Here is a 56402-nt window from a genome sequence, read left to right on the forward strand (position 1 = left end):
ATGGCCGGCAGGGGTGAATTTCTCCACCCGTTGCTCGCCGGAGCTGGAGACAATGGTCAGCTCGCTTGGATTGAACAGTGGCGCGTTGCAGCGCAGCATGCCCTTGGTGCCGCATACGGTGGCCGTTTGCGGGGTTGCCGCGGTCAACGACGTCATGGCCTGGACTTGCGCTCCGGAGGAATAGGACAGCGTCAGTGCAGTGTCGGAATCCACTCCGCCATCCACGAGCTGAGCCGTGGCCGTGATCGACTGCGGGCGCCCGAGGCTGATCAGCGCCCAGGTCAGCGGATACACCCCAACGTCCATCAGGGCGCCTCCCCCGTCGTCGCGTCTCCACAAACGGGACTTCGGATGATACGGCGCTGGAAATCCAAGGTCTGCCTGCAGCCACCGGATCTCGCCGAGTTCACCGGATGCGATGATTTCCGCCGCCCGTTGCACACTGGGAAGGAATCGAGTCCACACGGCTTCCATCAGGAACAGGCTTTTCTCCCGGGCCAAGCTGACCAGATCTTCAGCTTCACGCGCATTGATGGTCAACGGTTTCTCGCACAACACGTGCTTCCCGGCATCGAGTGCCGCCTTCGCCACCGGGTAATGGCTCGTGTGCGGTGTTGCCACGTAAACCACCTCTACCGCGGGATCGCGGAGCAGGCGCTGATAACCCGGGATCCCGCCGTCGTCACCGTAAGCGCTCCGGAAGCCATGCTCCAAGGCAAACGCCTCCGCATTTTCCTGGGTCCGGGAACTGACGGACTGCAGAAGGGCGTCGGGCAGGAGAGCAAGGTCGCTGATGACTGTGGCGGCGATCCGTCCGGTGGAAATGACTCCCCACCGGACGGGCCTGCCGGATACAGGCACCGGATCCGGATTCAGGGAATCGAGCAGCGGTGTCCTGACGAGTAGCGGTTCAGTTGCCGGTATCAATGCGGGCACTGACCTTCCTGTAGTTCTGGCCGATGGACGCCCTGAAATCGGGCTCAGGCGTGGCATCCACGGCCACGGGCCAGTCCGGGCGGTGTCCTGCGAGTGCCCATGCCGCCTGCACCGCTGCGCCTCGGGCCACGTATTCACCGGGGCTCGGAACCACCACGGGCAGGTCGAATACCTGGGCCGCGATCCGTTGGACAGCAGGGTTCTGTACGGCACCGCCAATCAGGAGCAATCGCTCCGCACGGACGCCCTGGTCACGCAGCGCATCCAGGCCTCCGGCGAGGCCGCAGAGCATGCCTTCGATGGCCGCCCGGGCGATATTCGGCCGGGTCGTGGAGGCAATGCTGAGGCCGTGGAAACTGGCCTTCGCATGAGGCAGGTTGGGTGTCCGTTCCCCCTCGAAATATGGCACCAGCACCACACCTCCCGCACCAGGTTCGGCCTCGAGGGCTAGCCGGGAAAGCCCGTCGAAGTCGACGTCGAGCACTGCGGCAACGGAGCTGAGCACACGGGCGGCGTTCAGCGTCACGGCGATCGGCAGGTACTCCCCGCTCGCGTCCGCGAAGCCCGCCACGGTCCCGCTCGCATCATGTCCTGGCGAGGAGTCGACGGCGAACACGGTGCCGCTGGTGCCTACGGACACCACGACGTCGCCGGGTTTGGTTCCGAGCCCCAGCGCGGCGGCGGCGTTGTCCCCCGCCCCGACACCGAGCAGGATCGCGTCACCAACAGCCTCACTTGCGCGGGGGCCGCCGAAACACTCCGGATGCACGTGGCCTGCGGTTTCGCCGGGGCCCAGCACGCGGGGAAGAACGACGACGCCGGGCGCCGCCGTCGCTGACCCGGCCGAGGCTTCCCGGGCGTCTTGGCCGAACGCCAGTTTGAACAGGTCCAGATCGTAGCGTCCGGTCAGCGGGCTCCAGTAGCCGGTGCCGCTGGCATCCGAACGGTCAGTTGTCAGCTCGTCCAGGTCCGGCCCCAGCGGACTGGAGCCGGCCGGACCGTAACCGCGAAGACGCCACGTGAGCCAGTCGTGGGGGAGCGCGACGGCGGCCACCCTTGCCATGTTTTCGGGTTCGTAGTCCCTGATCCAGCGGATCTTCGTGATCGTGAACGAAGCCACTGGCACCAGCCCGGTCCGCCGGGCGAAGTCCTCGGCCCCTACTTCTGCGGTGAGGTCTTCCGCGGCTCCGGCCGAGCGCGTGTCGTTCCACAGCAGAGCCGGCCGCACGACGTTGCCGTCACTGTCCAGCAGGACCATGCCGTGCTGCTGGCCCGCTACGGACAGCGCGCTGACGCCGGCGAGGCCGCCGGCGTCGTCGAACGCTTCGGACAGAGCCCGCCACCACTCGTCCGGATGGACTTCCGTTCCGTCCGGGTGGCTCGCCCGGCCTTCGCGGACGAGAGCTCCGCTTTCAGCGTCCAGGACCACCACTTTGCAGCTTTGAGTGGAGGAATCTACCCCGGCAACAAGGTTCAAGGAAGCAGCGGCCACGGGATCAGCGCGCTCCGAGGAGGTGCTCGATGAAGAGCTGCTGGAGCTTCACGAATCCGAAGCCCTTGCCGCCGAAGTAGGCATCGGCGTCGAAGTCCTCGTAGGCGGACTTGTCGGCACGCAACTGCTCGTAGCCTTCGCCCGGGTTCAGGGTGGGTTCGTTGATTTCCGCCACGCGGGACGCCTGCAGGGCTTCCTGGACTTCGGGGTCGGCCCGGAATGCCTTGGCTCGTTCCTTGAGCAGCAAGTAGGTCTGCATGTTCGCGGCTGCGGAGTCCCACACGCCGTCGATGTCCTCGGTGCGGCTGGGCTTGTAGTCGAAGTGGCGCGGGCCGTCGTAGGCCGGTCCGCCGTCGGGACCGCCGTTTTCGAGCAGGTCCACCAAGGAGAAGGCGTTCTGCAGGTCGCCGTGGCCGAATACCAGGTCCTGGTCGAACTTGATGCTGCGCTGGCCGTTGAGGTCGATGTGGAAGAGCTTGCCCTGATACAGGGCCTGGGCGATGCCGTGGGTGAAGTTCAGTCCGGCCATCTGCTCGTGGCCTGTTTCGGGGTTGATTCCCACGAGCTCCGGGCGCTCAAGCGTTTCGATGAAGGCCAGGGCGTGGCCCAGGGTGGGCAGCAGGATGTCGCCGCGGGGTTCGTTCGGCTTCGGTTCGATGGCGAAGCGGATGTTGTAGCCCTTGTCCGTGACGTAGTCGCCCAGCAGGTTCACGGCTTCGCGGTAGCGTTCCAGCGCGCCGCGGATGTCCTTGGCGGCGTCGTATTCGCTGCCTTCACGGCCGCCCCACATGACGAAGGTTTCGGCGCCGAGTTCAGCGGCGAGATCGATGTTGTCCAGCACCTTGCGCAGGGCGAAGCGGCGGACGCCGCGATCGTTGCTCGTGAAACCGCCGTCCTTGAAGACGGGGTGGCTGAACAGGTTGGTGGTGACCATGGGAACGATCATCCCCGTGGCCTTGAGGGCCCCTTGCAGACGATCGATTTCACGCTGGCGGTCAGCGGCTGAGCAACCGAAGGGGAACAGGTCGTTGTCGTGGAAAGTGATGCCATAGGCGCCCAGATCGCTGAGCCGGTTGATGGCTTCCACGGTGTCCAGCGGCGGGCGGGTGGCCGAACCGAACTGGTCCTGTGCCTCCCATCCCACGGTCCAAAGGCCGAACGAAAACTTGTCTTCACGGGTGGGCTGAATCGTCATTGAGTGCTCCGGGTGGGTTTGGCGGATTTGTTTCGCTATCAAACATATTACGAATCTCTGTGATGTCAACCACGTGGGAACATCGAGATTCTTTATCCACTCAACGAAAGGTTCGCAACAGATCTAGCGATGGAACCCTCCAGCGGTTATGTTGTTGTGAACATCAAATAAGGCCGCAAGGCTCCCAAACGAAGGATTCAACCGTGACTGATCAGCTGGTGGCGGAACGCAACTGGGCAGGAAACTACAGCTACCAGGCACCGCAGCTCGCCCATCCCGCCAGCGTGGACGAGCTCCAAGGGCTCGTGGCAGGCGCCTCGAAGATCCGCGCGCTCGGGTCCCGCCATTCCTTCAACTCCATCGCGGACACGGCCGGCACACTCGTGGTGCTGGACCGCCTGGATCCGGGGATCAGCGTGGATGCGGCGAGCATGACCGTCACAGTGAGCGGTGGCACGCGTTACGGGACGCTCGCGGCGGAGCTCCAGCGCCAGGGCTTCGCCCTCCACAACCTCGCATCGCTCCCCCACATTTCGGTGGCAGGAGCTGTCGCCACCGCCACGCACGGCTCCGGGGACGCCAACGGCAACCTGGCCACCGCCGTCGCGGGCCTTGAATTGGTCACTGCGGACGGCAGTATTCTCAGCGCGCGCCGGGGCGACCCCGGCTTTGACGGAATGGTGGTGGGACTCGGCGCACTCGGCATCGTCACCAAACTGACCCTGGACATCCAGCCAAGCTTCGACGTCGCCCAGAGCGTCTTCGAAAAGCTTAACTGGGATCTCGTCCTGGAGAACTTCGACCGGATGACCTCCTCTGCGTATAGCGTCAGCCTCTTCACCGACTGGAGCGGAGAGACCGTGGGCCAGGCGTGGCTCAAGAGGCGCAGCGGCGATCCCGCGCCGGGAACGCCGGAATTCTTCGGCGGCACCCCGGCGACGGAAGCCCTGCACCCCCTTCCCGGGGTGTCAGGGAGTAACTGCACGCAACAGCTCGGCATTGCCGGGCCGTGGTCGGACCGACTGGCCCATTTCAGGATGGAATTCACTCCTAGCCAGGGCGACGAGCTGCAGAGCGAGTACCTAATCCCCCGTGAACACGCCGTGGACGCCCTCCGCACCATGCGCAGGCTCTCCGACGTCGTGACTCCGCTGTTGCTGATTGGCGAAATCCGCACGGTGGCTGCCGACCAGCTCTGGCTGAGTGCCAACTACGGCCGTGACGGCATCGGCTTGCACTTCACTTGGCGCCAGGACCAGCCGGCGGTCGAAGCCATCCTGCCGCTGCTTGAGGCGGAACTGGCTCCGTTCGCGGCGAGGCCGCACTGGGGCAAGCTGTTCGGCGCCGGTGCTGCCGCCGTCGCGCCCTTGTACCCGCGCTTCGGCGACTTCATCGCCTTGGCCGAGCGCCTGGATCCTTCCGGAAAGTTCCGCAACGACTTCCTGGACCGCACGGTGTTTGGGAGCTGATATTGTCGCGATGATGCCCTCCGCCACCCCGAATCCCCTCACCGTCAGCGAGCCCGATCCGTCGCGGCGGAACAACCTGGCGCTGCTGACCTCCCTTGTCCATCACAACGGTGGTCTCAGCCGCGCCCAGCTGACCAAGCGGACTGGCCTGAACCGGTCCACGGTAGGGACGCTGATAGGGCAACTCGTGAACTTGGACGTGGTCTACGAGACGGCGCCTTCAGGTGAAGCCCAGGTGGGCAGGCCCAGCCCGATCGTCCGTCCGCGCCCCTCCATCGCCGCCCTTGCGGTCAATCCCGAGATCGATGCCGTCACCATCGGCCTTGTCGGCCTTGGTGGAAAGGTCCAGAAGAAGATCCGTTTCGACACGGAGCGGATACCGACGGCCAAAGAGGCCGTGAACATCGCGGCCGCAGTGATCGCCGGAATGCGGTCCGAGCTGGACACTTCCTACCGGGTCATGGGCGTGGGCATCGCAGTGCCCGGGCTCGTCAACCGCGACGACGGCGTAGTCCGGCACGCCCCGCATCTGGGCTGGCGCGATGAACCAGTCGCCCGAATGCTCGGCGAGGCCACCGGCTACCCCTGCCACGCGGCCAACGACGCATCACTGGGCGCCGAAGGCGAGCTCCTGTTCGGCGCCGGCGCGGGACAGAAGAACCTGGTGTACCTCAACGGTGGAGCCAGCGGCATCGGCGGCGGGATCATCGCTGACGGGGAATTGCTTCGCGGAACATCCGGCTATGCCGGGGAACTTGGACACACGTTTGTCCGCTCGTCCGGCAAATCTTGCCACTGCGGGGCGACGGGCTGCCTTGAAACCGAAGTCTCCCAGTCACAGCTTTTCGAACTCGCCGGGCTGGGTGGCGGCGACGCGGGCCAACTCGAGCAAGCGCTGCGGGCGAACAACAGCGAAGCAGTGGGCGCCGAAGTGGCGCGCCAGCTCGAGTATCTTGGCATCGCGTTGCGCAATGCCGTGAACACTTTCAACCCGGAGGCGATCGTCCTGGACGGCTTCCTCGGCGTCTTGCACGCCCTGTCTCCCGGGACACTGGACAGCCTGCTCCGGTCCCAGGCGATGGCCGGACCGGCAGGACAGGTAAAGATCTACCGGGCCGCCCTCGGCTCGGATCTCATGATGATCGGAGCCGCTGAACTGGCCTTCACGCAGTTCCTCGCGGACCCCGCCGGCGCTTTCCCTATCCCTACTCTTAGTCAGGCCGACCATGCTGAATCAGGCGCCCTCGCTCAATCAGGAACCCTCCCTTAGCCGGGAACCGCGCCACCGTGCACCATCGCCCATGGGCGAACACTTCGAACTCACGGCCAGCATCGGCGGCCGCCACCAGCGCGTTGTGCTGACGGAAGTCGCCGCGAGCTTGCGGGAGCTCGAGGTCGACGGCGTCGCCCTCATCCAGGATTACCCTGCCGACGCCCAACCGCCGTGGTGCGCGGGCTGGGTCCTGGTCCCGTGGCCGAACCGGGTGGCCGGAGGCACGTGGCGCTACGACGGCGTCGCCCAGCAACTGGACATCACCGAACCGGCCAACGGCAATGCCTTGCACGGATTGCTGACCCGCACTCCCTACGGGGTGAGTGCCCACACCGCTGACAGCATCACGCTCGACGCCGGCGTCCCGCCACAGCCGGGATACCCCTTCGAGCTGTCGACGTCGGTTCGCTATCAGCTCGTGGAGGACGGGCTTCTTGTCACCCACCGCCTGGAAAATACCGGACCCCGGTCCGCGCCCATCGCCCTCGGTGCGCATCCCTTCCTCAAACTGGGCAGCGTGCCGACCGAAGAACTCACGCTCTACATCAACGCCGGTACCCACATCGAAGTGGACGAACGCCTGATTCCGACTGGAATCACCACGGACGTCGAGGGAACAGGGAACGATTTCCGCACCGGCCAACTGGTGGGCGCTGTTGACCTCGACGACGCTTGGGGCGATGTCCGGCGCGAGGACGACGGAAGCTCGCTGCACTACCTGGAGGCCCCCGATGGCAGCCAAGTGCAGCTGTTCATGGACGCCTCCTTCGGCTATGTCCAAGCCTTCACCACCAAGGAGTTCGCCGGCGCAGGCGGCATGGTGACCGCCGTCGCGATTGAACCGATGACGGCGCCTGCCAATGCCTTCAACAGCGGCGAAGGCCTGCGCTGGCTGGAACCCGGCGATGTATGGGCAGCCAGCTGGGGCATCCGCTACCTGACGACGCGCAAATAGCCATCCGACACCCGGAATGCCTGACGATACCCGAATACCCGGAGCGCCCGGCATTCAGGGTGTCGTCAGGCCTTCATTCAGATTCGACTCATCCGATTTCCGATACTGCTGGGCTGCCCTTGTCCGTGTGCTCCTGAGCATATCGAGGACCAGCTTCTCCCCTCTTGAGGCGTTTCCGCAGCACCAACGCCCACCAGATCACCGCGACTGCCACGAAACCGGCGAAAACGTAGGCATTGCCGGCGAACGCGGGAAGGAAGATGAGTGCGACTTCCACCAGCAGGAAGACGATGAGGCTGACGATCAGAAGGGGTACCCTTGCCCGGCCGAGATCGAAGGTGCCTGGTTCGGCAACCGGGATCCGGCCGCGAGCTGCAGCATTGAGAAGACCGATGGTTTGCAGCACGTAGGTGGTAAAGAACGCCAAGGTTGCGATGCCAAGGAAGTAGTTGAACGCCTGCTGACTGATCAAAGCTGACAGCAAAAGGAGCACGGACACGACACCGAGCGAGATAACCGCCGTCGAGGGCGTCTTTCGCTTTGGCGAGACGTGTCGAAGAGCGTGTGAGAACGGCATCATGTTGTCACGGGACAGTGAGTACAGCAGTCGGGTTCCCACGAGCACGTTCGACAGCAGGCAGACGAGGATGTTCGTCAGGGCAATGGCAACCACAATGCGGGCGAATACTGGCCCGAGCTGCTGGGAGATGATCTCTTCGATCGGAGCGGGGGAATCCGCCAGCGTGGCAGGGTTCTTGATCGCGAGCACGTACACGAGGTACATGAAGAACTCAATTACGCATGACACCGTGAAGGAATAGAACATTGTGCGCGGAATTACTCGTCGCGCACCCTTGGTCTCTTCAGCAACGTCGGCTACTGCTTCAACGCCAACCAAGCCAAAGAACGGACCGAGCGATGCGGACAGCCACGCGACGATGTACGGCGTCGACTCGTCGGGGCTGCGCCCCACGAAGAGTGATGAGATCGGTTGTGCGTTGTCGGGCACCACCATGATCAATATGGCGATGATCAGTGTGACGCCCACCGTCACGATGAGTTCCAGTCCGACGCCAATGTTGTTGATAAGGGTTGCTAGACGAACGCGATAGGCATTGATGAGGACGCACACCAAGACGACGCCGACGGCGATGAAGATCTGCTCGGGTTGGGTCAGCTGCCAGTCGAACACGCTCCCGAAATACCCGGCAAAAATGTACCCGAGGCTGGTCATCCCGCTGATCCAGCCAATGAGGGCGCTGACTCCGGTAAACCAGCCGAAGGTTGAGCCGTTCAGGCGGCTCGTCCACTGATAGGCGTAGCCGGCGAGCGGAATCTTCGCGGCCACGTCCGCAGCGATCAACGTCCAGAGCAGGAAGACCGGGATGGCTAGGAAAAGGGTCCAGATGAACGGTGACCCGGCATTGAGGTACCCAGCGGAAAACCCAGTGAAAACCGCCGTGGTGGCGCTGATGGTTGAGAAGCCGATGGCGAACGAGGCGACCCGGCCGACAGAACGGTCAAGCTTTTGTTTGTAGCCGAACTCCTCAAGGCGCGCGTCTTCGTCCTCGCCAACAACGCGCGGCGGTGGCGCAAGTGATGGATCCCTCTTTGTTTCCGATTCGGCCATGGTGTTTCTCCTCGCTTCATTTCTTGGGTCCGGAAGCCCGGTATTGCATTCAGTGAACCCAGGAGGGACGGCCGTGCGGAAGGTGAATGTTTCTATCTAGTGATAGGCGGGGCTGATCAGTCAGGCAGACTTTTGGAGGGAAGCTCGGCTGAGCATGTGCCGCACTAACGGGCGCATGGACGTTGAAAGACGCTCCGGGCGCCAGGCGACCGCAGTAAGGCTGGCTGGTCTGTCAATGATCGGCACGAAGTGAATACCCGGCCGGTCGTACAAGCGAACCATCGAGGACGTCGTGAAACTCAGTCCGACTCCGCGGGCCACCATCGTCGCTTCCGCTTCATATGTTGCCGCCTCGGCCGCAACAATTGGGGGCTTGCCTTGCCGCGCGTCCGCAGCGAGCCAGTAGTCACGCCAGCCCCCAGCAGATTGTGGTGCAACGATGATCGGTTCATCCAGGAGCTCTTCGATGCGGAGCTCGGACCTGTCCGCCAGACGGTGAGAGCGCGGAAGGCACGCGACCCACGATTCTTCGGCGACGACCGCCATCTCGAGGCCTGGCACGTCGACCGGGGGTCGCAGTAGTGCGATGTCCGTGGCTCCGGACGCGAGCCCGGCGCTTGGATCGGAGAAGTCGTACTCGACAGTTTCGATAGTGATGTCCGGGAACGCCCGATCTGCCCCGTCGAGGAGCTGGAACAGTAGATCTGCGCCGGTGCCGATCAGATAGCCGATACGAACATGCCCGTGATCCACGAGCTTCGCAATGGCCTCGCGCGCCAAGTCAACTTCTGCCAGGGCCTTCCGGACATAAGGCAACCACTCCCGCCCGACCGTCGTGAGGGCAACCGAACGAGTATCACGATCAAACAGGCGATCACCGATGATCCGCTCGAGCTGCTGAATTGCCCCGGACAGGGCCGGCTGCGTGATGAACAGTTTCTCGGCGGCACGCCGGTAGTTCAGCGCAGTGCCCAGAACCTCGAAATACCGCAGCAACCGCAAGCTCACGTCAGGTAAGGACCGCATATAGCCAACTCCATTGATAAGCAGTGGTTATCTCCTCATTGTAACTTCAACCTTCCGCTCGCTGGAACGCGGCGACAGACTGAATCACGACTCTTCCAGATGCGTGAAAGTAGGAAACCCCAATGGCCAGTCAGAGCCGATCGATCACCCTAGAAACTCCCGCACGGCAGGAGTTCTTCGATGTGACATCCCAGCTAGAGGACTTTGTTCGGGACAGTGGGGTGTCCGATGGGATCGCGGTCGCTTACTCACCCCACACGAGTTGCTGCATCTTACTACAAGAGGAATCCGAAGACACCACGTACTACGGTACCCAGCTGCTCCTCCAGGACACTCTGAACGTGTTCGCCAAGATCGCCCCGCCGACCCGGCATGAGGGGCAGTACCTCCACCCAGGTCCGATCCACATCCGCAACGCGGGCGAGCTGCGCAACGAACTGCCGGAGTGGGGGCTCAACACCGACGGGCACATCATCTCCTCAATCCTCGGCCGTTCCGAGGTCATCCCGGTCGTCGAGGGAGCGCTTATGCTCGGACAGTTTGGGCGCGTGTACTTCGGGGACCTCGACTCGGTTCGGGCACGCACCCGTACCGTGTACTTCCAGATTCTGGGAAACTGACGGTGCTTGTCTATGCAGTAGACGTCGGCACCACCAATGTGAAGGTAGTGCTCTACGACGAGCAGCTGCGCCGGCTTTCGATCGCTTCAGCGGCAGCCGTCTACGCTCACGAGGGTAATCGCGTCGAGTTCGATCCCAAACAGCTGTTCGACACCGTGCTCGATCTGATCGGCCAGTGTGCGGCGAACTGCGATTATGTCGCCCGACACGAGGCCGTCATTGCCATCACCGGACAAGCGGAGTCGCTTGTGCTTAACGATCGACGGGGCAAGCCGGTGCGTCCGGGCATGTCCTGGCTTGACGATCGTGCCACGGCCGAAGCAGCCGAACTCGCCGAACAGTTCGGTATTGATCACGCGTTCGCAGCCACCGGCCAACCCTACCCATCCGCGACCTGGCCGGCGGCAAAGCTGCGCTGGCTAGGGCGACATGAACCGGGGACGCTTGTCTCTGCTCGATCAGTGCTCATGATCAAGGATGATCTGATCAGGCGTTTCACCGGGACCGCCGTCGGAGAGTTAACCACTCGTGGATTCACCTACTTCTGGGACGTGCCGAACGGGGCGTACTGGAACGAGATGCTTGATTTCTGCTCCGTTTCGGGCGGCGCGCTCCCGGAGGTGGTGGCTGCCGGGACAGATGTGGGCCAGGTTTCCGAGGACGTCGCGGCCCGGCTACCGGGAGCGAGCGGGTACCGGGTCAACGCTGGGGCGCTCGATCACTTCTGTGCCATGGTGGGCACGGATTCCTATGCCGACGGGATCGTCAGCGAGTCCGCGGGGACAGTCCTTTCCCTCTCCATGCTGGACCACAAGTGGACGTTCGACCCTCGCCGGAGAGTTTCGTTCCACTCGGGCCTCCGCCCTGGTGACACGGTCTTATTCAACGGCGTCGACGGCGGCGGCGCAGCCTTGGAATGGTTCCGACGCCAAGGCCTTGCCGGCATGTCCTACGACGAACTCGAGCAGCGACTCAGGTCCCGGGAATACCGCGAACCGCCGATCTTCCTGCCCTATCTCACAGGTGTCAATCCACCCGATTACTTCCCGGACGCCAAGGGCGCGTTCCTGAATCTCGATCTCGGCCATGACCAGATCGACATGGCCTTCGCCGTGGAGGAAGGAATCGCGCACCTGCTCCGGCGGAACGTCGAGTACCTTTCGCCTGAACCTGCCCACGAGATCGTCTCGACAGGCGGCGGCGCCGCTTCCGCGTTCTGGAGTCAGCTCAAGGCAGACGTCTGCGGAGTGAACGTGCTCGTCCCGGACGAACACGAGGCAACGTGCCGCGGCGCGGCAGTGTTGGCCCTGGTCGCGGAAGGAAAACTCGACCGGCTCGAGGACGCGAACCAACTGCACGCTCCGGCCGCGGTCAGGTACCACCATTCGCGAACGGAACAACGGGAGGCGCGCTACAGGCTCTTCGAAGACAGTCTCCGCCGCCTCTACCGAAGCTGATGGCAGCACTCACGATGAAACACAGGACACCCGATGAAAACGGAGGACACACGATGATGTTGTGCTGTTCGTCCCCCATGGTGCCGGGGACAACACTGACCGAGAAAGCTGAGCTGCTCAAGCAGTGGGGTTACGAGGGCATGGCTGTCTATCAGCCGTTCGAGACCTGGGATGACAAAACGCGACGCGAGCTGGCGTCGCTTCACGCCCGCACCGGGGTTCGGCCGGTCGAATTCGTCCTGACGGACGATGTCTACGGCAACGCCATGTCCCCCGATGCGGCGCTCAGGGAACAGTGCCGGGCAATGTACCGGGAAGCCGCGACCGTCTGCGCCGAGATCGGGGCTGTCACCGAGATCGAATTCGAATATGGACCGCAGGACCCATTGCCGCTCTTCGAACCTTTCCAGCAGCTGAACACCCGGCAGCACGAAGAGTTCCTTGATTTCTACCGCGAAATGCTGGACATCGTGGCTGAATCGGAGGCGCATGTCCTGCTTGAGCCGATCAACCGGTATGAGAGCCGATACCTGAACCGGGTGTCGGACAACATCAAGATCATCGATGACCTAGGGCACCCAAACGCCGGTCTGCTGCCTGACCTGTTTCACATGTCGATCGAGGAAGCCGATCCGGCCCAGTCGCTTCGTGACGCCGGGGACAGGATCGTCCATGTGCATCTCGGGGACAGCAATCGTCTGCTGCCGGGCCACGGCCACCTCAACTGGCTAGAGATATTCGCGGCGCTACGCGACGTGGGCTATGACGGATACCTCAACCTCGAATGCTCCATTGAGGGTGACGCATCTAAAACACTGCCTTCGACCGCAAGGTACCTCCGGAAACTTGTCGACGAGTGAAAGAACTCACCGCTCCGTTCTTCGAGATCGGGCCAAAGAACTTCCTCCGCCGCGCCGAGCTGGAGGCGTTGGCACACGCCGCTGGGCGCGCGGGCAGCGAGTTCGACGTCGCAGTGGTACTTACAGTGCCGGTCGCGATGGTCGCCCCGATCGCCGTTCTTCGCACCGGCGTCCTGGTCTTCGCCCAAGGCATGGACGCTGATTTGCCGGGCGATTCCGTAGGACGTGTGACTGCCGAGGCGCTCGTCGATGCGGGCGCGGCCGGGGTAATGCTCAACCACGACAGCAACCCGCTCGACAACAACAGCTTGGCCCTCACAGTTCGTAGGGCCAAGTCCGTTGAACTACAGACGATCGTGTGCGCAGGAACAGAAACTGACGCCACCCGGTACACCGCCTTGGGGCCAACCGCGGTCCTCTTCGAGCCACCGGAGCTCATCGGAACCAGCGCAGACTCCGTGCGGGCGTGGATTCCTGGAGCCACTGCAGCCATGCGGGAAGTACACCCAGGTGTGCTCGCGATGCATGCGGGCGGGGTGGCTTCGCCTTCGATTGCACGCGCCATCATGGCCGCCGGAGCAGACGGAACAGGCTCGACCAGCGGCGTCCTTACTGCGGACGACCCCTTAGCCGCCGCAAGGTTGTTCATCGCCGCCGCCCGCGCCGGGTGGGACCACGCCAGAACCGGCGCCGCGGCGCCCGCCAACCACTAACACCTCAATAAGGAGAAACACAATGAACACCAACCTCAACGGCAAGACCGCTGTCATAACCGGAGGAGCACGCGGCATCGGCCTGGCGGTCGCTCGGTCGCTCGCAGCGGAAGGCGCCAACATTGCCCTGCTCGACCTGCTGGACAATGTTGAAGAAACCGCCCAAGAGATCGCGGATAAGTACCATGTACAAACTTTCGGCCAGCAACTTGACGTCACCGACCAGGACGCAACGGCCGCTGCCTTCGACGCCGTCAGTGAGCGACTTGGCGTCCCGCGAGTACTCCTGACCGCCGCGGGAATCGAGATCAATTGCGATTCCGTGGACGTTTCTGCCCGGGAATGGCGCAAGGTCATCGACGTGAATTTGACCGGGACATTCTTCGCAGCCCAGTCATTCGGTCGCGGATTGCTCTCGGCCGGCCTGCCCGGAAGCGCCATACTTATCTCGTCAATGTCCGGCTCTATCGTGAACGTGCCTCAATGGGCGGCTTCATACAACGCGTCAAAGGCAGCGGTCGCTCACCTGGGTAAATCTTTGGCTGTCGAGTGGGCGGCGGCAGGCGTCCGTGTCAACTCCATTGCCCCGGGCTACGTTCTCACTGATCTGACTCGGCAGATCATCGATCGCGAACCGGCCCTCGAAGCCGACTGGATCTCCCGTATTCCTCAGGGCCGCATGGCCACACCCGAGGACCTTACCGGGCTCGTGAGCTTCCTTGCTTCGGACGCTTCCAGCTACCTGACTGGCCAGGAGATCATCATCGATGGCGGATACACCGCGATCTAGGCATAGTGCCCGCACCCGTAGCAAACGGGGCTGATGGGGCCGGAACCCCGCAAACATGGGGTTCCGGCGCCTCGGCCTTCCGCGAATCCCTACCTCCCCGTCGGCCATCCCGTGTACGACTCCGCCAAGTACGCCCGGGCATGCCGGGAGGAGACCACGGAGTGGAGCTCCCCGAGCTGGCGGGCCCGGCTGAAATCGTCCGAACCGGGGACGGTGTGCAGCATGGACGTCATCCAGTAGGAGAAGTGCTGGGCCTTCCAGACGCGTTCCAGGGCGCGGTCGCTGTAGGACTCGAGCAGGGAATCGGAACCGTTCGAATAGAAGGATTCAAGTCCTTCGAAGAGCACCTTGACATCATGGAGGGCCAGATTGAGGCCCTTGGCACCGGTCGGCGGGACGGTGTGGGCGGCATCCCCGGCAAGGAACAAGTTCCCGTAGCGCATCGGCGTGTGGACGAAGCTGCGGAACGGCAGGACCATCTTCTCGAGGACCGGCCCCTCCTTGAGCTCAAAGCCGTTTCCGTTGACGCGATTGCGGAATTCGGACCAGATGCGCTCGTCGTCCCAGTCGGCCACGTTTTCCTTGGGGTCGCACTGGAAGTACATGCGCTGCACATTCTCCGTGCGTTGGCTGATCAGGGCGAAGCCGTTCCCGGAATTGGCGTAGATCAGTTCATCCGAGCTCCGCGGAGCCTGGGCGAGGATGCCGAACCAGGCGAAGGGGTATTCGTGGAAGTACCACTTGCGGTTGGCCTCGGGGATCTGGAAGCGGCAGTGGCTGCGGGAACCGTCGGCGCCCACCAGGAAGTCCGCCTGGATCTCGAATTCCTGGCCCGCAGCATCGGTGAACCAGACTTTCGGCTTGCCTTCGAGGTCGTGGATGGTGGTGTCCGTGACGCTGTACCGGACGTCGCCGCCGTCGTCCTTGCGCCGTGCGGCGAGGTCGAGGAAGACGTCCGTCTGCGGGTAGAGCCACACTGATTCCCCCACTAGCTCTTTGAAGTCGATCCGATGGCTTTCGCCGTTGAAGCGCAGTTCGATCCCGTCATGCCGGTCGCCGTCACGCAGCACGCGGTCCGAAACGCCGCTTTCCACGAGCAAGTTCACGGAGCCGTGTTCCAGGATGCCCGCACGGACAGTTTCGGCGATCTGCTGATGGCTGCGGACTTCGACGACGGTGGATTCGATCCCCGACTCCGCCAGCAGGTGGGAAAGCATGAGGCCGGCCGGGCCGGCGCCCATGATGGCCACTTGGGTGGTGATGGTCTTACGTGCCATGGTCTGCCTCGCTTCATTGCGGAACCGCGCCTGAGCGGCTGCGGAGGTTCTGCTGACCAGTGTGGCCGCCACCGCGTGATCGGCGTTAGATGAATTCCGTTCAACGGAAATTCTTACGCGTTTCGCTGCTCCCCGAGCTGGCGAGCGATTCCGCGGGCCGCCGTCTGCAGGGCGGGAACCAACGCCTGCAGGCGCATTTCAGCGAGGGGAACCACGACGCCGAGAGCAGCTACCGTACGCCGCTTGCCGTCCGTGACCGGAACCGCGATTCCCCATGTATCCGGATCCACCACGCCGGCGAGCTGCGCGTACCCTTGCTGGACGGTTTCGGCCAAAAGGCGGCGGACCACGTCGGCCGTCACGTTTCCCGCGGGGTCGCTGAACTGTTTGAGGTACTCGGCCTGCAGTTCCCGTGGTTGGCTAGCCATCAACGCCAACCCGGCCGAGGAGATGTGGACCGGCATGCGGCCGGCAACGCGGGCGCGGTTGGCCACGGATCCGCGGCGGGACAGCCGCTCCACGAACAAGGCCTCCCAACCGTCGAGTACGGCTAGGTTCACGTTCTGGTTCAGGACCTGCTGGATGTCCTCCATGAACGGCAGCGCCGCTTGCCGGAGGGCCAGGGTGGGTGAATTCCGGTTGACGAGTTCCCACAACCGCAGGCCCATGCGGACATTTCCACCGACCCCGAGGTCGAGGAGTCCGTGTTCGGCGAGCTGCCGGACCAGGCGATGGGTGCTCGTGAGCGGCAAGCCGGCGGTCTCCGCGAGTTCGGAAAGCCGCAGGGAAGTAGAGCCTTCGGGGAAAGCTTCGATGATCCGGACGATTCGGTCCACGACGGAATCGCCGGATGCCGAGTTGGCCACGGAGCGCTTCCCGCCTTCCTGTGGATTCCATTGAATGGGCCGCTCTAGCTTACACGTGTTCGGCCGGAGTGGCGTGCCCGCTTTCCGAAAGGGTCTTCTCAAGGGGATCCGCCTTGAGGTCCTGGGTTTTTCGCCGCGATATTTCCATGCCAATCGCGTCGTAGTGAGCAAGCAGCTCCGGGCCGGCATACGTGGGCTGGTCCAGCAGTCCAAAAGCGAAATCGCTGGCGGCGAGAAGTTCGTCATCGGAGTACTTGTCCAGCGGCTGGAATCCGTCGGCATCGATCGAGGCTGCGAACTCGCCGGTGATCTCGACGAATTTCGACCCCGCCGCGGCCTCGACGGGAAGGGTGGCAGGCCGATCCATGAATTCCAGCGAAACTCCGGAGCCTTTGGCTAGTCCTACTTCCGTGCCGCCGCCGTCGATCGAGTTGAGGTCGTTACGGAGTCCGGCCAAGGCCTGCGATTCCACAAGCGCCGCGCGGGAAAACCCGACCCTGATGTGGGAAGTGATGCCCATTCGCCGGATCCGGCGGACGATGTGAACGAGGGCGGGGCGGGAATCCTCGTTGAGGCTCCCGCGCACGTCTATCTCAACGGCATCCGTAGAGACATCGAATTTTACGAGAGCGTGCAATCTGCGGTCCATAGGTACTCCAAAAAAGGGTGTCTATGGCCGACGGCTCAACCTCAAAAAGCGTAGCCCCTGGGAGGCTCGTTGTACACCCGTGCGCTGACCCGTCAGAGGGCCGCACTCATCCGGCCCGGCTGCGGCCCGGCTCCTGGACCGGCTCTTCAAAGTGGGTCAGGGTGCCCGCCGCGTCGACGGAATCCACCACGGACTTGGCGATATCGCGCAATTTCACGTTGCGGTTGCTCGAGGCTTCCGTCAGGATCCGGACCGCGTCCTCCTGGCTGCAGCGGCTCTGTGCCATGACAACTCCCACGGCTATATCGATAATCGTGCGGGATTCCATTGCCGCGCGGAGATTGTTGGCGCTGTCCTTATGAACAGCGAACCGGACGGCAAGACGCAAGGCCTGCGATACCTCACGGGTGTAACCCCGGGCCCGGTCCGCGGCCCTTTCGTTGAACTTGTGTGGGGCATCGGAATACAGATTGAGGGCCGCCTTGGCCTCGCCCTCAAGGTTGAAAGGCAAGGAGAGCACTGATCTCAGGCCGTACGATGCAACGGCAGTAGCGTAGTCGGGGCCCCAGCGGTTCTCCTCCAGGAGATCCGGAACGTAGACTTCCCGCTCCTCCTTGGCAGCCGTCAGGCATGGTCCTTGGGCCAGGGAATACTGGATCTCGTCCACTTCGCGCGCCACATCGCTGCTCCACCCAATCGTGAGTGCCTTCCGCTCGCGCAGCAGCGTGATCCCACAGAGTGCATCATCGCCGTCGCCCGCCATTTGGTGGGCAGAAAACCGGGCCAATTCGTTGAGGAATTCCTCAAAATCGGCACTTTCCAGGATCAGGTTCTGGATTTGGTCATTGGTGGTCGGGGCGGAATCTTCAGGGAGCATGGCGCGTTCTCCAGGTGAATATGCTGACGGGGGCATATGGAAATAATAAGTCCCTTCCCTCCACCGTCCCATACTGCGCCCCAATAGGATACGCCTAGCCGAAGGCGGGACTTGTCAGGCAGCGGCAACGCCGAAGAAACCTGCCTCGGCGCAGCGTCAGCGCCGCGCGCGCTCTGCCCGCAGCCGGGACCATGCGGCGGGCGCCAGTACCACCGCCACGCCGACGGCGGCCCCGATCACCGTCTCGACGATGCGGTCCCGCAACAGGAGCCCGGGCGGGACGTTGGCAACCAGCAGGGTGGAAATGAGCGCGAGCGGCGTGACGAAGATCTGTGCCACAAGATATTGGCGCACAATGAAGAGCTCAGCCCCGAACTGGCATGCGGCAATTACCAACACCATCTGCCATGGCGCCGGGCCCAGCCAGAGGATTCCGGCCAACACCAGCAAACCGAGCAGCGTCCCCACGATCCTCTGGATTCCCCGTTGCACCCGATGCCGGGTACTGCGCCCCACCAAGGGAACCACTGCCGCCACCATGGCCCAGTAGCCGTGTCCGAACCCGAGCCAGTGCCCAGCCAAGGTGGCAAGCGTTCCGGCCAGCCCGGCGGCCGCGAAGTAGCCCAGGCCTTCCAGCCACGCAGCCCGGACTTCCTGCGGCAACAACCGGTCCGCCGGCGGTCGCTTCCAGGGCGTACGGTGGCCCGGGACCATCCGTGCCGACATTCCGATCAGCAACGCCAACACAACGGTCAAGACGGCGGCCAGCATCCCTTCCCAGAGCGGCGGCTGCTGAGGCACGGAGGCGATCGCGGCGAAAGCGAAAATGTGGAAGAGGGAACCAGCCGGGCGAAGCCGCCATAGAGCAGTAACCACGGAGCAAAACGCAGCAACCAAGGTGGTGCCAACCGTGAGGATCCACACGTACACGTCCGAGCCCTGTCCAAACCTGGCCGTCAGGGCGGCGAGCAGGATGATGCCCAGCAGCAGCGAACCGGCCCGGAGTTGGCTTCGAAAACGGTGGCTGTGGGGCTCGTTGCGGCCATAGATGTTGGTGAACGCAGCAAAGCTGGCGAAAACCACAAGGTCCAGCCGTCCGAACAGCACGAGGGTGATCAGTGGCAGGAAGACGCCCACCGCACAGCGGACAGCCGGGTGATGGTCCTTGTTGCCGGGACCGATCCTGAACATCTCTGCCAGGGCGTTCAATGGATTGCCTGCCTCCGCTTGCTTCTCTTGAGCGCTGTACTGCTCAACTAATACTGCCCGACGGCGGCACTGGCATCCGCTACGAGCTTACGTCGGGCGGTTCCAGGCAGCCCGATCAGCTTCCGTTGAATGGCAAACCGCCAGCCCGGAGAACCTCAGCTGAGGTTCGCAACGCCGGGGTAGAGCGGGTGCGCGGCGGCGAGGGCCTCCACGCGGTGACGCAGGCCGGAGAGGTCGGCGTCGGCGTCAGCGGTCAGTGCCTCGGCGATGATGTCCGCAACCTCGCGGAACGCCGCCTCACCGAAACCGCGCGTGGCCAGTGCCGGGGTGCCGATCCGCAGGCCGGAGGTCACCATGGGCGGGCGCGGGTCGAACGGGACCGCGTTGCGGTTGACGGTGATGTCGATCCCCGCGAGCCGGTCTTCGGCCTGCTGGCCGTCGAGTTCGCAGTTGCGCAGGTCCACGAGCACCAGGTGCACGTCCGTGCCGCCGGAAATCACGGAGATCCCCTTGGCGGTGACGTCGGGCTGGACCAGGCGCTCGGCCAGGATCCGGGCACCGGCCAGCACGCGCTGTTGGCGTTCCTTGAACTCTTCCGAGCCGGCGATCTTGAAGGCCACGGCCTTGCCGGCGATCACGTGCTCCAACGGGCCGCCCTGCTGGCCCGGGAAGACCGCGGAATTGATCTTCTTGGCGATGTCGGCGTCGTTGGTCAGGATGATGCCCCCGCGCGGACCGGCGAGGGTCTTGTGCGTCGTCGAGGTCGTCACGTGCGCGTGCGGGACCGGGGACGGGTGCAGCCCGGCGGCCACCAGGCCCGCGAAGTGCGCCATGTCCACCATGAGGTACGCGCCCACCAAGTCCGCGATCCGGCGGAACCCGGCGAAGTCCAGCTGGCGCGCATACGCGGACCAGCCGGCCACGATCAGGGCCGGCTTGTGCTCGAGCGCCAGGCGCTCCACCTCGGCCATGTCGATCCGGTGGTCCTCTTCGCGGACCTGGTACGGGATCACGTTGTACAGGCGGCCGGAGAAGTTGATCCGCATGCCGTGCGTCAGATGCCCGCCGTGGGCCAGGTTCAGGCCCATGATGGTGTCGCCCGGCTTGATCAGGGCGTGCATCACCGAAGCGTTCGCCTGGGCACCGGAGTGCGGCTGCACGTTCGCGTACCCGGCACCGAAGAGGGCCTTCACCCGGTCGATCGCGAGCTGCTCGATGACGTCCACGTGCTCGCAGCCACCGTAGTAGCGCTTGCCCGGATAGCCCTCGGCATACTTGTTCGTCAGCACCGAACCCTGCGCCTGCATCACGGCCACGGCGGTGTGGTTCTCCGAGGCGATCATTTCCAGGCCCGACCGCTGACGGTTCAACTCGTCGTCGATCTTCGCCGCGATCTCCGGATCCAGCCCGGACAACACCGTGTCCAGGCTCGGCGACACAACCTGCTCGAACGCTGTGGTTCCGGTGCCCGCGGCCCCGGTTGCGGCGCTCACAGCTCGCCGCCGTTCTTGGAAGCGTATTCCTCAGCGGAAAGCAGCGGACCGTCGGACTCGGCGGCGACCTTGAAGAGCCACCCCGCACCGTACGGATCGTTGTTGATCAGCGCAGGATCCTCCACGACGGCGGAGTTCACTTCCGTGACCTCGCCCGTCACCGGGGAGTACAGGTCCGACACGGACTTCGTGGACTCCACCTCGCCGCAGGTCTGCCCCGCGGTCACAGCGGAACCGACCTCGGGCAAGTCAACGTACACGATGTCGCCCAGGGCGTCAGCGGCAACCGCGGAGATCCCAATCCCCACAGGCCCAGCCCCATCAGCGGCAACCCACTCGTGCTCAGCCGAATACTTCAACTCGGCAGCTACTTTGCTCATCTCATTTCCTTCTCTCTTCTGGTTCACAAAACTTGTTGTTCGGTTGGGGATTTCCAGGTGGGCTACTTGGCGCGCTTGTAGAAGGGCAGTGCGACGACTTCGAAGGCCTCCGGCTTTCCGCGCAGGTCGACGTCCAGGACCGTGCCGGGTTCGGCGTGTTCGACGTCGACGTACGCCAAAGCGACGGGGTAGCCGAGGGTGGGGCTGGGCTGGCCGGAGGTGACTTCGCCGATGAGCGTCCCGTTCTTGAGCACCGAATAGTGGGCGCGGGCGGCTCGGCGGCCGAGGCCCTTGAGGCCCACGAGTTTTTGGCCGATGGACATTCCGACGCCGGCAGCCTTGATCGCCGTCAGCGCCTCCTTGCCTACGAAGTCGCTTTCCTTGGCGAGCGAGACCACGGGGCCCAGGCCGGCAGCGTAGGCATTGACGTAGCGGGAGAGTTCGTTGCCGTAGAGGGGCATGCCCGCCTCCAGGCGGAGGGAGTCGCGGGAGGCCAGGCCGGCGGGGATGAGCCCGTGTCCGGCGCCGAGTTCCAGTAGCGCGTCCCAGAGTCCGGCAGCGTCTTCGTTGGGGATGTAGACTTCGAAGCCGTCCTCGCCCGTGTACCCGGTGCGGGCCACCAGCAGGTCCTGACCGTTAATTTCCGCCTCGACCGCGGCGTAATACTTCAGCTCCTTGACCAGCGGGTGCTGCTCGGCCGGAACCAGGGCCAGCAGGATGGCTTCTGCCTTCGGTCCTTGGACGGCGATCAGGGACGTCTCGGCGGAGACATCCTTCACCGTGACATCGAATCCGGCGGCCCGTTCGGCCAAGGCGGCGACCACGACCTTGGCGTTGCCCGCGTTCGGGACCACGAGGAACGTGGCGTCGCCGCGGCGGTAGGTGATGAGGTCGTCGATGATGCCGCCGTCTTCCTGGCAGATCAGCGAGTACTTGGCCTTGCCAACCGACATGGCGGAGATTTTGCCGACCAGGGCGTAGTCCAGGAAGGCCGCGGCTTCCGGGCCGGTGACCCAGACTTCGCCCATGTGGGAAAGGTCGAACAGGCCCGCGGACCGGCGGACGGCGTGGTGCTCGGCCAGTTCGGAGGAGTACTTCAGGGGCATCTGCCAGCCACCGAAATCGGTGAAGGAAGCGCCGAGTTTCTTGTGCTGCTCATAGAGAGCCGTGTAGTTCTCAGTCATTGCGTCAGTCCTTAGCTTTCGAAGGGTTCTGTGGATTCCTCGAACTCTTCGAGGGGTGGGCAGGAGCAGACCAGGTTGCGGTCGCCTGCGGCACCGTCGATGCGGCCCACGGGCGGGAAGTACTTGTCCTGCTTGAGGTGGTGGACCGGGAAGACGGCCTGCTCGCGGGAGTACTCACGGTTCCAGTCCGAGGAGACGACGGCGGCCGCGGTGTGCGGTGCGTGGCGCAGCGGGCTGTTCTCCACCGTGAAGTCCCCGTGGGCGACCTGGTCGATTTCCTTGCGGATGGTGATCATGGCTTCGATGAACCGGTCGATCTCGCCAAGGTCCTCGGACTCGGTGGGCTCCACCATCAGAGTCCCCGCGACCGGAAACGCCAGGGTGGGGGCATGGAAACCGTAATCGATCAGGCGCTTGGCCACATCCTCCGCGGTGACGCCGGTCTTGGCGGTCAGTTCGCGCAGGTCCAGGATGCACTCATGGGCCACGAGCCCGCCTTCGCCGGTGTAGAGCACCGGGAAGTACTCGTTCAGGCGCGAGGCGATGTAGTTCGCGGCCAGCAGCGCGGACTTCGTGGCCTCGGTCAGGCCTTCGCCGCCCATGAGCTTCACGTACGCCCAGGAAATCGGCAACACACCCGCGGAGCCGTAGCGGGAGGCGGAAATCGCAACGCCATGTCCGTCTTCGTGTGCTGCCGTGTTAGCGTCGCCTGGCATAAACGGTGCCAGGTGCGCCTTGGCCGCGACCGGGCCCACGCCCGGTCCGCCGCCGCCGTGCGGAATGCAGAAGGTTTTGTGGAGGTTCAGGTGGGACACGTCGCCGCCGAACTTGCCCGGCTGGGCCAGGCCGACCAGGGCGTTCAGGTTGGCGCCATCAACGTACACCTGGCCACCGGCTGCATGCACGGAGTCGCAGATTTCGCGCACGTCCGCGTCGTACACGCCGTGCGTGGACGGGTAGGTGATCATGATGGCCGAAAGCACGTCCTTGTTGGCCTCGATCTTGGCCTGCAGGTCCGTGTGGTCGATGGTGCCGTCGGCCGCGGTGGCCACCACCACCACCTTCATGCCGGCCAACACGGCCGAGGCGGCGTTGGTGCCGTGGGCCGAAGCCGGGATGAGGCAGACGTTGCGCTGGGCCTCACCGCGGGAGTGGTGGTAGCCGCGGATCGCCAGCAGGCCCGCGAGTTCGCCCTGGGAACCGGCGTTGGGCTGGATGGAAACCTGGTCATAGCCCGTGATCTCGCTCAGCTGGGATTCCAGGTCCGTGATCAGCTCACGCCAGCCCTCGGTCTGGGAATCCGGGGCGAAGGGGTGGATCGAGGCGAATTCCGGCCAGGAGATCGCTTCCATCTCGGCGGTCGCGTTCAGCTTCATCGTGCACGATCCCAGCGGGATCATGGTGCGGTCCAGCGCCAGGTCCCGGTCCGAGAGCCTGCGGATGTAGCGCAGCAGCTGGGTCTCGGAACGGTGCGTGTTGAACACCGGGTGCTGCAGGTAGTCCGACGTTCGCTCGACGGCGGCCTCCAGGGCGAAGCCCTCCGTGTCGTACGTGAGGCCAGCCCCGTAAGCAGCCACGATGGAAAATGCGTCCATGACTGCGGCGATGGTCTTTTCTGTGGTCTTTTCGTCTGCTGAGACGCCGACAAGATCGCCCGTGATAAGCTGGAGATTTATGCGCTTTGCGGCAGCTGCTGCAATGACTTGTTTAGCTTTCCCGGGGACCCGGACGGTGACGGTGTCGAAGAAGCTGCCGTGCAGGACCTCAAGGCCCGCGGCCTTCAAGGACGCAGCCAGGGTCCGGGCGTGGTTGTGCGCGGTCTCGGCGATCGCCTTCAGGCCATCAGGGCCGTGGTAGACGGCGTACATCGAGGACACGATCGCCAACAGGGCCTGCGCGGTGCAGATATTGGACGTCGCCTTCTCGCGGCGAATGTGCTGCTCGCGGGTCTGCAGCGCCAGGCGGTAGGCGGGAGTGCCGGCGTCGTCCTTGGAAACGCCCACCAAACGGCCCGGCATCGACCGCTCCAGGCCCTTCTGCACCGCCATGTACGCCGCGTGCGGGCCGCCGAAGAACAGCGGCACCCCGAAACGCTGGGTGGAGCCGACGGCGATGTCGGCACCCTGCTCCCCCGGAGGCGTGATCAGGGTCAGGGCGAGGAGGTCAGCGGCAACGGTGACGAGGGCGCCGCGTTCCTTCGCGGCGGCGATCACGCCCGAGTGGTCGAACACCCGGCCGGAAACGCCAGGCTGCTGCAGCACGATGCCGTTGATCTCGCCGTCGGGCAGGCCCCGGGACAGGTCCGCGATCTCCACCTCGAAGCCCAGCGCCTCGGCACGGCCCTTCACGATCGCGATGGTCTGCGGGAGGCAGTCGGCGTCCAGGACGGTCTTGCCGTCATGGGCGGACTTGTTCTTGTTGGCCCGGCGCATCATCAGGACGGCTTCGGCGACGGCGGTGGCTTCGTCCAGCAGGGAGGCGTTGGCGATGGGCAGGCCCACGAGGTCCTGGACCATGGTCTGGAAGTTCAGCAGTGCCTCGAGCCGGCCCTGGGAGATTTCCGGCTGGTACGGGGTGTAGGCGGTGTACCAGGCCGGGGATTCGAGGATGTTGCGGCGGATCACCGGCGGAGTCACCGTGTCGTAGTAGCCCTGGCCGATCATCTGCACGGCCGTCTTGTTCTTGGCCGCCAGCCTGCGCAGCTCAGCCAGGACCTCGACCTCGCTGAGGGCGTCGGTGCCGTGCTTGGACAGCCTCAGTGCGACGTCCTGGCGGATGTCATTGGGAACCGCGGTGTCCACGAGCGAATCGACACTGTCGTAACCGACAGACTTGAGCATGATGTCAATGTCGGCCTGGCGGCGGGCGCCGATATGACGGTCCACGAAAGCGGTGGGGGTTGATTGAATAGTCAAAAGGAACTCCAAGGTAGGGCCGGCCACAGTGACACGGCTTCGGTTTGGGTTCCTCCCCGCTCTGTATCGGACCTGAGAGATTCCGCAGAACGCATTGTCGCGTTGTGTTCCGCTTGCACCGTCGGTGAGCCGGGCCGAAGCCTGGCTGCTTTCCAGAGTTGCCTCGCCGCGGCGGTACGGGGGCCTGAGAGATTCCTGGGGAGGATTTGCTCCTACGGCGCCTGCCCGGTTGATGACTGGGAGGACTCTCCCGCCACGGTTCGAAAGGCATATTCAGATTTGGGTGATTCGGCTCACACCATACACACAACGTCAGTGGCGGGGCAACATCTGCTTGCGGACATTGCTATTGGCGGCGGGTTTACTTGTGCATGGCCGCATGAATCTGGAGCGCAAACCAAAGCTGGGCCAACGTGGACGTTTCAGTCATGTCGAGCCCCGTCAACTCGCTGATTTTCCGGATGCGGTAGATGATGGTTTGGCGATGGGCAAAGAGCGCCGCGGCAGTCTTTTGCCACGACCTCTGAGTGTCCAAGTAGGTCTTCAAAGTCACGATGAGATCGCCTTCCTGGCTCTGTTCATACGTGAAGATCGGGCCGAGCAGCCGCTGAACCAACGCCGTTCCCTCCTCGAAACTCGTGAGCCCCAGCCACGAAGGCCCCTCGGCGTAACGGGTCAGGCTTACGGCATTGCCTTTCGCTGAACCGAGCGCCCACAGCGATTCCTGGAGTGCGCGTTGGACGCCCCCGGCAGACGTCGGCGAGCTGATGCCAATCCGGACCCCGGGCCCCGCGCAGTGGATCAAAACGTCATCGGTCACCGCCGCGGTTACCGCCACATGAAGGGTATTGAGACGCCGCAGGCAAGCGGCCTGGAGTCCGTGGCGCCACAGTTCCGCGTGAATGTTCGCCAGCCGCTCGCCGTCGTCGGCCCCTATCGAAACCACCACGAAATTCTGCGCGGAAATCTCAAAATCGCTGAGCCTGATCTCCAGCTCCGCGATCCCGAGGCGTCCATCGAACGCCTGCAGGAGGAATTCGCCCGCTAGGCGGTGCCGCCCTTCCAGGGACAGGGCCGTTCGGGAGAGTTCCAGCCCGAGCACCGTCGCCGCATGCAGAAGCACGACGGCGTCAGGGTGCGGATCGCTTTTCGGCAGCACCACAAGCACCGCATCGGCGTGGGTAGGGATGTCCATCATCAACACGTGCCGGTCCCGCAGCCGATGCCATTGGAATTTCTTTCCGCCCATGGGTATATGCCCCGTGAAGGGGGCCAATTCCGCTTGCAGGAAGTCCGGCAGCGGCTCACCATCCGGATGCCAGGGATGGAGGCATCGCCGGTCCACGACGAAAAGCTCCGCATTGAGCTCCGCCGCGAGTCCTTGGAGAAGGCCTTGCCAGTGGTCCTCAATTGTTCCCGCCGTACGAAGCAAGTCATACACCCGTGCGGTCTGACGCAGGCGTCGAGATTCCTCCAAAAGGGAAGCTTCAGCCACGGTTCGCGCGATAGCAATGAAGGGCAATGGATACGGAATGCTAATCAGCGGAAGCGGCAACTGCTCGCAGGCCGCCAGGAACTCCGGCAGCAGCTCCGGAGCATGCATCTTTTCCCCGATGGCAAGGGCACTGGCACCTGCATCGACGAGCGCTTCGGCGAGCGCTACTTGGCCTTGGGGGTCGGCCGGGATGGACAGGCCATTGGTCATCATCAGTTCGCCGCCAGTGACCCATTCCCACAGCCTCGGCAGGTCGGAAGTGTGTGCCCAGGTGATCCGGTTGTCCCCACCTGCCGCCCCGGCCAGGAACGTGAGTCCAAGCTGCGGTTCCGCCACGAGCTCAGCCACAGTAATCGCCATGGAAATGCGCTCCCAGATCGTTGGTTTCCGGCCGATTTCACGGTACTTAGACATTTGTATAAGAGCCTCGGCCATTTGTAGTCAATCTACCGCTATACGCCGTGATGCACGTCACTAAGACTTGGATTACCTACTTCCCCTCAAGGGCGAGCATCCCGCCTCCCAACACCGCTGCCAGCATCGCCGCCCGGCAGCAAAGCTACCGAAGGATCCCGGCATGACAACGCATCAGCCCATCGGCCCCGTCGACGCAACAAAAGTTCCCCGGTACGCGGGCCTCGGCACTTTCGCCAGGCTCCCCCAAATCGACCGCGTTCCGGACTACGACATTGCGATCGTCGGTGTACCGTTCGACGGCGGAACGTCCTTCCGGCCCGGCGCCCGTTTCGGCCCTGCCGCGGTCCGCGAAGCCTCCCGCCTTCTGCGTCCGGGGTACCACCCGGAATTGGACGTTGAGCCCGTCAACGAAGTCCAGGTTGTGGACGCCGGCGACATCGCCTGCACCCCCTACGACATTGCACGGGCCGTCCGTGAAATCGAAGGGCAGGCATTGCCCCTGATCGGTGAGGACAAGAAGCTCATCTCGATCGGTGGCGACCACACCATCGCCCTCCCGATGCTCAGGGCCCTGAACAAAGTCCACGGACCGGTCGCGTTGCTGCACTTCGACGCCCACCTGGATACATGGGACACCTACTTCGATCAGCCGGTCACACACGGAACCATCTTCCGGCGGGCGTTCGAGGAAGGCCTCCTCGTGGAAGATAGGTCCATGCACGTCGGAATCCGCGGGCCGGTCTATGACCGCAACGATTTCCTCCGAGACCATGAATTCGGATTCCAGATCATCCGCTGCTCGGACCTGGACGTCATAGGCGTTCCCGCGGCCATCGCCCAGGTCAAGGAGCGGCTCGGCGACACCCCGGTCTACGTCTCCATCGACATCGACGTCCTGGATCCCTCCTATGCGCCAGGCACCGGCACCCCTGAGATGGGCGGACTCCACTCCCGAGAGCTGCTGGCCCTGCTCCGCGGACTGGACGGCATCAACATCGTCGGCGCCGACGTCGTCGAGGTCGCTCCGGCTTACGACCATGCAGACATCACCTCGGTGGCCGCGGCCACCCTTGTCTTCGACCTCCTCGCGCTGATGGTGAACCGCGGCAAGGCGTCCGCTGTCCGTGAATTGCAAGCAGCATCCTGGACCGCATCATGAGCACCCCAAGCAATCCCGCCGCAGTCACCGAAGTGCCCCGGCTGGAAGACAAAACCATTCAGCCCATCCCGTTGAACGAACGCCACGGAAAAGCGCGGGACCTCTTCACCATCTGGTTCGGTTCCAACATCATGATCATGACCATCGTGACCGGCGGACTCGCCACCACGGTGTTCGGGCTAAGCTTTGTGCCTGCCATCGTGGGAATCATCCTCGGAAACGTCATCGGTGGCATCTTCATGGCGCTGCACTCCGCCCAAGGACCGCAATTGGGCGTGGCACAGATGATCCAGACACGGGGCCAATTCGGTTCCTTCGGGGCGCTACTGATCGTTGTCATCGTGGTGATCATGTACGTCGGATTCTTCGCGGCCAACCTGGTCTTTGGCGGCGAGGCAATGGCGGCAGTCAGCCCGGACATCAGTGTAGACGCGGGCATAATCATCATCGGCGTCGTGAGCGTTGTTGCCACGATTTTCGGCTACCGGCTCATTCACGCCTACGCACGTTTCCTCAGCATAGTGGCCGGTTTGGCGTTGCTTCTGGCCTTCGTCTGGATCATGTTCGTCCACGGGCTGCCTGCCACTTTCCTCTACCAGGGAAACTTCAACTGGGTCGGCTTCATGGCCACCGTCTCCGTATCCGCCTTGTGGCAGCTCGCCTACGCTCCGTATGTCTCGGACTACTCCCGTTACATGCCGCAAGGCACCGGCTCGGGCCCGGCATTCTGGGCGTCCTACTCAGGCTGCGTCCTGGGCACGCTCTTCCCGATGATCCTGGGTGCCTTGGTGGGAACCCTTGCGGTCGCGATGGGCGCAGACGCCGGCAACGTCGAAATCGTCGGCAGCATGGGAGCGTTGCTCCAGCCATGGACCCTGGCAGTCGTGGGAATCTTCTGCCTCGGCGTTGCAGCGTCGAACGCCATGAATCTCTACTGCGGCGTCCTGTGCAGCCTCACTATTGGTCAGACGTTCAAGCCGAACTGGTTGCCCCGCGCCAAGACCCGAAGCGTTGCGGCGATCATCCTCTTCACCTTTGCACTCCTGATCTCGCTGTTCGCACGCGACAATTTCATCCTCTTTTACACCAACTTCCTCTCCTTCCTGATGTACGTGCTGGTTCCCTGGACAGCCATCAACCTGGTGGACTACTACCTTCTCCGGCACGGCGACTACAGGGTTGAAGACTTCTTCAAGCGCGACGGCGGAGTGTACGGCCGCTTCAACTGGGTGGCCATCGGATCCTACGTGGCAGGTGCCCTGGTCCAGCTACCCTTCTCGGCCACAGCGATCTACACCGGCCCAGTCGCTGCGGCAATGGGTGGCGTGGACCTCTCATGGATGGTCGGCCTCATTGTGGTTGCTCCGCTCTACTACGTCGCTGCACGCGTGTTCCGGACGAAGACCGAGGCCACGCCGCTCGAGGCCCCCGTGCTCGCAAACGACTTGGTCTGACGCACCGCAGACCAACGGCCCGCACTCCCCATAAACTCCCGACGCCGCAACCGGCGCCAGAAAACAAAGGCAAAAAATCATGACAGTCACAAATACCGAACAATTCATCGTCCGCCGCGCGAGCGAAGACAGCAGCTCCCCTGCGGCCCACCACGCCTCGGGCATCGTGCCATTGCCTCTGCCTCCCGGCAGGCACTTCATTGGAGGATCGTTTGTCCCAGGCACCTCCACCCACCTCATCGACGTCGTAGATCCCACCACTGAACAGGTCATCGCCTCCGTACAGGCCGGCACAGCCGAGGACGTCGACGTTGCTGTTGAAGCTGCTGTGGCTGCCCAGAGATCCTGGGGGGGCACCACGCCGAAGGAGCGGTCCGAGGTCCTGAACCTGATCGCCAACATCATCGAAGCCAACCGTGAAGCCTTCGAAATCATCGAGTCCGCCAACACCGGCAAACCGCGAAGCGTTGCGGAGGACGATGTCTCCAGCACCATCGATACTTTCCGTTTCATGGCCGGAGCCTCCCGCACGCTGACATCCATGGCTGGCGGGGACTATGCAGCCGGACACACATCGGTGATCCTCAGGGAGCCCGTGGGCGTGGTTGGCGTCATCACCCCGTGGAACTACCCGCTGTTGATGGCTGCCTGGAAGATCGCGCCCATCCTGGCCGCCGGAAACAGCATCGTCCTCAAGCCGTCCGAGCAGACACCGCTCTCGACGCTAAAGCTCGCGGAACTCCTGGCCGGACGCATTCCGGACGGAATCCTCAATGTCGTGACGGGACAGGGCCGGATCGTCGGACAACGGATTTCCGAACACCCTGACATTGCCCTCGTCGCGTTAACCGGGAGCGTTGTCAGCGGACAGGCCGTGGCGGAGACCGCGGCCAAATCGGTCAAGCGCGTTCATCTGGAACTCGGCGGCAAGGCCCCGGTAGTTGTGTTTGCCGACGCCGACCTCCGTGCTGCCGCCACCGGCGTGCGAAACGCCGGGTACTGGAATGCCGGGCAGGACTGTGGCGCTGCGTGCCGCGTACTTGTACACGAGTCGGTGGCTGCCGAGTTCACGGAACATTTGGTGCGCGAAGTCGGCACCCTGGTGGTCGGCGTTCCGGAGGCAGGGGACGACGTGGAAATCGGACCCATGATTTCCCGCCCACACTTCGAACGCGTCAAGGAATCGCTGGCCGAGGCAAAAGCTGCCGGCCTGCACATGGCCATCGGCGGTTCCGCGTTTGAAGGCCCGGGTTACTTCATCGAACCCACAGTCATCAGCAACGTCCCGGCCGGGGCGCATGTTGCCACCCACGAGATCTTTGGCCCCGTGGTCACGGTCGAGACTTTCAGTTCCACCGAAGAAGCCATCACACGGGCAAATGAGAGCCCCTACGGACTATCTGCCTCCGTATGGACACGTGATTCAAGCCTCTCGTTGAGCGTTCCAAAGCAACTCGACTTCGGTACGGTCTGGGTTAATTCACACCTGGTGTTGGCTTGCGAGGTACCGTGGGGCGGATTCAAGGGATCCGGTTACGGCCGGGACCTCTCGCTTTACGCACTGGACGATTACTCCCGCACCAAGCACCTTATGATCAACCACGGCGCATGAGCGTTCAGACAAGCAACGGAGCTTAGCAATGACCACCGCGAACCTTCCCCGCACATCATCCTCGGCACGCGCGGCCACCCCGCCGGCCCCTTTCGGAACAGAAGTCACCTGGACCAATTGGGGCGGGAACCAGAGCGCCACGCCGGCCTTCACCGTCCGGCCGCGGACTGAACAAGAAGCGCTAGACGCCGTTCGTTTCGCGATCCGCGAAGGCTTGCCCGTGCGGGCGGTCGGCTCAGGGCATTCGTCCTCACCGCTTGTCCAGACGGGGGGCGTTCTGATGGACATGTCCGCACTGTCGGGCGTCACCGGAACCGACCCTGTCCGGCGTCGCGCCAGGGCCCTTGCCGGCACCACCATCAATGCCTTCGGCGATCCGTTGTGGGAGCAAGGCCTCGCGCTGAGCAACCAGGGGGACATCGACAAGCAGCAGATTGCCGGGGCGCTCTCAACCAGCACCCATGGTTCCGGGAAGGATCTGGGTAGCTTTTCCTCAAGCCTTCGTTGGGTGAAGCTGATCAATGGTTACGGCGAGATCGTCGAAATCGGCGAGGGGCAGCTCCGCGAACTCAGGGCAGCCCAGGTGGCTTTGGGTACCCTGGGGATCTTCCTTGAGGTGGAGTTGGCGGTTGAGGACCGCTACTACCTGCAAGAACAAATCACCTACCCCACATGGGCGCAGACCGAGGCAACGTGGCAGTACGACATCGACGAGAACCGCCATTACTCGTTCCTCTGGTGCCCGGAAGAAGGTTCGTGCGAGCTCCTGGACCTCCCGGGCGCGCCAGGCATTAGCATGGCAAACCGCAGCTACACCAAGCGGTACAACATCGCGCAGATTCAGGACGAGCGCGAAATTTCAGGTACGGAAGGTGCCCGGCTCGACCGTTCGTACCGGATTTACCCGGGCGGATTCACCACGCCGTTCCATGAACTCGAGTACTTCGTGCCGAGCGAAGTTGGACTGGCCGCCGTCGAGGCCGTCCAGGACCTGATCCGAACCAAGCACCCTGACCAGAAATACCCCGTGGAGGTTCGCTGGGTGAAGGCCGATGAGGGCTACATGTCCCAGTTCCAGGGGCGTGACACCACCGTCATCACCCTCACGACCGAACCCGGGACCGACTACTGGAAGTATTTCCGTGATGCCGATGCGGTACTGCAGGAATTCGAGCCACGTGCGCACTGGGGAAAGATCCATTTCATGACCAGGAGCCGTTTGGAACGCCTATACCCAGAGCTGGACACTTTTATCCAAGTGCGGCAGGAGTTCGATCCGCGCGGAATATTCCTCAACGACCACACCCGCGCCCTTCTGGGCTGACCGAGCGAAGCTACGTCCTGTACACCGTTTCGAAACTTTGGAGTGATAGTTTGATCTCTGCTTGAGCCTGACAATCGTACCCACCCGGAGGAAATTCCATGCTCAAAGGTTTCAAGGACTTCGTTCTTCGCGGCAACATCATCGAACTGTCCATCGCCGTGGTCATCGGCACCGCGTTCACAGCCTTGGTCGCGGCTTTCACCACCAACATCGTGAACCCGGTCATCGCCGCCGCCGGCGGAGTCAACGCGCAGGGACTGGGCTTCTCCATCTGGCCCGACAACGCGAAGACCTTCGTCAACTTCGGCGCCGTCATCACCGCGTTCGTGACCTTCCTGATCACGGCCGCCGTGGTGTACTTCATCTTCGTTGCGCCGATGAACAAGATCAACGAACTGACCAAGCGCCGGGCCTCGATCGAAGAGCCCGAAGACGAACCGCTTCCGGCTGACACCGCCCTGCTTGTTGAAATCCGCGACCTCCTGACCGAGCTCGCCGCCGCCAACAAGAGCGACGAGAACGCCCGCTAAATGTCGGACATTACGGCCAGTTCGGCGCATCCGGTCGGCGCCGAACTGGCCCCATCAGTGCTGCCTCAGATCGTGACGCAGGCGCAACCCGCCTGAAACAGTGCTCGGGCACGATAGTGCCATGAAGCCGAACAAGAGGACTTCCGCTACCGCCGAGCTCTCCTGCGAAGTGTGCGGCCAGATGCCGGAGGCTCCGAAGGCCCGGGTCACCGTGGCCCAAATCGCAGTGATGCTGCCCATCGAACTTCTTGTCCACGCCATTGTGGTTGAAACGCAATTGCCTTACCTGGCCAAGGTGCTCCTCCTGACCGTGACCGCAACGGTCCTGGTCATTTGGGTCGCCGAGCCCTCCGCAGCACGGATTCTGCGGCGCTGGATCCACGCGCCTGCCCTCCGCCACCGCAGGAAGCTTCATACAGCCCAGGCTCTTTGGCGGGCGAGGACCGTGCTCCGCGACCAGCCGGGTTCCCTCCAACGCATCACCCAATCACTGGCTCGGACCGACATCAACATCCTCAGCATCCATGTCCACCCCATGGACGGAGCCGTCATGGATGAATTCGTCCTTTCCGCTCCGGGCCACCTCGGCGAGCAAGGGCTGCTGACGGCGCTCGACGACGGCGGCGGCCGGAACTCGCGCGTGTGGCCTACCACCGCACTCGCTATGGCTGACGGCCAGACCAAGGCCTTGAGCCTGGCTGCCCGGATCGCCGACAACCCGGACGAACTGCCGCTGGCGGTTGCGGAACTCCTTTCGGCGAAAATCGTCACCCCCGAAGCCGAAGGTCCGGCCGTCGAGGCGGGCGCCGCCGTCGGGCCCTCCACGCCCCTCCTCAAGATTCCCACCGCCTGGGACGGGCCCCTCCTGTTCTCCCGGCCCGGCGAGCCATTCACGCCGGCGGAATCAGCACGTGCGCATCGACTTGCCGAGCTTGCGGAAATCCTGGCGCACAGCCGCCGGGACTAAACGCCTGGCGAAACGGAAAATGCCCTGCGACCTCGGAATTCCAGCGTCCCATGACCTTCCCCGCCTCGCGTACCCGGTATCCCACTTTCGACCAGCGGCCTCCCTAACGCCGCCTCGGTATCCCATCCCGGCGCGGATTTGGACGCCAAGGCCAACAACTCGCCGGATGCAACCCTCGGTCACATTCTGTTACTTCGCTTTGTATACCAAAATCCTTGACAGTGCCCCGGGTCACATCTAATTTTGATTTTGGGATCCCAAAGCGGGATCCCAAAACGGACTCAACGAACCCGCACCCAGCTCAACAATTCAAGACTTTCCCCGCTCCTCAAACTCCCCCTGAAGGAGAAACTGTGTCTCTCCAAAACACCGAAACAGCGGCGCATGCCGTCGAAGGAACAGCAGAAGAAAAAGCCGGCAAGGACAGCGTGCAGCGACGCACGAGTGTCCGCTGGAGGCTCTTCGTCCTGCTGCTCATCCTGGTAGCCGTCAACTACATCGACCGAGGCTCCATCTCCGTGGCATTGCCCATCATCCAAAAGGAATTCAACCTCGCGCCGGAACTCGTCGGGCTCCTGCTTTCGGCATTCTTCTGGACCTATGCCCTCATGCAGATCCCCGTCGGATTGCTCATCGACAAGTTCGGCCCCCGCCAAGTCGTCACTGCCTCGTGCATCGGCTGGGGTGCCGCCACGGCAGCATCCGGCCTGGCCGGCGGCTTCCTCAGCATGTTCATCGCACGCCTGGGCATCGGCGTCGCCGAGGCCGGGGTCATGCCGGCCGGCGGGAAGCTCAACGCCATCTGGATGCACAAGAAGGAACGCGGCCGCGGCGCCACGATCCTTGATGCGGGCGCCCCGCTCGGCGCTGGCCTGGGCGGCATTCTCATCACCTGGCTCATCGCCTCAACGGGAAGCTGGCGCTACTCGTTCATCATCGCCGGAGCCGCGACAGTCCTCATGGGCCTGGCCGTCTGGTGGTACGTCCGCGACAATCCCCGGAACCACAAGGCCGTCAACGACGCCGAGGCCGAATACATCGAGGCATCCCACGCCGAGGAAGACGCCGAGGCCACGAAGGACGGCGTCAAGGGCAAGCGCGCCCTCCTCCCCTACCTGAAGTTCCGCTCTTTCTGGGCCATGTGCTTTGGCTGGCTTGGATTCAACGGAGTGTTCTACGGCCTCCTGACGTGGGGTCCGCTCTACCTGGCCCAGGCCAAGCACTTCAACCTGAATACCATCGGCTGGTCCACGTTCGTGATCTTCGGTGCAGGGTTCGTCGGCGAGATCCTCGGCGGAACCATAGCCGACAAGTGGCGCGCAGCCGGTGCCTCGGCCAACCTGGTTATGCGCACCCTTCTGGGCATCTCGAGCGTCGTGGTAGTCGGAGGCCTGGTTGGCGTAACGGTCGTCGCGGACCCGATCACCGCCGTCGTGCTCCTTTCAGTGGTCCTGTTCTTCCTCCGCTGGGTAGGCCTGTTCTGGAGCATCCCCGCCATCCTGGGCGGCCGCACCAACGCCGGCGTCCTGGGCGGTGCAATGAACTTCAGCGGCAACATCGCAGGTTTCGTCACCCCGATTGTGGTAGGCCTGATTGTCGGGGCCACGGGATCCTACACCTGGGCCCTCCTATACTTTGTTGGTTCCGCGATCATCATGGGCGTCTCCGTCCTGACCCTGAACTACAACAAGCGGCTTCCGGTCTAACTCGCCTGACCGGACTGGCCGTGCGGTCCTGAACCGCCGCACGGCCGGACGCCTCCGGGAATGCCGGGCGCAATGACCCAAAGAGAACACGAATGGAGCAAAGATGCTGATTGCAGATGAAACCCCCACCACGGACCGCCCCCTCCGGGAATCCGTGCGGGACGCCATCCGTTCGCGAATCTTCGAGGGCCACTACGCGCCCGGCACCCGGCTGGTGGAGCGGGACCTCGCCGCCGAATTCAACGTGTCGCGGCTCCCCATCCGCGAAGCCCTCCGCATGCTGCGGCAGGAAGGCCTCATCCAGGACCGGGCCTCCCGGGGTTCCGAAGTGGCAGGGCTGAGCCCCAAGGACGTCGAGGACCTCTTCGACGTCCGCCAGTCACTGGAAGTCCTCGCCTGCCGCCTGGCAGCGGCCCGCGCCACCGACAGGGACCTCGAACACCTGGCGGGGCTCCTCGACGAGGCGGATCGCTTCCTCGCGAAAGGCTCAATCCTTGAGGCTCACCGCGCCAACAGCGAATTCCACGATGCCATCACGGCCATCGCCAACAACGATTTTCTCCGCACCGCGTTGGAACCTCTCCAAGGCCGCATGCACTGGCTTTTCCGCCACGTGGACGACCTGCCGGAGCTGATCCAGGAGCACCGCGATCTCTACGCCGCCATCGCCAGCGGCGATCCCGAGCGCGCCGCAACGCAATCGGCGTCGCACATTGGTAAATACCGCGAGCAGTTCCCTCAGGACGCGCCCGCCCCCGAACTCAAGTTGCAAGGCGAACGAACATGAAATTGCTAGTCATCAATCCCAACATCAGCGCCGATGTCACTGCGTTGATCGACGCCGAAGCCCGCCGGTCTGCGGGGACTGACACCGAGCTGATCGTCCGGACCGCCGGCCATGGCGTCGAATACATCGAGACCCGCTTTGAAGCCCTCATCGCAGCCGGGGCCGTCGCCGAAATCATCGCCGAGCACTGCGGCGGCGATCCCGCAGCGGACCAGATAGACGGCGTCGTGGTGGCTGCCTTCGGAGATCCCGGCATGCCTGCGCTCAAGGAACTCACCGACGTGCCGGTCATCGGCATCACCGAGGCCGCCCTCGTCGCCGCGGCCCTTCAGGGCCAACGCTTCTCCATCATTGCCATTTCGGACCGCATCACCGCTTGGTACCGGGACTGCGTTGAGCATTTCGGACTTGGCAGCCGTCTTGCCTCGATCCGCTCCATCAACCAGAGCCTCAACGGCATCGGCACCGTACAACAGGACTTCAAGGAAACCCTCCTGGCGCTGAGCCGGCAGGCGGTCGCGGAGGACGGCGCCGACGTCGTCATCCTCGCAGGTGCCCCGCTTGCCGGACTCGCGCGCGAGCTTGAAGGACAGATCCCCGTGCCCGTGGTGGACGGAATCTCCGCCGGCATCCGCATGACAGAAGCGGTTGTGGCCCTGCAGTCGGGCTTCCACCGCCAAGGCGCTTTTGCGCCGCCACCCGTCAAGAACCGCCGCGGGTTGTCCGAAAACCTCGACGCCGCCCTGACCGCCATCCAGGCCGCCGCCGGCGTTACTGCCAACGCCGTTCCGGCCGGAAAGTAGGGACCACCGTGACCATTCCCGATCTCGTCATCGCCCACGGCACCGTCGTCAACAGCCGTCAATCCGCTGGGCCGGCCCGGCAAGCAGCCCACGTCGTAGTCGACGGCGGCCGCATCACCCATGTCATTGACGCCGCAGAACCGGTCCCCGCCGCCTCCCGCATCATCGATGCCTCCGGCAAGTTGGTCATCCCTGGCGGCGTGGACGGTCATTGCCATGTGGCCCAAGTAACCGGCCGTTTCCGCACCCTGGACGACTACCGCACTACCTCCACCGCGGCCTTGTGGGGCGGCACCACCACCATCATCGATTTTGGTATCCCGCGTGATGCCCAGGAATCCCCGCTGGATGCCGTCCTGAACAAGAAGCGACTTGCCGCCGAGTCGCGCTGCGATGTCGCGCTGCACGGCTCCGTTGTCAGCTGGGACGAGACCGTGCCCTGGCAGCTGGAGCAGCTCGCCGCCGAGGGCGTCCGTTCGGTGAAGATGTACACCACCAACCGTGGCTCCACCATGGCCGACGGCGACACCATCCTGAAAGTCATGCGCGAAATGGTGCGCCTGGACGGACTCACGTACATCCATGCCGAACACGATCCCATCATTGCCGACTGCACCGAACAGCACGCCGCGGACGGCCGGATCGGCATCGAGCACCTGCACTCCACGCGACCCGAACTCGCCGAGGAAATTTCCGTCAAAGAGACGCTCGCCATGGCCGAGTACACCGGAGCGCCCGTCTACTTTGTGCACCAGTCGACTCCGGGCGCGGTGGATCTTGTCACTGAGGCCCGCGGGCGCGGCCAGGAAGCCTACTCCGAGACGTGCCCGCACTACTTGACGCTGGATGACACGGTTTATGGCAGCGATTTCCCCGAATGGTACGCCTGCTGCCCGCCCATGCGCAGCGCGGAAACAGTGGCCGCGCTGAAGGAACGCCTCGCCACCGGAGCGATCCACACTGTCTCCTCGGACCACTCCTGCTACGACCTCTCGCAGAAACGCGAGCGCACCGACGACGTCCGCTTCATGCCGCACGGGCTGCCGGGCGTCGAAACCCGCATGCCCGTCACCTTCACGGCGATGGCGCCCCACAGCACTGTGGAGGACTTCGTCGAGGTCTTCTCGGCCGGCCCCGCGCGGATCAATGCCGTGCCCGGCAAGGGCGCCATCGCTGTAGGGTTCGACGCCGATCTCGTCATCTTTGATCCCGCCGAAGAACGCGAGGTCGACGGCGGCGCGCTCCACATGGGAACTGACTTCTCGCCTTTCGAAGGGAAGACGCTGAGCGGCTGGCCCGCCGTCGTCGTGTCCGCCGGGCGCGTGGTGGTCGACGACCACGGTTTCCACGATCCCGGCCCGGTGGGGCGTTTCGTTGCCCGCAACGGTTTCGCCGCCCACCGCGAAGCACTTTCCGTTCGAAAATCGCCGTCCGTTCCTGCCACCGTTTCTGTTTAGGAGAGCCATGCCTTCCGCACACCGCCCCACACGCATCGGCATGATCGTGCCGTCTTCCAACACGTGCCTGGAGCCGCAGAGCTACCGGATCCTGGGTGACCGCCAGGACGTCACCATCCATTTCACGCGGATTCCGGTCACCCGGATCGCGCTTGATGATTCCTCGGACAAACAGTTTGATTCGGCCGTGATGCGGGAGGCCGCCGCATTGCTCGCGACGGCGGACGTGGACGTCATCGCGTGGAACGGAACCTCGGGTTCCTGGCTCGGCGCCGCGCATGACCAGGCCTTGGTCCGGGAAATCACGGAGGCCACCGGGATCCCTGCCACGACCTCCACGTTGGCCTACCTGGAGGCGTTCAAGGCGTTCGGCACGGAAAGGATCGGCATGTTCACGCCGTATACCGGGGACGTGAACGAAGCCGTCATCGAGTCGTATGCGCGCGAAGGAATCAAGACGGTCGACCACCGCCACCTGGACCTCAGCAACAACGAATCCTTCGCCCGCGTCACGGACGAGGAAATGCTGCCCGGGTCCTTGGAACTTGCCGCCTCGAACCCGGACGCGCTTATTTACTTGTGCACGAACCTTTACGGCGCCAACATCACCGCGGAAGTGGAGGAAGCCACCGGAGTGCCGGTGCTTGATTCCGTAGCCGTAACGTTGTGGCATTGCCTCCAGCTTGCCGGAGCGTCCTTACTGGCGCCCAAGTGGGGCCGACTGCTTGCAGAACTGCCTTGATTCGTGAGCGGTTCCCTCTCTAGAGAGGTTGGATGTTCTCCGCCTGGGGGCCCTTCGGGCCCTGCACAACGTCGAATTGGACCCGCTGGTTCTCGTCCAGTGATCGGTACCCGCTCGTGGCGATCGCCGAGTAGTGGGCAAAGACGTCCGCCGAACCGTCGTCGGGGGCAATGAAGCCGAAACCCTTCTCGGCGTTGAACCATTTGACAATACCTGTTGCCACGGCCATGTTCCTTCTCTGAATCTGACTGACCATCGGCTTCAAACCCGATGCCCCCGGACGCATACGTCCGCTTCCTCAAACCTACGGTGTAGGGTTCGGGGGCGCAAGGATCACCGGAGGTCTCAGTGTTTCCGGGTGCCCGAATCTTGAGGATTTCTTGTTCCTCTTCAGTGCGGGATCTTGAAACTGGGACGGCAAAGTGGTTGACGATCAGCATCGTCGGCCATAAGGAGAACACCAGGTGGGGTTGTTCCGGCGCCGCTTCGAAGCAGCAGCCCCAAAGATCCACGTGGACATCCTCGAAGACCACGCACTGCTGCGGGAGAGTCTTGCTTCTTGGCTTGAAGCCAACGCCTCAACCCTGAAGGTGGTGGGCAGGTTCGGCTCCTGGGCAGAGCTTGCCGCCTCGCTGGGACAGTTGTCTGACGTTGTCTTGGTGGACATCATCCTTGGTGACCGGATCCCGCTGCGCTCCAAGATCCAGGCCATTCTCTCGACCGGATCACAAGTGGTGGTCTGCAGTTCCCTCGCGACGCCACTGGTGATCCGCCAAGCGTTCGACGCCGGCGCGCTGGCCTACATACCCAAGACGTCGGGGGCCGAGGTGCTCACCACTGCCGTTCTGGCCGCGGCGCGCGGCGAGAAGTTCGTCCTGCCCGAGCTTGCCGGCGTCTTTGACGTCCCCGGGCCGCGGATCCGCCTCACCCCGCGTGAACACGAAGCCGTGACGCTGTACCTGGGCGGCTCGGGCGGGACAATGGCCGACGTCGGCGCGAGCCTGGGCATCAGCGCCGACGGCGTGAAGAAACTCCTCGTCTCTGTCCGCCGCAAAGCCCACAACGGGCCGGAACCACTCAGCCGGCCCGCGCTCCGGGAACTGCTGATCGCAGACGGCTGGCTGCTCCCTGATCAGTGAGGGGCTGCGCTCATCCGCTCGCTGGCCGATCTTCATCATCCCGGCGACAACGTGTTCTTCAAGGCCAACGGCGTAGTCATGCGGGCGTGAAGAGGAGCGAGACGTTTTGTCCTCCGAAACCAAAGGAATTGCTAAGGGCTGCCCGGAGGCTGGTGTCCCGCCGAGTAGTTGCCACGTCCAACTCCATAAGCGGATCCAGCCCGGAGGTTGTGAGGTTTCGTGTTGGCGGTACGACTCCGTGCTCCACGCTCAGAATGGTCAGGAGCGCCTCCACGGCACCGGCAGCCCCGAAGAGGTGGCCCATGGAGGCTTTCGGAGCGGTCGTGACAGTTCCGGCCCCGAAGACATCGACGATCGCCCGCGCTTCACTGATATCCCCAACCGCGGTGCCTGTAGCGTGCGCGTTGATGTGGCCAATCGCTTCCGGCCCGACACCTGCTTGTCTCAGTGCCTTCCGCATCGCCGCGGTCTGTCCTCTTCCGTCCGGGGCCGGGGCGGTCATGTGGTGAGCATCGGATGTAACCCCGGCTCCAGCCAGGACGGCGCGCACTCGTGCTCCCCGGGCCGCGGCGTGGGCGGCGCTTTCGAGAACAACGATTCCGGCGCCTTCGCCGAGAACGAAACCGTCACGGTCAACCGCGAAAGGGCGCGACGCGTCCGCCGGGTCGCCGGCATACGTCGACAGCGACCGTGCCTGCATGAATCCGGCGACGGTGATCGGGGTGATCGCGGCCTCCGTTCCGCCGGCAATCACGACGTCGGCCTCTCCTGCACGGATTAGCCGCGCGCCAAGGGCGATGGCTTCCGCCCCGGACGAACAGGCCGAGACCGGGGTATACGCTCCTCCCCTGGCTCCGTATTCGATGCTGATGGCCGCAGCTGCCGCATTGGGCATGAGCATGGGTACCGTACGTGGCGAGACACGCCGCGTTCCGGCCAGCTCCAGCGCACCGTTTTCCTTCAGGAGGCTGCGGATGCCCCCGATGCCCGTTCCTATGGAGGACACCAGGCGGTCGCCGTCAACCTCCGGATAGCCTGCGTCGGCCCACGCTTCGGCTGCGGCGGCCATCGCTGCCTGCTGGGATCGGTCGAGCCGCTTTGCAGCGATAGGACCCAGCATCTCGGCGGGGTCGCCGGCCATCAATCCGGCGATTGCAGCCGGAGAATCCTCGCCTTTCAGATGCAGGCCGGTCCTGCGGACCCCGGATTCTCCCGTCAGGAGGGAACTCCACGTCGTGGCAACGTCCGTGCCCAACGGTGTCATGGCCCCCAGGCCCGTTACCACGACCTCTGTGTTCAGTCCCATCTCATCTCCTTATTTGTATGGCATACAAGTGTAAGAATACTTGTATCACATACAATGATGAAATGACGTCTAGTAAACCCGACCGAGGCCTGGCGACCCAGGCGCCTGGGCGAGGCCGGGCCACGCGCTACCGAATCATCGAACAAGCCGCCCGGCTCTGGTCGGAGTCCGGCAGCGCAGAGCCGAGCGTGGCGGAGATTGCCCAGGCCGCAGGAGTGTTTCCAAACCAGATCACCTATCACTTCGGCTCCAAGGACGCCCTGCTCGTGCACGCCGCGTTCCTCCGGCTGCTTCACGACGCCAAAAGGTTTGAATCAATCGGCGAGGCCGCAAGGGACGCCGCCGCCTTCCGTCGAAACATCGCACGTGTCATCCATGCAGCGCCTTCCCTCCCTTTGGTCGCCCGCGCACTGGCAGCGGGAATCACCACGCCTGCACTTGGCGCCGTGATCGACACGCATCTGCGGATCCTGTTCCATCAGTCCGAGCATTACCTCCGCCGTATCGCAAACCGCCGGGGCTGGAAGCTGGAACGCCATATCGAAACCGAGGTCCGCACCTTTTGGAGTACGGCGCTAGGGGCCGTATTGCTGTCCCATGCCGGGGTGGGCGGAACAAGCGCCGACCTCGATCTGGCCGGCGTCCTTACAGTCCACGGACAGTAGCCTCAATGACGGCGTCGGCGGGGACGGCGTCGGCGGGGACGGCGTCGGCGGGGACAGCGTCGGCGGGGACAGTGAAGTCCGACGTGCCGTGTTGCGTTGCCGCAATCTCGATGGGGAGCTAGCGCGCCAGCCTGGTCTCTTCCTCCACACGGCCCAGCTTGTCCGGGTTCCGCATGGCGAAGATCCGCGCAATCCGCCCGTCCTCGACCACCACGCTGATGAGCGACGGCCCGCCTGCTTCGTCGTCGATCCGGATGCCAAGGCCGCCATTGAGCCACAGCAGGGCGACTTTCGGATTGACCGCCCATTGCGGGAACGGCCGCAGCAGATTGATCACCTTCTTCACGCCGTACACCGGCACCCGTGCGGCCTGCGCAATTCCGCCGCCGTCCGCGACGAGAACAACGTCCGGGGCCAGGACATCCATCAGGCCCTGCACGTCGCCGGTGGTGACTGCCACGAGGAAACGTTCGACGACGGCCTGCTGCTCGCTGCGGTCCACCTGCATCCGGGGGCGGCGTGCCGCCACATGCGAGCGGGCACGGCTGCCGATCTGCCGGACAGCCGCCGTCGACTTGTCCACCGCCTGCGCGATCTCCTCGTAGGGTGCGTCGAAGACCTCGCGCAGGACGAAGACCGCCCGCTCCACCGGGGTCAGCGATTCGAGGACAGTGAGCATGGCAATCGAGACGTTCTCGGCCAGTTCAATGTCTTCGGCGACGTCCGGCACAGTGAGCAGCGGCTCGGGCAGCCATTCGCCCACGTACTCTTCCCGGCGTCGACTCAAGGTCCGCAGCCGGTTCAGCGCCTGGCGGGTGACGATGCGGACAAAGTAGGCCCGCGGGTCACGGACCTCCGCACGGGCCCCGGCATCCAGGCCGGCCCACCGCAGCCAGGCCTCCTGCACCACGTCCTCGGCGTCGGCAGCGGAGCCGAGCATCTCGTAGGCAACGGTGAAGAGGAGGCTGCGGTGGGTGGTGAAAAGTTCCAGGCTGTCTGTGGTGCCGGAACTGCCGCTGCTGCGCATACCGGCCACGCTACCGCGCGCCTGCCCGGGACCGCGAGGGACTCGGCGCCGCAAGGGGCTTCAACCCGCAGGAATCAGAGAAGCCCTCGGACTCGATGCCGAGCGCCACGTTGCCGCGGGTGGTGAGGTTGGCGTAGCCGATCACGCTGGTGAGCTCCACTAACGCCGCCGCGCCGAGCTGCTCCAGCAATCGGGCGGCGAGCTCGTCACTGACGGTCACTGGCGTGGTGCTCATGGCCTCGGCATACTCCAGCGCGTCGCGTTCCAGAGGCGTGAAGATGCTGGAATCGCGCCAGCGCGGGATCTGCTGCGCCTTGTCCAGGTCAAGGCCCCTGTTGTGCGCCATGAAGTAGTTGAAGTCCAGGCACCAGGTGCAGCCGATCAGCGAGGCGACCGCCATGTGGGCGTAGGATTTCAGCGATTCATCGCAGCTGTTCCATTTCTGCAGCTTCTGCCCCATGCCCATGGAAGCCTTGAGCACGGCCGGGTTGTGCCACATGACACCCAGCGATTCCGGCACCTTGCCGAACATCTTCACGCTGAACTTCTTTATGAGGGTTCCGTAAAGTCCGGTGATCTCTGCGGCTGGGATCCGGGTGGTCATGATTCCTCCTGGGGTCGGTTTCCTTGCCTTACGGCATGAAGACACCGGCCGGATGGAATGTGTGACAGCCCGGACTGTTAATTTCCCAGCTCACCCCAAGATCACCGGCCACGGGCTTCTGCGCCTAGTCGAGGGCGGGGTTCGAGGCCGCCTCCCAGGCCTGCTCGCCGCAGGTGTAGTGGCCGCGGCCTTCAAACAGCTTGTATGCCGTAGTGCTGTAGGGGCCATATTCCAGGAGGGGCGGGGTTCGAGGCCGCCCCTTCGACGGCGTCAAAACGTGCCGGAGGGCCGGAAGCCTTAAAGGAGCCCTACCTTGGTCATCAGCTCGGTGACCTTTTCGCTGTTGAGCTTGGCCGGGTCCACTGAAGGTGCCTGGAGGTCCTTAAGGGGCACAAGCTTGGAGTTCGCCGGTACGTCGGAGCCAACCGTGTACTCAAAGGAGTCACCGTTCTGGAGGACCTGCTGACCCGCTTTGCCCGTGATGAACTTCAGGAACTGCTGGGCTTGGGCCTGCTTCTTGCTGGATGCCAGAACAGCACCGCCGGAGACGCTGACGAACGCACCCGGGTCCTGGTTCTTGAAGTAGTGGAGATCGACGTTCTTGCTGTTTTCTCCGGTCTGGGCCTGGTCCACGAAGGAGTAGTAGTGATACAGGACTCCCGCTTCGACCTCGCCGGCATTCACAGCTGCGAGCACCGGGGTGTCGTCTTTGTAGGACTTGAAGTTGGTTTTGGCCGCCTCCAGCCATTTCTGCGTAGCGTCTTCTCCCTTGAGCGCAAGCATCGCGCTGACGATGGCCTGGAAATCAGCTCCGCCAGTGGAGGCACCGATGCGCCCCTTCCATGACGGGTCCGCGAGGTCCATCAAGGACTTGGGAAGCTGGTCCGCGCCGAGCTTGGTCTTGTTGTAGGCCAGTACGGTGGAGCGGGCCGCGATGCCCGTCCAGTCGCCTGTGGAGGGCCGGTACTGCGCAGGGACCTGGCTGAGGGTTGCCGGGTCCACGGGGGCGAGCAATCCTGCACTCGCGATGCGGACCATGGCCGGGGAGTTTTCCGTGAGGAAGACGTCCGCCGGGGAGTTCTTGCCTTCCTCACTGAGCTGGTTGCTCATTTCAAGGTCGTCACCATTACGGAGCGTAACCTTGATGCCCGTTTCCTTGGTGAAGGCGTCCACCCATGCGCCGGTGAGGTTTTCATGCTGCGCGTTGTATACGACGATGCCGTCGCCGGACGCGCCGGCCGCGGAACCGCCGCTAGCGGTACCGCTTGGTGCGCCGCTGCACGCCGAAAGTGCCAGCAGCGTGGCCGTGGCGGCGGCAAGGGCCGTAGCAGGTTTGATGCCGAATTTCATGTGGGCCTTTCAAGGGTTCCGGCTGGGACCGGACTAGTTGGGGGCAGCCCTACCCTTCATGCAGAGCAAGCCCGACGACTCGGGTGAACGGTAGCGAGATAGGCAAGGCAATCCTTACTGTAATAACAACATGCCGCTGTTGCGTAATTCTGGGCACGCTGGGGTCGACTGTTACAAGCGTTCTCCTGCAGCGGCGCGTCCCGCCAGTTCTGCCGCCTGAGCCGTTGAAAGGGCACATTTGCGCCCTCGGCAGGTTCAGCGCTTTTGCCAGGGCGATGCCTTCGGTTGGCATTCGCTGACGAGGGAACGCTCGATTTCTGCGGATGTCCCACGACGGAGCGCAGGTCATCGAGGATCAGCGTCCTTGCCGGACGCTTTGTCCGTGAACACCCTGCCCACATGGACGCCTTCCAACTGGCCCTGGCTGTTCTAGTCCAGGCCGCTGTCTCTGACGTATCCGATAGGTTGGACGACTATGTTCGACTCCCAAGGAAGAGTGTCAGATTGAAATCCAAGACTTCTGGCAACTTGTGTCAGGAAAACACTAAGGCAGAGTACGAGGGCCCGTGGTGAAAGATAGGGAATTCATACTCCCACCCGGACCCCGCACTCTAGACCACGCAGAATGTATCCTGACGGGCTTGGGAATGAATCTCGGTTATTAGACGCCCTGCATTTCGAGCTCGGTTTGGATTTCGTCGGCTTTGGCGCGGCGGATTGGTGGTGCCAGGACGTCGTCGGGTATGGGGCAGATGTAGGGAGTTTCTGCTGTGAGGTCGTCGAACTCGGACTTGGCCTGGGCCATGAGCGCAGGGTCGGTGAAGAGGGAGAGAGCGGTGCCGGCCATCGCTTTTGCGGCGTAGATCATGCCTTTGTGCGCTGCGGGCACCTTGCCCTGCGCGACGACCTGCCAGGTGTGTAACGGAGTGCCCAGGGCGAAGCTGGCGGCCATGATTTGAACGGTGGGCACTGACCAGCTAACGTCGCCGACATCGCTTGAGCCGGTCAGTTGCGCGCGCGGTAGCGTGTCGGGTTCAGGGATTTCATCGTGGAGGGCTTTCTCCTCGTTCGCGCCCCATCCGACGGCGGTCTTGGCTGTGCGCACCTCCCGCCGGTCCAGTCCTGCAGCGAAGCGGGCGGCGGTTGTTTGGTCGGATGCGTCGAAAGGAACGCCGCCGAGTTCCTTCACATTTTGATAGAGAACCTTTTCAAGGGCAGCGTTGGGAAGGATCTCCGAGCATGCGCCATCAAATTCAACGGTTAGTTCTGTTTCTGTCATCAGCGCAGCCCCCTGCGCGACCTTGAGCACCCTGTCGTAGAGGGCACGCATTTGCTGCCCGTCTGTGGCCCGGATGATGTAGTACACGGACGCCTGGGGTTGCACGACGTTGGGTGATAGTCCGCCGGCGTCTGTGATTGCGTAGTGGATCCGTGCAGTGTCGGGCATGTGTTCGCGCAGGAAATTGGTGCCGACATTAAGGAGTTCTACCGCGTCGAGTGCGCTGCGGCCCATGTGTGGTGATGCGCCGGCGTGCGCTGCGACACCTTTGTAGTGGAAGTAGACCTGGGTGTAGGCGAGCATCAGGTTCTGCTTCCACAGCGTGCTGGCGAAGGGGTGCCAGGTGATTGCGGTGTCGACACCGGCGAATGCTCCGCCTTTGACCATGAAGCTCTTGCCGGCCGCTGCTTCTTCAGCGGGGCACCCGTAGTACCGTACCCGGCCTGGCAGCCCGTTTTTTTCCAGATACCGGGCGGTGGCAACGGCAGCGAGGAGCGAGCCGGCGCCCAGCAGGTGATGGCCGCAGCCCTGCCCGTTTCCGGAGTGGTTGTCGGGGTCGGGGCAGCGCTCGGGGTTGCCGCTGTCCTGGCTTAACTCTGCCAGGGCGTCGTATTCTCCAAGGAAGGCGATGACGGGGCCTGTAGAGCCCTTTTCAGCATAAAAGGCAGTCGGTATCCCGGCGACATCACGTGTGATGGAGAACCCGTACTTCTTAGCCACGACAACCTGTCGGGTGACCGCGGTATGTTCCTCCCAGCGCAGCTCGGGCTCGTCCCAGATCGCGTCGGACAGTGCGGTGAATTCCGGGGCCAAGGCCTCGACGTCTTCAATTAAAGGATTCAGGTGTTCCATGGTTCGTTCCCTTCCATAACGGTTCAGTGCGTGCATGTGCGGCAAAGATGGTCCATGCCTGCCGGGCCTTGCGTGGCAAGGCGCATTTAGTGGGGGACGGCTGTGGGGACTTCGGGCTCACTGGTTGGCTGCGTTTTCGAACGCGTGAACCAAGCAACTGTGATTGTGAGGATCACGGCGATGGCGGTAGCAAGGAAAGTGATTCCCGGGGCCAGTGGCAGTCCGATGAACACGACCAGCCCGGCAATGGCCACCGCGACGATAGTGGTGCGGATGCTTTTTAGCGCCAGAACGCTTTGGAGGACGACTGCCCCGAAGATGGCCGGCAGGATGTAGAGCCGTGCTGTGTTGATGACCGCTGGGGGCAGCAGTCCAACGATGAGGGTGCCCAAGACGCCTACGAAGAGGATGAGTGTTGTGATGTGGACGAGGACTGCTCCGATGATGGCGCTTCCTGCGATCAGCTCTGCCCGACGGGTGCCTGGCTTTTCATTCAGCTGTGCTTGGGCGACGATTGCCGCCGGCAGGAGTTTGTTGGAGATGTTTCCGATCAGGAACGCCTGATACATCGCGGAGCGGCCAAGGATGGGGAAATACGATACGGGTTCAACGATCGCGAAGAGACCGAAGGTGGCCACTACGGCCCCGACCGCTGCCCACAGTTCCAGACCTGTGATGCCGAGTCCTGTCCCGAAGGCTGCGTAGAGCGCCGACACGAGGGAAATCAAGAGCCCGAGCCCGAGGGTTACGGGACCCCAGATTGAAGTGGTCCGGTCAAAGGCGGCAAAGCCGCTGCGGGTATGGGGGGATGCTGACATCGAACGCTTCTTTCTTTGGATCAGGAGACCGACACGGGATTGGTCACTAGGTATGCGACGGCGAGCGAGATGAAAATGGCGATGCCGAGGCCCCATTCGCGAAGCCACGGGAGATGGAAGCGTTTAGAGACCAGGAGGCACAGGCCCATAACTGCGGCCGACGAAGCAACGGTGACCAGGTGCACGGGGGACTTCAGGGTTTCCTGGAATGTCAAGGTGAAAAACGCTGCCAGGAGCGCGGCGGCAGGAACGACTGTCATCACCGCTGGGTTGACTTGGCGGAGCTTGGCGTCGCCCTTACTCAGGATCGGCGTGAGGACCAAGGTTGCGAGCATCCAGAGAAGCCCGCCCATGGTCATCGCAGCAAAACCCAAGGCGAATATCTTTTGCGTGTAGGTAGGACCCCCGAGTTGCGCACCTTGCGTTCCGGCGGCCAGTCCTGCCGCCGCGACGTCGAAGGCCGCCGAGCCGACCAAACCAATCCTGGTCAGCACCGCGGGAGTGCCGAACAAGGGCAGCAGCGAGATCGCGATGAGAGCCACAGCCAGTGACGGCCCGATCGCGGCTACTGCTCCGGTGCGTACAGAACCCCGAACCTGGGAGGGGCTGAGATCGGCATCGCCTGCGGCTTGCCTGATCGCCCTGAAATAAATCACGGACTGAAGAACGATCACCAGGAAAACGCCGGCGGCACAAATCCACAGCACCGGGTGATGGATCAGGGGCTGGATATCCGTCGAGCCGGGATCGATAACTGTAGTAGCCACGCTACTCCTCATCAGTTTGAAAAAAGGGGAACGGAATTTGAGGAAGGTCGGAAACCCCGAGGTTCCCGGGGGTCAAAATCATCACAGTCAACCCAGACGCCAGGAAAAGATGGGTGACTCCGGTCACGCACAGGATGACTGCTCCAGAGTAGGATTGGGACGCACGGAATAATACGGAATGCAGTAAATTACCCCTAAGGATGCTTCTGGTGCAGGAAACGGTGTTCGACGAACTCGATCTGATGCTGATTAACGCACTGCAGATTCAGCCCCGAGCGTCATGGGCGGCCTTGGGCCGGGTCTTGGGGGTGGACCCGGTCACCTTGGGCCGCCGCTGGGAACGGATCTCGAACGAGGGCCTGGCATGGGTGACCGGTTACACCGACGCCAAACTGCAGGCTGGGGCCATAGTGGAAGTCGAGGCGATGCCTGGCAAGCTCATGAATCTGGCCGAGGCCTTGCTGCCGGACCCTGAGGTGGCAACGGTGGACATCACCGCAGGTTCACGGGACCTGGTGCTTTCCGTGATCGCTCCTACAAGCGAGGCTCTCTACAGGTATGTGCTGGAGCGGCTGGAAAGACTGGATTTCGTAGCCAAGGTTTATTCCTATCCGATTTCCGATGTCCTCGCAGAGGCCAGCCAATGGCGCCTGAGGGCGCTCGATACGAAGCAAGTGGAAACCCTGCGGGCGTTCAAGCCGGAGACGGCGCGGACGAGGCGGCCCACGGAATTTGACGCGGCGGTTGCCAAGGAGTTGTTCCATAACGGGCGGGCGACTGCCAAGGAAATCGCAACGTCTATTGGAGCCAACCCGCGAAAAGTCCGCGAGTCAATTGCCAGCCAGCTGTCGGCGGGGACAATTCGGCTGAGGACCGACGTCATACGCTCAGCGTCAGGCTGGCCGGTCAACGCCTGGTATTTTTTGTCCTTGCCCGCCGCCCAGGCAGAACGGATTGCCAGGCAACTAAGCCGGCTTGATGAGATCCGCTCCGTGGTGTCGATAGTTGGCAGGTACAACATCGCAATGACCGTCTGGATGAGGACGCTCAAAGACATCTCCCGGCTCGAAGCAGCCATAGAAGAACAATTGCCCGGCGTGCGCATCACCGACCGGTCCGTGGTAATGCGCACCACAAAGCTGGTCGGAACACTGCTCGACGAGAACGGACGACGAAGAGGCTACCGCGCCACCCATCTTCAGGCCGCAAAACCTTGACCAATACTGCACCTGCCCCGAACCAAAGGGCGCGCTACAGCCGGTGAACAGGGCTGCCGCCCGCTTCCTGCCCAAGGAAATGCGGTGCATGCCCATCTCTTGGGCAAAACCCTGTCCGATCTTGCCCTTGGTCGTAATGAGCGTTGGCCTACGCCTGCACCAGGGACGCTTCGCTTACGCGCCGAGCAGCTCTTCGTCGCGGTCTGGACCCCGGCCGGGGTGGAATGGGCGGTGATGGAGCCCAGGGCGACGGTGGTGCCCGTGCCGTCCGTGAGTCCGACAAGGTTCCCTGCGCCGTCGTAGTACCGGGTCCCGGTGCTCCCGGCCGTCCCGGTCACGGGGGCGGCCGGGGTGCCGGCGGTGGCGGAGGGGTTCGGGTTCACCGGGAGACTGGAGGTACCGGTGGCGGTGGCGAGCTTCCCGTCGGGGGCATAGGACAGGGTCTCCCCGGCCCGGCCTGTCATCCGCCCGGCCGCGTCCCAGGTGAAAGTGTTGGTGGCGGGTGTCCCCGTGGCCGGGGTGCTGGCCATGGATTGGAGCCGGTGCGGGCCGGGTTGCCCCGTGGCCGGGGCCGTGGAGTAGCCGGAGGTGTCCGCGATGAGCTGGACGGTGCCGGCGGAGTTGTTCGTGAAGGAGACTGTTCCGTCGGCACCGACCGGGACGATGACCAGGTTCGGCACGGCCTGCCCGACGTCGAAGTTCACGTTCGAGGTGATCGGTTACGGGGCTCCGCCGGGGTAGGCGGTGATGTTCCCGAACGAGGTCGGGGACGTCACGGTCAGATTCAGGGCGACGGCGGAAACGCCGCTGGCGGGGATACTGCCGCGGCCGGTGACTTTCAGGTTCACGGTCTGGCCGGCCCCGACGGGCCCGGTGGTTCCGCCGGTGCCGTTACGGGTATCCAGCTGCCGGGTCGGGGTCTGGGCCGAAAATGCCCCGGGTCCGTGTCCGCCGGACTGTTCCGCGGACACGGACCCGGGCGCGGCATGCCTAACCTATTTCGACGACAATCTTCCCTGATTGTTCGTTCGACTCCATGTAGCGGTAGGCGTCAAGCACTTGGTCGAAGGCAAAGACCCTGTCGACTCTCGGCCGCAGGGCGCCGGAGCTAATCCGCTCGAGGATGAAGTCGACACCTCTCCGCCGCTCTTCGGCCCGTCCGACGTGGTTGAACATTGAGTAGGGGTGGAAAACCGATTGAGTTCTGCACATTGCGGCCATAGGGATGACGGGCTGCAGATCGCTCAGCGTTCCGTAGCCGAAAATGACGGCGTTGGGTGCGAGGTGATCGACGTAGGTGCCGAGGGACTCTCCTCCGACAGGATCGAAAGCGACCCGGACGCCTTTGCCATGGGTGGTACGGTCGATGACCTCGCCGAGGTCGTCGACTCCCACGAGGGCTACTTCGTTTGCGCCCGCCTCGAGGAGGAGCGATCGCTTCTTCTCCGACCGTGTCGTGGCGATTACCTTCGCCCCAAGTGCGCGTGCGATCTCAATGGCGCCAAGCCCGGCCGAACTGGCGGCGGCAGTGATGAGCACTGTGTCTTCAGAACCGAGGTTGGCTACTTCCGCGAAGGCGAAGTAAGACGTGAGATATTGCATCCACACAGAGCAGGCCTGGGCATCCGAAAGTTCCGGTGGAGCAAGGGTTAGGTAGTCTGCCGGTAGGACAGCTGTTGTTCCCTGCACGCCATCGGTTGCGGTGAAGAAGGGAATGCTCGTGACGCGGTCGCCGATGTTGAAGTCGGTGACGTTCTCGCCGATCTCGGTGACGGTACCCACTGCCTCGGACCCAATACGCGAGGGGAACACCGGGATGGTGTAGTGCTCTCCGTGGATGAACATTAGATCTGCCCGGTTGAGTGCGAATGCTGCGACGTTGATGCGGACATCGTTTTCGGCGACTTGACGGGGAGAAGCAGCTTCGACGGCCAGCACTTCGGGGCCGCCTAATTTGCGGAAGACAACCGCGGATTCCGGCCTGCTCATCGCTGGACCAGGGAGGCGTTGGGCTTGAGGGGGGACAGGCATCCGATAGGGACATGGTAAGCGTGGGTCATCATTGGATTGATACATAGGGTCTGTCTGGACATCGCCGTACCTCCGTTTGTGCGTGGTGCTGTATGCCACGCTTGATTTTGATTGGGTTAGCCGGCGCTGCCGCCGGGGTTATGGGAAGAATGCGGTTAACCGTCCCCACTTTGCTGGTTACAGGGAAGGGTTCCCTCGCCTGCCTCGATCACGGGATGTCAAGGCAGGCGAGGGTGCCGGGGTAACCTCCGGCCAAAGATGCCCTCGGGTGAAGGGCTCTGTGACGCGCAAGCAGTCGGCGTGACGAGCGGTGCAATATTTACGAGGACACTGTATTTACGAGGACACTGTGGTCATTGACACCATGCGCTTTGGCTCGAGAGCCGGGAAGAACCGCTGGCGTTCCTGAGCCGTGGGCCCGTCATAGCCCAGGCGCTTGCTGTGTGTCCAGCCGAACCGACGAACCGTGTCGACGAGCTGTTCGGCGTGCTTGAGCGGGGCCACAGTCGCGTCGATCACGGGTACTCCAATTTCCTCTTGAACCGTTCGGAAGAATCCGAATTCGGCCGTGCAGCCGAGAATGACAACGTCTGCGCCGTCCTCCTCCACAGCCTTGCGGGCTTCGGTCATGATCCGCTTTTCCGTGAGGGCCGGGTCCTGCTGGAAGTCATCGACGCCCATCTCGAGAACGCGCCACGAGGCAAGACGCTCTGATGCGCCGCAACGGTGGACGTTCTCGGCCATCTCGGGAATCCACTTTTTCCGGCCGACGAGGATGGAGAATCGCTCGCCCAGACTTCCGGCGATGCTCAGAGCCGAGTGCGCCGGGCCTACAACCACCATGCGATCGGTGATTTCGCGTGCCGCCCGTAGCGCCGGGTCGTAAAAACAACCGATGACGGCGGCGTCATAGCCTGCTTCTTCCGCCCACCGCACCGTGCGCAACAGTTCTGGAAGCATAAGTGCCTCGAAAGCGTTGTATTCGATGTGGGAGGGGCCCTCTCCATCAAGGGAGACGACATCCACTTCTGTGCCGGGACGGACTATCTGGCGGAACGAATCCGCCATTGCTCGGTTGTACACATCGGTGTAGAGCGGGTTGATCCAGAGGATTCGGGCGTTCTCCGAGAGAGCGTCGAGATTATCGGTGGGGATGATCATTCCAATTCACTTCCTTCGGTTTCGGGCAAGAACAGGCCAAGGATGACCGTGGCAAACAAGAACGTGTTGATAAATAGAATCGTCGCGGTAGCTCCGGTGGCGGAGGCTAGGAGGAACCCGACAAGACTGGGTGCGACCGTATTTGCGACGCGCTGACCGAAAATCCCGAACCCGTAACCCGAGCCTCGAAGGGCCGAGGGATAGAGCTCACCCATCCACGTGTCCCAGACACCCCAGGCTCCCAGAGCAAAGAAGGCCAGAGAGAACATGCCGATATACATCTCGGTCTCGGTTGTGGCTGTCCCGAAGAAGAAGCCGCCGCCAGCCGCGGCGAGGACGTAGATCGTGAATATCCATTTGCGGCCAAAGCGTCCGGTCAGGTAGGAGGCCGTCATGTATCCGGGGATCATGAGGACCGCGCTCAGGGCAATGAAGGAAAAGCTTGATGAGGCGCTCAGTCCTCGCCCTTCAAGCAATGTTGGCATCCACGATTGAAGCCCCCAGTAGCCCCAAGAGAAGGTGAAGTTGATGAGGACTTGAATGACCGTGATCCGACCCATCCTCCCGTTGAAGAGGCCCCAAATGGACTGCTTCTTGCCTTCGGACACAGTGAAGATGGTGCCACGGGAGATGCCGCGTGCTCCCAGACGTTCGAGGACATCGTGCGCGTCTTCGTTCCGCCCCCGCCTCGCGAGCCAGTACGGGGATTCCGGAACGACCTTGTACAGAACGATGCCCCACAGGCTGGCAAGTGCGCTGACGGCAATGACCCAGCGCCAGCCGTGCCCTCCGATCAGAGCAGCGGTGCCGAGGGCGGCCAGGATGCCAATCGGCCACCCTGCGGCAAGATAGACCGTGGCCCTTCCGCGGACCTTGACCGGGAGCAGTTCTTCGAAATAGGGGAAAGTCACAGTGAAGACGCCGGAGAACAACAGCCCGGAGAGAAAGCGAGCCACCGAGAGGATCTCGAAGTTCGGTGCGAAGCAACTCAGGAGCGTGAAGACGCCATAACCGGCGAAGCTCCATGCACACGTTGCTTTCCTTCCCATTCGATCAGAGATAGGCCCCCAAATTAGTGACCCGGGGATCATGCCCAGGAAGAGCGCCGAGATGGCGATTCCTACCTCCGTCATGCCGACCTGCAGGCTGGTAGCAAGATCACCAGCAACGTAGGTGAGCATGAGCATTTCCCAGGCTTCGATTGCGAAAGCGAAGAAGAGGACCGCGCAGATTTTGAAATGGATGGAGCCGAAAGGCATGTCGCGGAACACGTGCCCTACGGCCATGGAGCGAGGTGGGCTCGCCGTCCCGGGCGCTTGCCCTGAGATGAGTGGGTCGATACTGGACATGTCTTGACCTCCGAAATTTTGGACAGGATAAGAAGTACAGGCTGCATTTCTGTGCGCCCGGGAGCAGCTCCTCCGCTCCTCCGCCGAGTGACCGCACTCACATTACAAATGCGAATGGCCAGGGAATGTTCACTTTGCCCTTTTCTGGAACGCCCGATTGAGCGCAAAGCACTATGTGCCGAAATCGTGCATGCGTTTGAGCAGGTCAGGGCCACTTTTTTGTTTTGAGGATAAGCAACAAATTTTTTACCTCTGTTGTGACGGCTCTCACGATTGGTGCTCAAGCATTCAACGGGACCGGCCGTTGGCGGTCATCAGCCACGGCTTATTTCCCGTGCTCCTGTGGGCGCGGCCAGGAAGGCATGAACTACTACAGCCGGCGCCCGAAGCGTCCCTCGTTGCACTTGGGAAAGGGCAAACGCCGATTCCGTAATCTCACGCTCATAGCGCCGGCCCCAACGGCCGCGCCAGATCTGGCTCCGCGCAATGCTGTTATGCATTCTGCCCGCGCAGCTTCAGCAGCATCGTGCAGTTTGCCCATGTCCGGGTAATGCGGGGTCCGTAGCGTGATGTCTCACACATTGAGTTCCGATTCAGAACCTTGAGGAGAGATACATGCCGAATTACAGGGTGTCCATGGACATCGGTGGGACGTTTACGGACATTGTCGCGTACGATCAGCACGCCGGGACCTATGCGGCCACGAAGTCATCCACGACGCCGGGGAATCTGAGCGCGGGGGTCATCGCGGGCCTGGAGTCCATTGTCGAGGACCTGTCCGATATCGAGTTCCTGGTCCACGGCACCACGCAGGGGTTGAATGCCTTCCTTGAACGGCGCGGCGTGCCGGTGCTGCTGCTGGCGACCGCCGGCGTCGAGGACACTTATCACATTGCCCGGGGCCCGCGTCTTGAGCTTTACAACGCCCGGTACCGCAAGCCTGCCCCGCTGCTCGAGCGCAAGGATGTCATCGGTGTCGGGGGGCGCCTTGACGGGCAGGGTGTGGAGATCAGGCCGTTGGACGAGGTGGCTGTCCGTCAGGCGGGCCGCCGGGCGGTGGAGGAGGGTTACGGCGCGGTCGCGGTCGCGTTCCTGTTCAGCTACAAGAACCCTGCCCA

General features: G+C 63.3%; 51 protein-coding genes, 1 pseudogene and 1 riboswitch (1 of these 53 only partly in view). Of the genes and pseudogenes, 23 read left to right on the forward strand and 29 right to left on the reverse strand.

What is annotated here, in order from left to right:
- The 3 genes in view from AB0O52_RS09790 to xylA are tightly spaced (at most 19 nt apart) and all read right to left on the reverse strand, a layout consistent with a single transcriptional unit that may run on beyond the window.
- Positions 1 to 936, reverse strand: partial view of a Gfo/Idh/MocA family oxidoreductase gene (locus AB0O52_RS09790; RefSeq protein WP_364536815.1) — the 5' portion only. The gene continues 150 nt to the left of window position 1, outside the view; only the first 936 of its 1086 coding nucleotides appear in the window; the start codon lies at positions 934 to 936; the stop codon falls past the left edge of the window.
- Positions 911 to 2413, reverse strand: coding sequence for a xylulokinase (xylB, locus tag AB0O52_RS09795; protein ID WP_364536971.1), 1503 nt, complete (start codon positions 2411 to 2413; stop codon positions 911 to 913). The genes AB0O52_RS09790 and xylB overlap by 26 nt, the downstream gene beginning before the upstream one ends.
- Positions 2414 to 2432: 19 nt before the next feature.
- Positions 2433 to 3623 carry a xylose isomerase gene (xylA, locus tag AB0O52_RS09800; protein ID WP_364536818.1) on the reverse strand — a complete coding sequence of 397 codons (1191 nt, stop codon included), beginning with the start codon at positions 3621 to 3623 and terminating at the stop codon, positions 2433 to 2435.
- Between the two features lie 203 nt (positions 3624 to 3826).
- On the opposite strand from xylA, the gene AB0O52_RS09805 reads away from it, so the two are divergent.
- The 3 genes from AB0O52_RS09805 to AB0O52_RS09815 are packed head-to-tail and all read left to right on the forward strand — an operon-like array spanning position 3827 to position 7320.
- A complete protein-coding gene (locus AB0O52_RS09805; RefSeq protein WP_364536821.1) occupies positions 3827 to 5092 on the forward strand; it encodes an FAD-binding protein in 1266 nt (421 codons plus the stop codon).
- A gap of 10 nt (positions 5093 to 5102) precedes the next feature.
- Complete coding sequence (locus AB0O52_RS09810) at positions 5103 to 6362, forward strand: ROK family transcriptional regulator (protein ID WP_364536824.1); 1260 nt, start codon at positions 5103 to 5105, stop codon at positions 6360 to 6362.
- A 31-nt stretch (positions 6363 to 6393) separates the two neighbouring features.
- Entirely contained in the window at positions 6394 to 7320 is a 927-nt protein-coding gene (locus AB0O52_RS09815) for an aldose 1-epimerase family protein (RefSeq protein WP_364536827.1), read from the forward strand.
- Positions 7321 to 7408: 88 nt separating this feature from the next.
- Here AB0O52_RS09815 and AB0O52_RS09820 read toward each other — a convergent pair whose 3' ends face one another.
- The gene (locus AB0O52_RS09820; protein WP_364536830.1) at positions 7409 to 8950 is read right to left on the reverse strand and encodes an amino acid permease; all 1542 of its coding nucleotides are present in this window, start codon (positions 8948 to 8950) and stop codon (positions 7409 to 7411) included.
- A gap of 120 nt (positions 8951 to 9070) precedes the next feature.
- Complete coding sequence (locus AB0O52_RS09825; protein WP_364536833.1) at positions 9071 to 9976, reverse strand: LysR family transcriptional regulator; 906 nt, start codon at positions 9974 to 9976, stop codon at positions 9071 to 9073.
- 122 nt (positions 9977 to 10098) lie between these two features.
- Between AB0O52_RS09825 and AB0O52_RS09830 the strand changes: the two genes are divergently transcribed.
- From AB0O52_RS09830 to AB0O52_RS09850, 5 genes are read left to right on the forward strand one after another with little or no spacing between them, the layout of a single operon-like run.
- Complete coding sequence (locus AB0O52_RS09830) at positions 10099 to 10596, forward strand: secondary thiamine-phosphate synthase enzyme YjbQ (RefSeq protein ID WP_364536836.1); 498 nt, start codon at positions 10099 to 10101, stop codon at positions 10594 to 10596.
- A gap of 2 nt (positions 10597 to 10598) precedes the next feature.
- Positions 10599 to 12053: an FGGY family carbohydrate kinase gene (locus AB0O52_RS09835; protein WP_364536839.1), complete on the forward strand. Its 1455-nt coding sequence runs from the start codon at positions 10599 to 10601 to the stop codon at positions 12051 to 12053.
- Entirely contained in the window at positions 12053 to 12913 is an 861-nt protein-coding gene (locus AB0O52_RS09840) for a sugar phosphate isomerase/epimerase (RefSeq protein WP_364536842.1), read from the forward strand. The genes AB0O52_RS09835 and AB0O52_RS09840 overlap by 1 nt, the downstream gene beginning before the upstream one ends.
- Positions 12910 to 13626, forward strand: a complete 717-nt coding sequence (locus tag AB0O52_RS09845) for a triose-phosphate isomerase (protein ID WP_364536845.1) — start codon at positions 12910 to 12912, stop codon at positions 13624 to 13626. The genes AB0O52_RS09840 and AB0O52_RS09845 overlap by 4 nt, the downstream gene beginning before the upstream one ends.
- A 22-nt stretch (positions 13627 to 13648) precedes the next feature.
- Complete coding sequence (locus AB0O52_RS09850) at positions 13649 to 14416, forward strand: SDR family oxidoreductase (RefSeq protein ID WP_364536848.1); 768 nt, start codon at positions 13649 to 13651, stop codon at positions 14414 to 14416.
- A gap of 89 nt (positions 14417 to 14505) precedes the next feature.
- Here the strand turns inward: AB0O52_RS09850 and AB0O52_RS09855 are convergent, their stop codons facing one another.
- The 10 genes from AB0O52_RS09855 to AB0O52_RS09900 all read right to left on the reverse strand — a co-directional run bounded on the left by AB0O52_RS09855 (position 14506) and on the right by AB0O52_RS09900 (position 27121).
- Positions 14506 to 15693 carry a 4-hydroxybenzoate 3-monooxygenase gene (locus tag AB0O52_RS09855; protein WP_364536851.1) on the reverse strand — a complete coding sequence of 396 codons (1188 nt, stop codon included), beginning with the start codon at positions 15691 to 15693 and terminating at the stop codon, positions 14506 to 14508.
- A 113-nt stretch (positions 15694 to 15806) separates the two neighbouring features.
- On the reverse strand, positions 15807 to 16559 hold the full coding sequence (locus AB0O52_RS09860) for an IclR family transcriptional regulator (protein ID WP_364536854.1): 753 nt from the start codon (positions 16557 to 16559) through the stop codon (positions 15807 to 15809).
- 49 nt (positions 16560 to 16608) lie between these two features.
- Complete coding sequence (locus AB0O52_RS09865; protein ID WP_364536857.1) at positions 16609 to 17196, reverse strand: hypothetical protein; 588 nt, start codon at positions 17194 to 17196, stop codon at positions 16609 to 16611.
- Positions 17197 to 17314: 118 nt separating this feature from the next.
- The gene (locus AB0O52_RS09870; RefSeq protein ID WP_364536974.1) at positions 17315 to 18085 is read right to left on the reverse strand and encodes a GAF and ANTAR domain-containing protein; all 771 of its coding nucleotides are present in this window, start codon (positions 18083 to 18085) and stop codon (positions 17315 to 17317) included.
- Between the two features lie 156 nt (positions 18086 to 18241).
- A complete protein-coding gene (locus AB0O52_RS09875) occupies positions 18242 to 19294 on the reverse strand; it encodes an FUSC family protein (protein WP_364536860.1) in 1053 nt (350 codons plus the stop codon).
- Between the two features lie 155 nt (positions 19295 to 19449).
- On the reverse strand, positions 19450 to 20787 hold the full coding sequence (glyA, locus tag AB0O52_RS09880; protein WP_364536863.1) for a serine hydroxymethyltransferase: 1338 nt from the start codon (positions 20785 to 20787) through the stop codon (positions 19450 to 19452).
- Positions 20784 to 21167 (reverse strand): glycine cleavage system protein GcvH, encoded by a 384-nt coding sequence (gene gcvH, locus AB0O52_RS09885; RefSeq protein ID WP_364536866.1) that lies wholly within the window; start codon positions 21165 to 21167, stop codon positions 20784 to 20786. The genes glyA and gcvH overlap by 4 nt, the downstream gene beginning before the upstream one ends.
- A gap of 62 nt (positions 21168 to 21229) precedes the next feature.
- Positions 21230 to 22351: a glycine cleavage system aminomethyltransferase GcvT gene (gene gcvT / locus AB0O52_RS09890; protein ID WP_364536869.1), complete on the reverse strand. Its 1122-nt coding sequence runs from the start codon at positions 22349 to 22351 to the stop codon at positions 21230 to 21232.
- Between the two features lie 11 nt (positions 22352 to 22362).
- Entirely contained in the window at positions 22363 to 25266 is a 2904-nt protein-coding gene (gene gcvP, locus AB0O52_RS09895; RefSeq protein ID WP_364536872.1) for an aminomethyl-transferring glycine dehydrogenase, read from the reverse strand.
- Between the two features lie 162 nt (positions 25267 to 25428).
- Positions 25429 to 25529: riboswitch (glycine riboswitch) on the reverse strand.
- Between the two features lie 98 nt (positions 25530 to 25627).
- Positions 25628 to 27121: a PucR family transcriptional regulator ligand-binding domain-containing protein gene (locus AB0O52_RS09900; protein WP_364536977.1), complete on the reverse strand. Its 1494-nt coding sequence runs from the start codon at positions 27119 to 27121 to the stop codon at positions 25628 to 25630.
- 217 nt (positions 27122 to 27338) lie between these two features.
- Between AB0O52_RS09900 and speB the strand changes: the two genes are divergently transcribed.
- The 11 genes from speB to AB0O52_RS09955 all read left to right on the forward strand — a co-directional run bounded on the left by speB (position 27339) and on the right by AB0O52_RS09955 (position 39719).
- Positions 27339 to 28337, forward strand: a complete 999-nt coding sequence (gene speB, locus AB0O52_RS09905) for an agmatinase (protein WP_364536875.1) — start codon at positions 27339 to 27341, stop codon at positions 28335 to 28337.
- Entirely contained in the window at positions 28334 to 29791 is a 1458-nt protein-coding gene (locus tag AB0O52_RS09910; protein ID WP_364536879.1) for a cytosine permease, read from the forward strand. The genes speB and AB0O52_RS09910 overlap by 4 nt, the downstream gene beginning before the upstream one ends.
- A 79-nt stretch (positions 29792 to 29870) precedes the next feature.
- Complete coding sequence (locus AB0O52_RS09915; protein ID WP_364536882.1) at positions 29871 to 31403, forward strand: aldehyde dehydrogenase family protein; 1533 nt, start codon at positions 29871 to 29873, stop codon at positions 31401 to 31403.
- 28 nt (positions 31404 to 31431) lie between these two features.
- A complete protein-coding gene (locus AB0O52_RS09920; protein WP_364536885.1) occupies positions 31432 to 32727 on the forward strand; it encodes a D-arabinono-1,4-lactone oxidase in 1296 nt (431 codons plus the stop codon).
- Between the two features lie 98 nt (positions 32728 to 32825).
- Complete coding sequence (gene mscL, locus AB0O52_RS09925) at positions 32826 to 33257, forward strand: large conductance mechanosensitive channel protein MscL (RefSeq protein WP_284982660.1); 432 nt, start codon at positions 32826 to 32828, stop codon at positions 33255 to 33257.
- Between the two features lie 121 nt (positions 33258 to 33378).
- Positions 33379 to 34224, forward strand: a complete 846-nt coding sequence (locus tag AB0O52_RS09930; RefSeq protein WP_364536888.1) for an ACT domain-containing protein — start codon at positions 33379 to 33381, stop codon at positions 34222 to 34224.
- A gap of 353 nt (positions 34225 to 34577) precedes the next feature.
- Positions 34578 to 35930: an MFS transporter gene (locus tag AB0O52_RS09935; protein WP_364536891.1), complete on the forward strand. Its 1353-nt coding sequence runs from the start codon at positions 34578 to 34580 to the stop codon at positions 35928 to 35930.
- A gap of 103 nt (positions 35931 to 36033) precedes the next feature.
- Positions 36034 to 36717, forward strand: coding sequence for a GntR family transcriptional regulator (locus AB0O52_RS09940; RefSeq protein WP_364536893.1), 684 nt, complete (start codon positions 36034 to 36036; stop codon positions 36715 to 36717).
- A complete protein-coding gene (locus AB0O52_RS09945; RefSeq protein ID WP_364536895.1) occupies positions 36714 to 37520 on the forward strand; it encodes an aspartate/glutamate racemase family protein in 807 nt (268 codons plus the stop codon). The genes AB0O52_RS09940 and AB0O52_RS09945 overlap by 4 nt, the downstream gene beginning before the upstream one ends.
- A gap of 8 nt (positions 37521 to 37528) precedes the next feature.
- Positions 37529 to 38977, forward strand: coding sequence for an amidohydrolase family protein (locus AB0O52_RS09950; protein WP_364536898.1), 1449 nt, complete (start codon positions 37529 to 37531; stop codon positions 38975 to 38977).
- 7 nt (positions 38978 to 38984) lie between these two features.
- Positions 38985 to 39719 carry an aspartate/glutamate racemase family protein gene (locus tag AB0O52_RS09955; protein WP_364536901.1) on the forward strand — a complete coding sequence of 245 codons (735 nt, stop codon included), beginning with the start codon at positions 38985 to 38987 and terminating at the stop codon, positions 39717 to 39719.
- 19 nt (positions 39720 to 39738) lie between these two features.
- Here the strand turns inward: AB0O52_RS09955 and AB0O52_RS09960 are convergent, their stop codons facing one another.
- Positions 39739 to 39942, reverse strand: coding sequence for a cold-shock protein (locus AB0O52_RS09960; RefSeq protein WP_306860887.1), 204 nt, complete (start codon positions 39940 to 39942; stop codon positions 39739 to 39741).
- 241 nt (positions 39943 to 40183) lie between these two features.
- On the opposite strand from AB0O52_RS09960, the gene AB0O52_RS09965 reads away from it, so the two are divergent.
- Complete coding sequence (locus AB0O52_RS09965; RefSeq protein WP_364536905.1) at positions 40184 to 40858, forward strand: hypothetical protein; 675 nt, start codon at positions 40184 to 40186, stop codon at positions 40856 to 40858.
- A gap of 76 nt (positions 40859 to 40934) precedes the next feature.
- Here the strand turns inward: AB0O52_RS09965 and AB0O52_RS09970 are convergent, their stop codons facing one another.
- Positions 40935 to 42164, reverse strand: coding sequence for a beta-ketoacyl-[acyl-carrier-protein] synthase family protein (locus AB0O52_RS09970; RefSeq protein WP_364536908.1), 1230 nt, complete (start codon positions 42162 to 42164; stop codon positions 40935 to 40937).
- A 62-nt stretch (positions 42165 to 42226) separates the two neighbouring features.
- Between AB0O52_RS09970 and AB0O52_RS09975 the strand changes: the two genes are divergently transcribed.
- A complete protein-coding gene (locus tag AB0O52_RS09975) occupies positions 42227 to 42829 on the forward strand; it encodes a TetR/AcrR family transcriptional regulator C-terminal domain-containing protein (protein ID WP_364536911.1) in 603 nt (200 codons plus the stop codon).
- Between the two features lie 118 nt (positions 42830 to 42947).
- Here the strand turns inward: AB0O52_RS09975 and AB0O52_RS09980 are convergent, their stop codons facing one another.
- The 7 genes and pseudogenes from AB0O52_RS09980 to AB0O52_RS10010 all read right to left on the reverse strand — a co-directional run bounded on the left by AB0O52_RS09980 (position 42948) and on the right by AB0O52_RS10010 (position 49538).
- Positions 42948 to 43856, reverse strand: a complete 909-nt coding sequence (locus AB0O52_RS09980) for an RNA polymerase sigma-70 factor (protein ID WP_364536914.1) — start codon at positions 43854 to 43856, stop codon at positions 42948 to 42950.
- A 10-nt stretch (positions 43857 to 43866) separates the two neighbouring features.
- Entirely contained in the window at positions 43867 to 44460 is a 594-nt protein-coding gene (locus AB0O52_RS09985; RefSeq protein ID WP_364536917.1) for a carboxymuconolactone decarboxylase family protein, read from the reverse strand.
- 297 nt (positions 44461 to 44757) lie between these two features.
- On the reverse strand, positions 44758 to 45810 hold the full coding sequence (locus AB0O52_RS09990) for an iron ABC transporter substrate-binding protein (protein ID WP_364536920.1): 1053 nt from the start codon (positions 45808 to 45810) through the stop codon (positions 44758 to 44760).
- A 360-nt stretch (positions 45811 to 46170) separates the two neighbouring features.
- Positions 46171 to 46287: pseudogene (locus AB0O52_RS09995) on the reverse strand (recombinase family protein); the annotation flags it as partial.
- 184 nt (positions 46288 to 46471) lie between these two features.
- The gene (locus AB0O52_RS10000; protein ID WP_364536923.1) at positions 46472 to 47941 is read right to left on the reverse strand and encodes an amidohydrolase; all 1470 of its coding nucleotides are present in this window, start codon (positions 47939 to 47941) and stop codon (positions 46472 to 46474) included.
- An 86-nt stretch (positions 47942 to 48027) separates the two neighbouring features.
- Positions 48028 to 48759 (reverse strand): hypothetical protein, encoded by a 732-nt coding sequence (locus tag AB0O52_RS10005; protein ID WP_364536926.1) that lies wholly within the window; start codon positions 48757 to 48759, stop codon positions 48028 to 48030.
- Between the two features lie 20 nt (positions 48760 to 48779).
- The gene (locus tag AB0O52_RS10010; RefSeq protein WP_364536929.1) at positions 48780 to 49538 is read right to left on the reverse strand and encodes a DUF5058 family protein; all 759 of its coding nucleotides are present in this window, start codon (positions 49536 to 49538) and stop codon (positions 48780 to 48782) included.
- Between the two features lie 197 nt (positions 49539 to 49735).
- On the opposite strand from AB0O52_RS10010, the gene AB0O52_RS10015 reads away from it, so the two are divergent.
- A complete protein-coding gene (locus AB0O52_RS10015) occupies positions 49736 to 50743 on the forward strand; it encodes an Lrp/AsnC family transcriptional regulator (protein WP_364536932.1) in 1008 nt (335 codons plus the stop codon).
- Here the strand turns inward: AB0O52_RS10015 and AB0O52_RS10020 are convergent.
- The 5 genes from AB0O52_RS10020 to AB0O52_RS10040 all read right to left on the reverse strand — a co-directional run bounded on the left by AB0O52_RS10020 (position 50725) and on the right by AB0O52_RS10040 (position 55284).
- Positions 50725 to 51447: a hypothetical protein gene (locus AB0O52_RS10020; protein WP_364536935.1), complete on the reverse strand. Its 723-nt coding sequence runs from the start codon at positions 51445 to 51447 to the stop codon at positions 50725 to 50727. The genes AB0O52_RS10015 and AB0O52_RS10020 overlap by 19 nt on opposite strands.
- A gap of 15 nt (positions 51448 to 51462) precedes the next feature.
- Positions 51463 to 51714, reverse strand: coding sequence for a hypothetical protein (locus AB0O52_RS10025; protein WP_364536938.1), 252 nt, complete (start codon positions 51712 to 51714; stop codon positions 51463 to 51465).
- Between the two features lie 19 nt (positions 51715 to 51733).
- On the reverse strand, positions 51734 to 52732 hold the full coding sequence (locus AB0O52_RS10030; RefSeq protein ID WP_364536941.1) for a zinc-dependent alcohol dehydrogenase family protein: 999 nt from the start codon (positions 52730 to 52732) through the stop codon (positions 51734 to 51736).
- A 378-nt stretch (positions 52733 to 53110) separates the two neighbouring features.
- Positions 53111 to 53935 carry an aspartate/glutamate racemase family protein gene (locus AB0O52_RS10035; RefSeq protein WP_364536944.1) on the reverse strand — a complete coding sequence of 275 codons (825 nt, stop codon included), beginning with the start codon at positions 53933 to 53935 and terminating at the stop codon, positions 53111 to 53113.
- Positions 53932 to 55284, reverse strand: a complete 1353-nt coding sequence (locus AB0O52_RS10040) for an MFS transporter (RefSeq protein ID WP_364536947.1) — start codon at positions 55282 to 55284, stop codon at positions 53932 to 53934. The genes AB0O52_RS10035 and AB0O52_RS10040 overlap by 4 nt, the downstream gene beginning before the upstream one ends.
- Before the next feature lie 615 nt (positions 55285 to 55899).
- Between AB0O52_RS10040 and AB0O52_RS10045 the strand changes: the two genes are divergently transcribed.
- A partial coding sequence (locus tag AB0O52_RS10045) for a hydantoinase/oxoprolinase N-terminal domain-containing protein (RefSeq protein WP_364536950.1) occupies positions 55900 to 56402 on the forward strand: 503 nt, incomplete at its 3' end.

This window comes from Arthrobacter sp. NPDC080073 (assembly GCF_040686575.1).
Lineage (GTDB): Bacteria > Actinomycetota > Actinomycetes > Actinomycetales > Micrococcaceae > Arthrobacter.

Coding starts and splice junctions, on each gene's coding strand:
- AB0O52_RS09910 (WP_364536879.1), top strand. CDS start 28,334: ATGAGCACCCCAAGCAATCCCGCCGCAGTCACCGAAGTGCCCCGGCTG.
- AB0O52_RS09940 (WP_364536893.1), top strand. CDS start 36,034: ATGCTGATTGCAGATGAAACCCCCACCACGGACCGCCCCCTCCGGGAA.
- AB0O52_RS09930 (WP_364536888.1), top strand. CDS start 33,379: ATGAAGCCGAACAAGAGGACTTCCGCTACCGCCGAGCTCTCCTGCGAA.
- AB0O52_RS09990 (WP_364536920.1), bottom strand. CDS start 45,810: ATGAAATTCGGCATCAAACCTGCTACGGCCCTTGCCGCCGCCACGGCC.
- AB0O52_RS10030 (WP_364536941.1), bottom strand. CDS start 52,732: ATGAGCAGGCCGGAATCCGCGGTTGTCTTCCGCAAATTAGGCGGCCCC.
- AB0O52_RS09825 (WP_364536833.1), bottom strand. CDS start 9,976: ATGCGGTCCTTACCTGACGTGAGCTTGCGGTTGCTGCGGTATTTCGAG.
- AB0O52_RS09975 (WP_364536911.1), top strand. CDS start 42,227: ATGACGTCTAGTAAACCCGACCGAGGCCTGGCGACCCAGGCGCCTGGG.
- AB0O52_RS09900 (WP_364536977.1), bottom strand. CDS start 27,121: ATGGCGATTACTGTGGCTGAGCTCGTGGCGGAACCGCAGCTTGGACTC.
- AB0O52_RS09830 (WP_364536836.1), top strand. CDS start 10,099: ATGGCCAGTCAGAGCCGATCGATCACCCTAGAAACTCCCGCACGGCAG.
- AB0O52_RS09915 (WP_364536882.1), top strand. CDS start 29,871: ATGACAGTCACAAATACCGAACAATTCATCGTCCGCCGCGCGAGCGAA.
- AB0O52_RS09820 (WP_364536830.1), bottom strand. CDS start 8,950: ATGGCCGAATCGGAAACAAAGAGGGATCCATCACTTGCGCCACCGCCG.
- AB0O52_RS09855 (WP_364536851.1), bottom strand. CDS start 15,693: ATGGCACGTAAGACCATCACCACCCAAGTGGCCATCATGGGCGCCGGC.
- AB0O52_RS09970 (WP_364536908.1), bottom strand. CDS start 42,164: ATGGGACTGAACACAGAGGTCGTGGTAACGGGCCTGGGGGCCATGACA.
- AB0O52_RS09815 (WP_364536827.1), top strand. CDS start 6,394: ATGGGCGAACACTTCGAACTCACGGCCAGCATCGGCGGCCGCCACCAG.
- AB0O52_RS09840 (WP_364536842.1), top strand. CDS start 12,053: ATGGCAGCACTCACGATGAAACACAGGACACCCGATGAAAACGGAGGA.
- gcvT (WP_364536869.1), bottom strand. CDS start 22,351: ATGACTGAGAACTACACGGCTCTCTATGAGCAGCACAAGAAACTCGGC.
- xylA (WP_364536818.1), bottom strand. CDS start 3,623: ATGACGATTCAGCCCACCCGTGAAGACAAGTTTTCGTTCGGCCTTTGG.
- AB0O52_RS10040 (WP_364536947.1), bottom strand. CDS start 55,284: ATGTCCAGTATCGACCCACTCATCTCAGGGCAAGCGCCCGGGACGGCG.
- AB0O52_RS09870 (WP_364536974.1), bottom strand. CDS start 18,085: ATGCTCCCTGAAGATTCCGCCCCGACCACCAATGACCAAATCCAGAAC.
- AB0O52_RS09980 (WP_364536914.1), bottom strand. CDS start 43,856: ATGCGCAGCAGCGGCAGTTCCGGCACCACAGACAGCCTGGAACTTTTC.
- AB0O52_RS10010 (WP_364536929.1), bottom strand. CDS start 49,538: ATGAGGAGTAGCGTGGCTACTACAGTTATCGATCCCGGCTCGACGGAT.
- AB0O52_RS10000 (WP_364536923.1), bottom strand. CDS start 47,941: ATGGAACACCTGAATCCTTTAATTGAAGACGTCGAGGCCTTGGCCCCG.
- AB0O52_RS10035 (WP_364536944.1), bottom strand. CDS start 53,935: ATGATCATCCCCACCGATAATCTCGACGCTCTCTCGGAGAACGCCCGA.
- AB0O52_RS09810 (WP_364536824.1), top strand. CDS start 5,103: ATGATGCCCTCCGCCACCCCGAATCCCCTCACCGTCAGCGAGCCCGAT.
- AB0O52_RS09955 (WP_364536901.1), top strand. CDS start 38,985: ATGCCTTCCGCACACCGCCCCACACGCATCGGCATGATCGTGCCGTCT.
- gcvH (WP_364536866.1), bottom strand. CDS start 21,167: ATGAGCAAAGTAGCTGCCGAGTTGAAGTATTCGGCTGAGCACGAGTGG.
- AB0O52_RS10005 (WP_364536926.1), bottom strand. CDS start 48,759: ATGTCAGCATCCCCCCATACCCGCAGCGGCTTTGCCGCCTTTGACCGG.
- mscL (WP_284982660.1), top strand. CDS start 32,826: ATGCTCAAAGGTTTCAAGGACTTCGTTCTTCGCGGCAACATCATCGAA.
- AB0O52_RS09850 (WP_364536848.1), top strand. CDS start 13,649: ATGAACACCAACCTCAACGGCAAGACCGCTGTCATAACCGGAGGAGCA.
- AB0O52_RS09985 (WP_364536917.1), bottom strand. CDS start 44,460: ATGACCACCCGGATCCCAGCCGCAGAGATCACCGGACTTTACGGAACC.
- speB (WP_364536875.1), top strand. CDS start 27,339: ATGACAACGCATCAGCCCATCGGCCCCGTCGACGCAACAAAAGTTCCC.
- AB0O52_RS09945 (WP_364536895.1), top strand. CDS start 36,714: ATGAAATTGCTAGTCATCAATCCCAACATCAGCGCCGATGTCACTGCG.
- AB0O52_RS09920 (WP_364536885.1), top strand. CDS start 31,432: ATGACCACCGCGAACCTTCCCCGCACATCATCCTCGGCACGCGCGGCC.